Annotated in this window: 45 protein-coding genes and 1 tRNA gene (2 of these 46 cut by a window edge); 39 read left to right on the top strand and 7 right to left on the bottom strand. The window is 35.4% G+C overall.

What is annotated here, in order from left to right:
* The 3 genes from Y10_RS15550 to Y10_RS15540 all read left to right on the top strand — a co-directional run.
* Positions 1 to 83, top strand: partial view of a M1 family metallopeptidase gene (locus tag Y10_RS15550; protein WP_281766337.1) — the 3' portion only. Its footprint begins 1,870 nt before the window's first position; only the last 83 of its 1,953 coding nucleotides appear in the window; the start codon falls outside the window, past its left edge; the stop codon is at positions 81 to 83.
* 96 nt (positions 84 to 179) lie between these two features.
* A complete protein-coding gene (locus tag Y10_RS15545) occupies positions 180 to 1,409 on the top strand; it encodes a metallophosphoesterase (RefSeq protein ID WP_281766336.1) in 1,230 nt (409 codons plus the stop codon).
* A gap of 88 nt (positions 1,410 to 1,497) precedes the next feature.
* Complete coding sequence (locus tag Y10_RS15540) at positions 1,498 to 1,794, top strand: thioredoxin family protein (RefSeq protein WP_281766335.1); 297 nt, start codon at positions 1,498 to 1,500, stop codon at positions 1,792 to 1,794.
* 2 nt (positions 1,795 to 1,796) lie between these two features.
* Here Y10_RS15540 and Y10_RS15535 read toward each other — a convergent pair whose 3' ends face one another.
* Both Y10_RS15535 and Y10_RS15530 read right to left on the bottom strand, forming a co-directional pair.
* Positions 1,797 to 2,432, bottom strand: coding sequence for a polysaccharide deacetylase family protein (locus tag Y10_RS15535; RefSeq protein ID WP_281766334.1), 636 nt, complete (start codon positions 2,430 to 2,432; stop codon positions 1,797 to 1,799).
* Between the two features lie 48 nt (positions 2,433 to 2,480).
* On the bottom strand, positions 2,481 to 5,834 hold the full coding sequence (locus tag Y10_RS15530; protein WP_281766333.1) for a glycosyltransferase family 117 protein: 3,354 nt from the start codon (positions 5,832 to 5,834) through the stop codon (positions 2,481 to 2,483).
* Between the two features lie 248 nt (positions 5,835 to 6,082).
* On the opposite strand from Y10_RS15530, the gene Y10_RS15525 reads away from it, so the two are divergent.
* A tRNA-Gln gene (locus Y10_RS15525) sits at positions 6,083 to 6,154 on the top strand.
* Between the two features lie 44 nt (positions 6,155 to 6,198).
* Here Y10_RS15525 and Y10_RS15520 read toward each other — a convergent pair.
* Positions 6,199 to 7,017 carry a universal stress protein gene (locus Y10_RS15520; protein WP_281766332.1) on the bottom strand — a complete coding sequence of 273 codons (819 nt, stop codon included), beginning with the start codon at positions 7,015 to 7,017 and terminating at the stop codon, positions 6,199 to 6,201.
* Between the two features lie 163 nt (positions 7,018 to 7,180).
* On the opposite strand from Y10_RS15520, the gene rimP reads away from it, so the two are divergent.
* The 3 genes from rimP to infB are packed head-to-tail and all read left to right on the top strand — an operon-like array spanning position 7,181 to position 11,945.
* A complete protein-coding gene (rimP, locus tag Y10_RS15515; protein ID WP_281766331.1) occupies positions 7,181 to 7,648 on the top strand; it encodes a ribosome assembly cofactor RimP in 468 nt (155 codons plus the stop codon).
* Positions 7,649 to 7,662: 14 nt separating this feature from the next.
* Positions 7,663 to 8,895, top strand: coding sequence for a transcription termination factor NusA (nusA, locus tag Y10_RS15510; RefSeq protein WP_281766330.1), 1,233 nt, complete (start codon positions 7,663 to 7,665; stop codon positions 8,893 to 8,895).
* 59 nt (positions 8,896 to 8,954) lie between these two features.
* Positions 8,955 to 11,945 carry a translation initiation factor IF-2 gene (gene infB, locus Y10_RS15505; RefSeq protein WP_281766329.1) on the top strand — a complete coding sequence of 997 codons (2,991 nt, stop codon included), beginning with the start codon at positions 8,955 to 8,957 and terminating at the stop codon, positions 11,943 to 11,945.
* A 57-nt stretch (positions 11,946 to 12,002) separates the two neighbouring features.
* Here the strand turns inward: infB and Y10_RS15500 are convergent, their stop codons facing one another.
* Positions 12,003 to 12,389 carry an SPOR domain-containing protein gene (locus Y10_RS15500; RefSeq protein ID WP_281766328.1) on the bottom strand — a complete coding sequence of 129 codons (387 nt, stop codon included), beginning with the start codon at positions 12,387 to 12,389 and terminating at the stop codon, positions 12,003 to 12,005.
* A gap of 228 nt (positions 12,390 to 12,617) precedes the next feature.
* On the opposite strand from Y10_RS15500, the gene Y10_RS15495 reads away from it, so the two are divergent.
* From Y10_RS15495 to Y10_RS15455, 9 genes are all read left to right on the top strand, one after another.
* Complete coding sequence (locus Y10_RS15495) at positions 12,618 to 13,961, top strand: c-type cytochrome (protein ID WP_281766327.1); 1,344 nt, start codon at positions 12,618 to 12,620, stop codon at positions 13,959 to 13,961.
* Between the two features lie 31 nt (positions 13,962 to 13,992).
* On the top strand, positions 13,993 to 17,091 hold the full coding sequence (locus Y10_RS15490; RefSeq protein WP_281766326.1) for a TAT-variant-translocated molybdopterin oxidoreductase: 3,099 nt from the start codon (positions 13,993 to 13,995) through the stop codon (positions 17,089 to 17,091).
* A gap of 36 nt (positions 17,092 to 17,127) precedes the next feature.
* Positions 17,128 to 18,519, top strand: a complete 1,392-nt coding sequence (gene nrfD, locus Y10_RS15485; protein WP_281766325.1) for an NrfD/PsrC family molybdoenzyme membrane anchor subunit — start codon at positions 17,128 to 17,130, stop codon at positions 18,517 to 18,519.
* Positions 18,512 to 19,036 carry a DUF3341 domain-containing protein gene (locus Y10_RS15480; protein WP_281766324.1) on the top strand — a complete coding sequence of 175 codons (525 nt, stop codon included), beginning with the start codon at positions 18,512 to 18,514 and terminating at the stop codon, positions 19,034 to 19,036. Before nrfD ends, Y10_RS15480 begins: the two co-directional genes overlap by 8 nt.
* Before the next feature lie 7 nt (positions 19,037 to 19,043).
* Positions 19,044 to 19,598, top strand: a complete 555-nt coding sequence (locus Y10_RS15475) for a c-type cytochrome (RefSeq protein WP_281766323.1) — start codon at positions 19,044 to 19,046, stop codon at positions 19,596 to 19,598.
* A 32-nt stretch (positions 19,599 to 19,630) separates the two neighbouring features.
* On the top strand, positions 19,631 to 20,971 hold the full coding sequence (locus Y10_RS15470; RefSeq protein ID WP_281766322.1) for a quinol:cytochrome C oxidoreductase: 1,341 nt from the start codon (positions 19,631 to 19,633) through the stop codon (positions 20,969 to 20,971).
* 27 nt (positions 20,972 to 20,998) lie between these two features.
* Positions 20,999 to 22,132: a cytochrome c oxidase subunit II gene (locus Y10_RS15465; protein ID WP_281766321.1), complete on the top strand. Its 1,134-nt coding sequence runs from the start codon at positions 20,999 to 21,001 to the stop codon at positions 22,130 to 22,132.
* A 35-nt stretch (positions 22,133 to 22,167) separates the two neighbouring features.
* The gene (locus Y10_RS15460) at positions 22,168 to 23,949 is read left to right on the top strand and encodes a cytochrome c oxidase subunit I (protein WP_281766320.1); all 1,782 of its coding nucleotides are present in this window, start codon (positions 22,168 to 22,170) and stop codon (positions 23,947 to 23,949) included.
* A 118-nt stretch (positions 23,950 to 24,067) separates the two neighbouring features.
* Positions 24,068 to 24,775: a ZIP family metal transporter gene (locus Y10_RS15455; protein ID WP_281766319.1), complete on the top strand. Its 708-nt coding sequence runs from the start codon at positions 24,068 to 24,070 to the stop codon at positions 24,773 to 24,775.
* A gap of 85 nt (positions 24,776 to 24,860) precedes the next feature.
* On the opposite strand, the gene pckA is transcribed toward Y10_RS15455, so the two are convergent.
* Positions 24,861 to 26,456, bottom strand: a complete 1,596-nt coding sequence (pckA, locus tag Y10_RS15450) for a phosphoenolpyruvate carboxykinase (ATP) (protein WP_281766318.1) — start codon at positions 26,454 to 26,456, stop codon at positions 24,861 to 24,863.
* Positions 26,457 to 26,666: 210 nt separating this feature from the next.
* Between pckA and ruvB the strand changes: the two genes are divergently transcribed.
* The 11 genes from ruvB to Y10_RS15395 all read left to right on the top strand — a co-directional run bounded on the left by ruvB (position 26,667) and on the right by Y10_RS15395 (position 45,005).
* Entirely contained in the window at positions 26,667 to 27,689 is a 1,023-nt protein-coding gene (ruvB, locus tag Y10_RS15445; RefSeq protein WP_281766317.1) for a Holliday junction branch migration DNA helicase RuvB, read from the top strand.
* A gap of 9 nt (positions 27,690 to 27,698) precedes the next feature.
* Positions 27,699 to 29,024, top strand: coding sequence for a cytochrome P450 (locus Y10_RS15440; RefSeq protein WP_281766438.1), 1,326 nt, complete (start codon positions 27,699 to 27,701; stop codon positions 29,022 to 29,024).
* Between the two features lie 5 nt (positions 29,025 to 29,029).
* Entirely contained in the window at positions 29,030 to 29,953 is a 924-nt protein-coding gene (queG, locus tag Y10_RS15435; RefSeq protein ID WP_281766316.1) for a tRNA epoxyqueuosine(34) reductase QueG, read from the top strand.
* 168 nt (positions 29,954 to 30,121) lie between these two features.
* Positions 30,122 to 32,410 carry an NADP-dependent malic enzyme gene (locus Y10_RS15430; protein ID WP_281766315.1) on the top strand — a complete coding sequence of 763 codons (2,289 nt, stop codon included), beginning with the start codon at positions 30,122 to 30,124 and terminating at the stop codon, positions 32,408 to 32,410.
* A gap of 78 nt (positions 32,411 to 32,488) precedes the next feature.
* Complete coding sequence (gene ruvA, locus Y10_RS15425; RefSeq protein WP_281766314.1) at positions 32,489 to 33,070, top strand: Holliday junction branch migration protein RuvA; 582 nt, start codon at positions 32,489 to 32,491, stop codon at positions 33,068 to 33,070.
* Complete coding sequence (gene sov, locus Y10_RS15420) at positions 33,070 to 40,266, top strand: T9SS outer membrane translocon Sov/SprA (RefSeq protein ID WP_281766313.1); 7,197 nt, start codon at positions 33,070 to 33,072, stop codon at positions 40,264 to 40,266. Before ruvA ends, sov begins: the two co-directional genes overlap by 1 nt.
* Before the next feature lie 67 nt (positions 40,267 to 40,333).
* A complete protein-coding gene (gene gcvH, locus Y10_RS15415) occupies positions 40,334 to 40,714 on the top strand; it encodes a glycine cleavage system protein GcvH (RefSeq protein ID WP_281766312.1) in 381 nt (126 codons plus the stop codon).
* 67 nt (positions 40,715 to 40,781) lie between these two features.
* On the top strand, positions 40,782 to 41,084 hold the full coding sequence (locus tag Y10_RS15410; protein ID WP_281766311.1) for a VanZ family protein: 303 nt from the start codon (positions 40,782 to 40,784) through the stop codon (positions 41,082 to 41,084).
* Positions 41,085 to 41,142: 58 nt separating this feature from the next.
* Complete coding sequence (locus Y10_RS15405; RefSeq protein ID WP_281766310.1) at positions 41,143 to 41,865, top strand: energy transducer TonB; 723 nt, start codon at positions 41,143 to 41,145, stop codon at positions 41,863 to 41,865.
* 108 nt (positions 41,866 to 41,973) lie between these two features.
* Positions 41,974 to 42,783 (top strand): energy transducer TonB, encoded by an 810-nt coding sequence (locus Y10_RS15400; RefSeq protein ID WP_281766309.1) that lies wholly within the window; start codon positions 41,974 to 41,976, stop codon positions 42,781 to 42,783.
* Between the two features lie 98 nt (positions 42,784 to 42,881).
* Positions 42,882 to 45,005 (top strand): gliding motility protein RemB, encoded by a 2,124-nt coding sequence (locus Y10_RS15395; protein WP_281766308.1) that lies wholly within the window; start codon positions 42,882 to 42,884, stop codon positions 45,003 to 45,005.
* A gap of 94 nt (positions 45,006 to 45,099) precedes the next feature.
* Here the strand turns inward: Y10_RS15395 and Y10_RS15390 are convergent, their stop codons facing one another.
* Entirely contained in the window at positions 45,100 to 46,203 is a 1,104-nt protein-coding gene (locus tag Y10_RS15390) for a DUF2891 domain-containing protein (protein WP_281766307.1), read from the bottom strand.
* A 202-nt stretch (positions 46,204 to 46,405) separates the two neighbouring features.
* Here Y10_RS15390 and cyoE point away from each other — a divergent pair, with 202 nt between their 5' ends.
* The 11 genes from cyoE to tsaB all read left to right on the top strand — a co-directional run bounded on the left by cyoE (position 46,406) and on the right by tsaB (position 55,157).
* A complete protein-coding gene (gene cyoE, locus Y10_RS15385; protein WP_281766306.1) occupies positions 46,406 to 47,314 on the top strand; it encodes a heme o synthase in 909 nt (302 codons plus the stop codon).
* Between the two features lie 5 nt (positions 47,315 to 47,319).
* On the top strand, positions 47,320 to 47,898 hold the full coding sequence (locus Y10_RS15380) for a cytochrome c oxidase subunit 3 (protein ID WP_281766305.1): 579 nt from the start codon (positions 47,320 to 47,322) through the stop codon (positions 47,896 to 47,898).
* Positions 47,899 to 47,953: 55 nt separating this feature from the next.
* Positions 47,954 to 48,880, top strand: coding sequence for a cytochrome c oxidase subunit 3 (locus tag Y10_RS15375; RefSeq protein WP_281766304.1), 927 nt, complete (start codon positions 47,954 to 47,956; stop codon positions 48,878 to 48,880).
* Between the two features lie 25 nt (positions 48,881 to 48,905).
* Positions 48,906 to 49,289 (top strand): cytochrome C oxidase subunit IV family protein, encoded by a 384-nt coding sequence (locus Y10_RS15370; RefSeq protein ID WP_281766303.1) that lies wholly within the window; start codon positions 48,906 to 48,908, stop codon positions 49,287 to 49,289.
* 73 nt (positions 49,290 to 49,362) lie between these two features.
* Positions 49,363 to 50,043, top strand: coding sequence for a hypothetical protein (locus tag Y10_RS15365; RefSeq protein ID WP_281766302.1), 681 nt, complete (start codon positions 49,363 to 49,365; stop codon positions 50,041 to 50,043).
* Positions 50,033 to 50,713, top strand: a complete 681-nt coding sequence (locus Y10_RS15360; protein ID WP_281766301.1) for an SCO family protein — start codon at positions 50,033 to 50,035, stop codon at positions 50,711 to 50,713. The genes Y10_RS15365 and Y10_RS15360 overlap by 11 nt, the downstream gene beginning before the upstream one ends.
* A 7-nt stretch (positions 50,714 to 50,720) precedes the next feature.
* The gene (locus Y10_RS15355; RefSeq protein WP_281766300.1) at positions 50,721 to 51,266 is read left to right on the top strand and encodes a DUF420 domain-containing protein; all 546 of its coding nucleotides are present in this window, start codon (positions 50,721 to 50,723) and stop codon (positions 51,264 to 51,266) included.
* Complete coding sequence (locus tag Y10_RS15350) at positions 51,256 to 51,483, top strand: hypothetical protein (RefSeq protein ID WP_281766299.1); 228 nt, start codon at positions 51,256 to 51,258, stop codon at positions 51,481 to 51,483. The genes Y10_RS15355 and Y10_RS15350 overlap by 11 nt, the downstream gene beginning before the upstream one ends.
* Positions 51,484 to 51,617: 134 nt before the next feature.
* Positions 51,618 to 52,898 (top strand): TolC family protein, encoded by a 1,281-nt coding sequence (locus Y10_RS15345; protein ID WP_281766298.1) that lies wholly within the window; start codon positions 51,618 to 51,620, stop codon positions 52,896 to 52,898.
* Positions 52,899 to 52,912: 14 nt separating this feature from the next.
* On the top strand, positions 52,913 to 54,181 hold the full coding sequence (locus Y10_RS15340; RefSeq protein ID WP_281766297.1) for an efflux RND transporter periplasmic adaptor subunit: 1,269 nt from the start codon (positions 52,913 to 52,915) through the stop codon (positions 54,179 to 54,181).
* A gap of 307 nt (positions 54,182 to 54,488) precedes the next feature.
* Entirely contained in the window at positions 54,489 to 55,157 is a 669-nt protein-coding gene (tsaB, locus tag Y10_RS15335; RefSeq protein WP_281766296.1) for a tRNA (adenosine(37)-N6)-threonylcarbamoyltransferase complex dimerization subunit type 1 TsaB, read from the top strand.
* Between the two features lie 5 nt (positions 55,158 to 55,162).
* Here the strand turns inward: tsaB and Y10_RS15330 are convergent, their stop codons facing one another.
* Positions 55,163 to 57,199: a thioredoxin domain-containing protein gene (locus Y10_RS15330; protein ID WP_281766295.1), complete on the bottom strand. Its 2,037-nt coding sequence runs from the start codon at positions 57,197 to 57,199 to the stop codon at positions 55,163 to 55,165.
* Positions 57,200 to 57,378: 179 nt separating this feature from the next.
* Between Y10_RS15330 and Y10_RS15325 the strand changes: the two genes are divergently transcribed.
* On the top strand, positions 57,379 to 57,671 hold the 5' end (the start) of the coding sequence (locus Y10_RS15325) for an inorganic phosphate transporter (RefSeq protein WP_281766294.1). The gene runs 1,957 nt beyond the window's last position; the window shows 293 of its 2,250 coding nt (coding positions 1-293); its start codon is at positions 57,379 to 57,381; its stop codon lies off the right edge, out of view.

Below are 57,671 nucleotides of genomic sequence, written 5' to 3'. Positions count from 1 at the left end.
CTGTAGAGATTGATCCTGATAAATTAACGCCAGATATTAATAGTTCTAACGATGTTTGGCCTAATGATATGTATAAAAAATAATAACTGATAAAGCAAAAGTTCTGTTGTAAAGCAGAACTTTTGCTTTTTTACAAATTGAAAATTGTTGATTTTTTTAGTTTGATTTTAATATAAGATATGCGTTTAAGTTTTATTGTATTTATTGTTCTGTACGTTTTAATAGATGTTTACATATTCAGGTCTCTTAAAGGAATGGGGCGTGGGTTACTTTCTTACGGGTATTTAGTGGTGTCTGTTGGTATTTTAGGGAACTTGCTTATTCAGTTTTTTGTTGTTGACGATGGCGGAGGCCGTGTCTTGTCTATTCCTAGAAGTTATGCTATAGGTTTCTTTATGTCGTTACTTTTGTTTAAAGTATTTTTCTTGGTGCTTTTTTTAGGCGAAAATTTAATACGATTAATTATTGGTGGGGCTAAAAAAGTATCGGATTCCGGAGCTGATTTTGCAGTGCCAGAACGTAGGAAATTTGTAAAGAATTTGCTGTTAGGTTTGGCTGCAGTGCCGTTTGCTTCTATGTTGTATGGTATGTACAGAGGTAAGTATAATTACAAGGTATTGTCTTATGAATTAGAGTTTGATGATTTACCAGATGCTTTTGATGGATACACCATTACCCAGGTAAGTGATATTCACTGCGGAAGCTTTGATAATAAAGAAAAGATATCTTATGGTATTGATTTAATTAATAAACAACAGAGTGACTTGTTATTATTTACTGGTGATATGGTAAATAATAGGGCAGATGAATTGGATAATTGGATGGATTTGTTTGCTACCTTATCTGCCAAAGATGGTAAATATGCTGTACTTGGTAATCATGACTATGGAGATTATTACGAGTGGAATAGTGATGAGGAGAAAAAAGCAAATTTAGAGGACCTTAAAAAGCGTGAGCGTGATATGGGGTTTGATTTGCTGTTAAATGAAAACAGGTTTATTGAGAGAGATGGACAACGATTGGCTTTGTTGGGTGTTGAGAATTGGGGTGGCGGACACTTTATTAAAGTAGGTGATTTAGATAAAGCCAAAGAAAATGTAAAACCAGACGATTTTAAAATATTAATGAGTCATGACCCTACGCATTGGGAGGAAAAGGTGATTGATGATCCGTACCATTTTCATCTAACCTTATCAGGGCACACGCATGGGATGCAGTTTGGTATAGAAATACCAGGTTGGATAAAATGGAGTCCTTCTAAATGGCGTTATAAGCACTGGGCTGGTATTTATGAGTCAGACCGTCAGTTTATTAATGTAAACCGTGGTTTTGGGTATCTTGCCTTTCCTGGTAGGGTAGGTATCTGGCCAGAGATAACGGTTATAAAACTTAAGAAAAAGTTAGCGTAAAATATAGAATGTTAAGCATTGTTATATTTATAGCAGTTACAATATAATTTCCTACTTTTGAATTAGTAATCTGATAAAGTTTATATCAATGTCGAAATTTGGAGAATTAATAGATACTTCTGTTCCGGTGTTACTGGATTTTTATGCCGATTGGAATAAGCAATCTAAAGCAATGCACCCGGTACTGCACGATGTAGCAGCTACCTTAGGTGATAGTGCTAAGATTATTAAAATTGATGTTGACAAAAATCCGGAATTATCAGATGCTTTACGAATTAAAGCATTGCCTACTTTTATTATTTATAAACAAGGCGAAATGGTATGGAGGCAAACCGGTGAGTTAGATGCTAATACATTAGCATTAACTTTACAAGAGTTTGTTTAATATTAAAGCGCTTTAAAAGTATACCCGTTATCACTTAGGTAGGTTAGTACCCTAGGTAGTACTTCTTTCAAGTTTTTAAAGGCTTTAACGCTGTCGTGAAATACAATAATGCTACCAGGTTGTACATGGTTTATAACATTGTTGTATACTTTTTCTATGCTTAAAGTAGCATCGTAGTCTTCACTTATAATATCCCAACCTACAATGGTGTATTGTTGTTGTTTTAGGTGGTTAACAATTTTAGGTGTAAACTTTCCGTACGGTGGTCTGAACAATTTTTTTTCTTTAAACGCAGGGTAGTTGTCTATAATTTCTTCTTCAGCTCTCAGCGTGTTTTTAATGTAGCATTTATAGCCTACTTTCCAAGCGTTATGGTGGTTGTTTGTATGGTTGCCTACACTGTGTCCTTCTTGTAATAAACGAGCGAAAATTTCAGGGTTTTCATGTATGTTTTTACCAATACAAAAAAAGGTTCCTTTAGCATTAAATTGTTGCAGTTGTGCCAAAACCCAATTTGTGATTTCTGGTGTAGGGCCATCATCAAATGTAAGGTATACTTCTTTGTTAGTAGTGGGTACATCCCATACCAATTTAGGAAATAGCTTTTTTACAATATTTGGGGTTTTAACTAATAGCATATAAAAAAATGGCAACTAGTTATCAACTAGCTGCCATTGGGAGTATTATTAATTTGTTTCTTCTGGTAATATTGCCGGGTCAGTTTCCGGTATGGTCATGTTCTCTACTGTGTCTTTTACTTTAGTAGTGTCTTGCTCTTCAAGTAAACCATCTGGCATGGCTTCCATATCTTCTTCACCTCCAAACATAGTCACATAGTTGTTAAACTTAGTAGCTTCTTCCTTAAAGAATTCAAAATCTTGATTTATACCCAATACATCAAGCAATGCGCTATATCTATACAGGTTAGATTCAATAGCATCAAATGAGTTATTGATTTCTATTGGTGTTAATGAGTGGTAGTATTTCAACTCTTCTTGGTAGTGTGATGCTACTTCATTAAATAAATCTCTTGCTTTTTGTTTTTGACCTGTTTTGTAATAAGCATCTACATACGGGTCTAATAAGAAATAGTAACCAAATCTGTCTGCAGGCATGTTTTTCATAGCTATTTCAATAGCTTCTTTTGCTTTTTCAGTTTGGTCTTCGTTTAATAAGGTTTCTATTAATCGAGCAATATTACCTCTGTAGTTAATACTGTTTCTACGAGTTTCAGGGTCTAAATAAATATCTGGGTCACCAGAGTTACCCCAATCCCATTTCTGTACAATGTTAAACATTAGGTCGCTATCAATTCTACCCATTTCATAAGGATTTTTCGGATCGATAGGTGTTTTAATAGGTACTAGTTTGTAAACCATACCGTCTAATTGAAGATAGTCTTTCATCCAGATGTATTCTTCATCAGAAAAACTTCCGCCTGTAAAGTAAATTGGGCGTTTCCAATCATTATTTGCTAATATGTCTAACATCATCATTCGGTGTTTTCCAATAGCGGTTTTCGGTAAGTCTATATCTATGTAATCTACGATAAGATCTGCATCTTCTGGTTTAACTAAACCACTTTTTAACACGTTCGCCTTGTTAACCGGTACTCTAATTTTATTAGTAGGGTAGTAGTTGGTTTCTAATAAACTTTCTGGGTAACCAGATTGTTCGTCTAACATATAACGCATTTTAGTTTTAGGATTCTCATTAGTAATAAAATCCATAAACTTTTTAATGTCCCAACGTTGTTCCGCGATAGACTCGTTGATTGCCTGATAATAGACAGCATCTCTAGTACCCCATTTGTATTGGTCGTGTGTTAAGCTGCTTGGTATAGGTTCACTCTCGTATGTTTTACGTTTCATTTGATCTATATACCATGCAGTAGCAAATAACTGTGTGTTAATGGTTCTTATATCTGTACGGTAGCCTTCAATTTCTTGAGCATACCAAAGTGCAAAAGTATCGTTATCTCCAATAGTAAAGAGGAGTGCTCCAACATCCTCTTGTACCGAGTCGAGGTATGATTTAGCCATTGATTGTGCGGTATATCGTCCAGATCTGTCATGGTCATCCCAGTTTTGGTATGCCATTACGGTTGGTACAGCAAGCATAGTAATAATTACAACTACAGGGGCTAGTACTTTTGGTTTTAATAATTTTCTAAATTCATCATATAACCCGTAAACTCCTATTCCAATCCACATACAGAATACGTAGAAAGAACCTACTAAAGCATAATCTCTTTCTCTAGGTTCAAAAGGGCGCTCGTTTAAGTATAGCTTTAAGGCAATACCTGTAAATAAGAATAGTATAAGTAGTACCCAGAATTGTCTTTGGCTTTTAGTTAGTTGAAATACCAAACCAACAAGACCTAAAAGTAGTGGTAAAAAGAAGTATGTATTACGCGCTGGGTTGTTTAACGTGTCTGATGGTAAGTTACTTTGTGGCCCATGAATCATCTCATCTATAAAAGTAATACCACTTAACCATTGTCCGTGCGAATCTAATTTTCCTTGTATATCATCTTTTCGTCCTATAAAGTTCCAGGCAAAATAACGGAAATACATATAGCCTATCTGAAAATCTAAGAAGTAGAATATATTTTGTCCAAACGATGGTTTTTCAATATCTATATAATCTTTAAAGTCTTGTAAAAACTTCTCATAATCATCGGTAGATACTTGGCCTTTTGCCATTTGGCCTCTAAAGCCTGATATGTATGCTTGTAATTGTTCGTTGTCTAAATATTCTGCTTTAATATTAAAATTTAAGCGTTCGGTTAATTTCATGTAGTTAGCAGCATGGTCTTCACTCCACATTCTAGGTAGAAAACCAGATTGTGTGCTATTGGCATTTTGAATCTCACCTTTCCAATGGTTTACAATTTCGTACTTACCAGTAGTTTCGTTTTTCTCGTATTTAGGTTTCCCATCTATATAAGGTTGATTGTCGTCTAATGGTGCGTACTTGTTAGAGTACATAGGACCGTAGAATAAATGTGTCTCTGGGTATTGCTCTAAGTTATAATAAGCAAGTAAAGTACGCGCATCCGATGGGTCGTTCTCATTAATAACGGTATTTGCATTGGCTCTAATAGGAATCATTAACCATGTAGAGAAACCAATCAAAACAAAAATGGTGCATAAAATACCGGTATTAAGATTCACATAGTTTTTCTTTTTAGAATAGGATAATCCAAAATAGAACACCGCAATTATTGCTAAGCCGGCTATGATAGTTCCAGAGTTAAATGGAAGTCCGAAAGTATTAACAAAGAATACCTCCGCATATCCAAAAAATGAAAGGGTGTACGGTAAAAGTAATTTGAATATAAATAATAAGATGGCGATAGAAACAACATTAGCTATAATGAAATTCTTTATGTTTTTTTCGTAATGCGATTGGAAGAAATACATCATTCCAATGGCTGGTATGGTTAAAAGAGCCATAAAGTGTACCCCGAATGATAAACCAATTACCAATGCAATAAGAATTAACCATTTGCTACCTCTTGGGTTATCAAGATCGTCTGTCCACTTTAAACCAAGCCAAAACATTAAAGACATCATAAAGATGGCCATGGCATATACTTCGGCTTCTACTGCATTGAACCAAAAACTATCAGAAAATGTAAGTGCTAAGCCACCTACAATTCCACTTCCTAAAATTGCAATGGCTTTTGGGTTGGTAAATTCCTCTTCATCGTTTTTAATTAATTTTCGAAGCAGATTGGTAATACTCCAGAACATAAAAAGTACCGCAAAAGCACTTGAGAATACAGACATAAAGTTTACCATTAGCGCTACTTGTTCATTGTTTAAAGCAAACATAGCAAAGAAAGCTCCCATCATTTGAAAGAAAGGTGCTCCTGGTGGGTGGCCTACTTGTAGTTTAGCGGCGGTAGAAATATATTCTCCGCAATCCCAAAAACTAGCTGTAGGTTCTACAGTAGATCCGTATGTGAATAAGGCAATTGCAAAAACTATCCATCCGGTGATAGTATTCCATTTATTAAAGTTGATTGAAAACATAGAAGTGTTTCTTTTTTCTTATATTTATATAGTTGTGGCGAATTTACTAATAATTATAAAAGTTGCGTCAGGTTTTTTAACGGATAAAAAAGATTAATATTTTTTTAAGATTAAAAATTCTTAATTTATCTGAAAATCAGTGTTTAATGTTGTTGTCGTCAATTTAGCGAAAAAAAATATTGAATTTTTTTTCTAAAAAACTTGTGCAAATGAATATTATTCGTAGTTTTGCATCCGCAATAAAGCACTGGCCTATGGTGTAATTGGTAACACAGCTGATTTTGGTTCAGTCGTTCAAGGTTCGAGTCCTTGTAGGCCAACAAAAAAGCCTCTTAGTTTTCTAAGAGGCTTTTTTTATGTTTGATTATATTTTTAAAGTAATTACTGGTCGTATGGCGTGGTTAACCAGATCTTCACTTAAGCTGCCGTTGAAAAAGTGGGCTAGTCCTCTTCTTCCGTGAGTGCTTACACTTAATAAATCGGCACTTATGCTGTTGGCGAAGTTTAAAATGCCTTCTTCTATGGTTTCGTCGTTGTAGATGTTTACGGTGTAGTTAGAAACTTCTTCAAGACTTAAGAAAGAGTTGATTCTATCTTTTATAGTGTGCGTTGTTTTAAAGTTGTTTGGTGTGTTTACATAAAGCAGGTGTAAGGTGTATCCAAACTCTTTAGCCATTTTAACGGCTCTTTTAAAGGTGTCATGGTAGTTGTGTAAAAAGCTACACGCATATACCATGTGTTTAAAGTTGATTTCTTTCAGTGGTTTTTTAATTACCATTACGGGTGCTTCGGCCATTCTAACCACCTTTTCTGTGTTAGAGCCTACAAAGATTTCAGAAACACCAGAAGCGCCACTAGAGCCCATAACTATAAGGTTAATGTCATTTTCAGCAACTACTTTGTTAATACCTTCGGTAATGCTTTCTTCTTTTACCATTTCATGAACGGTAATGTCTTTTAAGTAAGGTTTGTCTAAAAAGGTTTCAAAGTGTTTATGGGCTAGTTTTAGAAAAAAAATAGCCTCAGGGAGTTCGTTTTTGTCGGCGCTTAATAGGTGTACGGGTAATTCTACCATGTGCACAATAAAAAGTTCTGCGTTGTGCTTTTTGGCTATTAGCGCAGCTGTTTCTAATGCGTATTCTGCCTGCTCCGAGAAGTCGGTGGGTACTAAAATTTTCTTCATTTGGATTTAAAGTTGAGTGATGTCAATAATCTTAAAGATAAGAATAATTTATGGAATGTATTTATTATAACAGTAAAAAAGTATTATATTTGCAGCCTAAAGAATAATAAAAGGTTATTTGGAGGGGACGGGAGTCCCCTCTTTTAATTCATATAACTCATTTATGTTTAGAGAAAAGGTAGAAGAATTATTAGCTGAAGCATTAGAAGCAAGAGAAGATTTGTTTTTAATAGACTTTACTATTTCATCATCTAATGCAATTTCCGTAATTTTGGATGGTGATAATGGAGTGGCTTTAAATGATTGTATAGAGGTTAGTAGAAAAATTGAGCATAATCTTGATAGAGAAGAGTATGATTTTTCATTAGAAGTGGCTTCAGCAGGTATTTCTGAACCTTTAAAGGTACAAAGACAATTTGTTAAAAATGTTGGTAGAAAGTTATCGGTTAAACTTGTAGGAGGAGGTAAGCCTGTAGAGGGAATGTTGGCCGAAGTAACAGATACTGGTATTGTATTAGAATATAAAGTTAGAGAGCCTAAGCCAGTTGGGAAAGGTAAAGTAACTGTTCTAAAAAAGGAAGAGATAGCTTTTGAAGCTATACATGAAGCTAAAGTGATGGTAATATTTTAATTTAAAAACATGACATGGAAAATCTAGCATTGATCGATTCGTTTTCGGAGTTTAAAGATGAAAAACTCATAGATCGTGTAACGCTAATGGCAATTCTTGAAGAGGTTTTTAGAAATGCACTAAGAAAGAAATACGGATCTGACGATAACTTTGATATTATTGTAAACCCTGATAAAGGTGATTTAGAAATATGGAGAAATCGTATAGTAGTTGCGGATGGTGAGGTTGAAGACCCTAATCAAGAAATTGAATTGTCTGAAGCTAGAAAAATAGAGCCTGACTTTGAAGTAGGGGAAGATGTATCTGAAGAGGTGAAGTTAATTGATCTTGGAAGACGTGCTATTTTGGCTTTACGTCAGAATTTAATCTCTAAAATTCATGAGCATGATAATACTACCATTTACAAGCAGTTTAAAGACCTTGTAGGTGAAATATACACAGCTGAAGTGCATCATATTAGACATAGAGCTGTTATTTTATTAGATGATGAAGGTAACGAGATTGTGTTGCCTAAAGAAAAACAAATACCATCTGACTTCTTTAGAAAAGGAGAAAATGTTAGAGGTATTATTGATAGTGTAGAATTAAAAGGTAGTAAGCCTTCTATTATAATGTCTAGAACTTCTCCTGTATTTTTAGAGAAGCTTTTTGAACAAGAGATTCCTGAGATTTTTGATGGATTGATTTCTGTGAAAAAAGTGGTTAGAATACCTGGAGAGAAGGCTAAAGTAGCTGTAGATTCTTATGACGATAGAATTGACCCAGTAGGTGCTTGTGTTGGTATGAAGGGGTCTAGAATTCACGGAATTGTTCGTGAGTTGGGTAACGAGAATATAGATGTTATAAACTTTACCACAAATACACAGTTATATATTACCAGAGCTTTAAGCCCGGCAAGGGTAAACTCGGTAGTTATAAATGATGAAACTAAACATGCGCAAGTTTTCTTGCAGCCAGATGAAGTTTCTAAAGCTATTGGTAAAGGTGGGTATAACATTCGTTTAGCAGGTTTCCTTACAGGTTATGAAATTGACGTGTATAGAGAAGGTGTTGAAGAGGATGTTGAATTGACTGAGTTTTCTGATGAAATTGATGTTTGGATTATCGATGAGTTTAGAAAAATTGGTTTAGATACGGCTAAGAGTGTGTTAGAGCTAGACGCCGAAGATCTTGTCAAAAGAACAGATCTTGAAGAAGAAACCGTGCAAGAGGTGCTTCGAATTCTAAAAGATGAGTTTGAAGAATAGGCCTTGATTTTATTGTCTGCGGTTTTTTAATTTAAATTGAGAGGAATAAAAAATAATATATGTCTGACAACAAAACAATAAGACTTAACAAGGTACTTAGGGAATTGAATATTTCTTTAGATCGTGCTGTAGAGTTTTTAACTTCAAAGGGACATGAAGTTGAAGCGCGACCTACTACCAAAATATCAGGCGAGGTGTATGATGTTTTGCAACAGGAATTTCAAACCGACAAGAGTAAAAAAGTAGCGTCAAAAGAGGTAGGAGAAGAGAAGCGTAAAGAGAAAGAGGCTTTACGTATCGAGTTGGAGAAAGAGCAGGAGATGAAGCGTAAGAAATCTGAAGAGGTGGTAAAAGCCAAGGCTCAGCTTTCAGGTCCAAAAACTGTTGGTAAAATAGATTTGGATGGTAACAAGAAAACTGAAGCTCCAGAACCTGTAAAAGAAACCGCTCCAGAACCTGTTAAAGAAGAGGTTGTTCAGCCTAAAGCAGAAGCCCCGGTGAAAGAAGAACCAAAAGTGGAAGCGCCAAAGGTTGAAGAAAAGAAACCTGAACCAGTACAGGAAAAAGTGGAAGAGGTTAAAAAGGAAGAGGTGAAGAAAGAGGAACCGAAGAAAGTAGTTGAGGCTCCAAAGAATGAAGAAGCTCCTAAGAAATTTCAAGCTCCGCAAAAACCGCAAGAAAAGCAAGCTCCTAACACACCTCACAAGTCACCTCAATTTAAGCTCAGACATGAAAACAAGTCTTTTGGTGAGCAAAAACAAACTCAACAAAAGCCTAAATTTAAAAAGCCGGAAGAGCAAAAACCTGCTCCTGAGTCCCAAGAACCGGAAGTTATTGAAACTAAGTATAAGAAACTTACAGGGCCTAAGCTTGTAGGTGAAAAAATTGACCTTTCTCAGTTTCAAAAACCTAAGAAGAAAAAAGAAGATCCTAAGGATAAGAAAGATAACAAGGGGTCTAATAACAATAACCAACGCAGACAGAAGCGTAGAAGAATTTCTGGCGAGTCTGGTGGTGGTAATAATAACGGTAATAACAACAATAATAACCGTAATAACAACCAACGTTCTAACAACAACCAAGGAGGTAAAGGTGGCTTTAAGAAAGGTGGAGGTAAATTTAGACCTGCTCCTAAAGTAGAGCCAACTGAGGAAGATGTACAAAAACAAGTACGTGAAACCTTGGAAAAACTTCAAGGTAAAGGTTCTAAGAACAAAGGTGCTAAATACCGTAGAGAGAAAAGAGATTCTCACCGTCAAAAAACGGAGGATGTACTTGCACAACAAGAAGCGGATAGCAAATTATTAAAAGTAACCGAGTTTGTTACGGTTGCTGAAGTTGCTACCATGATGGATGTGCCAATTAACAAAGTTATTGGAGCGTGTATGTCTTTAGGTATCATGGTTACCATGAACCAGCGTTTAGATGCAGAGACCCTTTCTATTGTTGCTGAAGAGTTTGGTTATGAGGTTGAGTTTGTAACAGCTGATATTGAAGAGGCTATTTTAGAAGAGCCAGATGCTGAAGAAGATTTAGTAACAAGAGCACCTATAGTTACAGTTATGGGTCACGTTGACCACGGTAAAACATCGTTGTTAGATTATATTCGTGAAGAGAATGTAATTGCAGGTGAAAGTGGAGGTATAACACAGCATATTGGAGCTTATGGGGTACAATTAAAAGATGGTCAGAAAATAACTTTCTTAGATACACCAGGTCACGAAGCGTTTACAGCAATGCGTGCAAGAGGAGCTCAAGTAACAGATATAGCTATTATTGTAATTGCGGCGGATGATTCAATCATGCCACAAACAAAAGAAGCTATTTCTCACGCGCAAGCTGCTGGAGTACCAATGATTTTTGCAATTAACAAGATAGATAAGCCAACAGCAAACCCTGATAAAATTAAAGAAGGGTTGGCTAGTATGAATTTATTAGTAGAAGATTGGGGAGGTAGTATTCAGTCTCATGATATTTCTGCTAAACAAGGTACAGGTGTTGATGAGCTTTTAGAGAAGGTTCTTTTAGAAGCAGAGATTTTAGATCTTAAAGCAAACCCAGAGAAGAATGCATCTGGTACCGTAGTAGAAGCGTTCTTAGATAAAGGTAGAGGTTATGTTGCTACTATTTTAGTACAAGGTGGTACGTTACGTGTTGGTGATTATGTGTTGGCAGGTAAGAATAGTGGTAAGGTAAAAGCTATGCACGATGAGCGTGGTAATGTAGTTAAGGAAGCGGGGCCTTCTAGACCGGTGTCAATACTTGGTTTAGATGGTGCGCCACAAGCAGGTGATAAGTTCAATGTATTTGAAGACGAAAAAGAAGCAAAACAAATTGCTACTAAGCGTACTCAATTACAACGTGAGCAGTCTGTAAGAACACAAAGACATATTACGCTTGATGAAATTGGTAGACGTATTGCTTTAGGTGATTTTAAAGAGCTTAATATTATCTTGAAAGGTGATGTTGATGGTTCTGTAGAGGCCTTAACAGATTCGTTCCAGAAATTATCAACTGAAGAGATTCAGGTGAATATTATACATAAAGCGGTAGGTCCTGTTACAGAGTCTGATGTGTTGTTAGCTTCGGCTTCTGATGCAATTATTATCGGATTTAATGTTCGTCCTATGGGTAATGCTCGTATGATAGCAGATAAAGAAGAAATAGATATCAGAACGTATTCTATCATCTATGATGCTATTAACGATCTGAAAGACGCGATGGAAGGTATGTTGTCTCCTGAAATGAAAGAAGAGATTACAGGTAATGCTGAAATCCGTGAAACGTTCAAGATTTCTAAAATTGGTACTATTGCTGGTTGTATGGTTACCGATGGTAAGATTTTCAGAAATTCTAATATTCGTCTGATTAGGGATGGTGTGGTTATATTCACTGGAGAGCTTGCATCTTTAAAACGATTTAAAGATGACGTTAAAGAAGTTTCTAAAGGATATGATTGCGGTATGCAGGTGAAGAATTATAATGATATAAAAGAGGGTGATATTATAGAAGCCTTCCAAGAAGTTGCTGTTAAGAAGAAAATCAAGTAATTTCTTAAAATAATATTAAAATCATAAAAAAAGCGACTTTTTAAAAGTCGCTTTTTTTTATCTCTTTGGGTTTATAATAAACGCATGAGGGTATTCTTCTTTAATGCTTAAGAGCTCTTTGTCGGCTTCTAATCTGTTTCGGTACTTACCAATTTTAATTTTATAATTAGGGTACTCGTAATAAATGTTTGAGAGCAATTCTGGGTGCTTCTCTTTCACTTCTTTTAGGGCAACCATGGCATTGTCCTTTTTGCCGCTAAAAATCTGTATAGTGTAGATTTTGTCTAGGTTCTCGTTTAGTCCGGTTGTTTTTTTTAGTTCCACCAATTTGGCAATTACTTCGCTCTGCTCAATGTTTTTATTTTCAACATTTTCTTCGGTTTGAGCGGTTATTATTTGGGAGAATAATGCAAGTCCCAGGCTTGTCATAATATATTTTTTCATGCTTAAAAATCTCATAGTGAATACATAATGCAGCAAAATTAAATTTTATTGTGAGATGTTAATAAATTGAATATTATTTAGAATCTATATAAATTAATAATTAACGTGTTTCTAACATTTCTTAACTCAACTCGATATTGTATTTTTGCTCACAGTTCATCACGAATCTATGATTTTTATCATTGTAAAAATCGTGCCAAATTTAGATTGATAATACAATTTATTAATATGAAAAAGGTGAAACACCGTAATTCAGCCTCGAGTATTTTAGGTTTAAGTCTAGCTTTATTGCTAGCATTTTCTACCACTGTTTTTTCTCAAGAAACTGAACAGCCAGCTGCAGAAACTGCTGCTGCAACAGCTTCCGACACCGGTTCCGGTGATCCGGCCAATGGAAAAAAATTATTTAATTCTAATTGTGCTGCTTGTCATAAGTTAGATAAAAAAATGACAGGTCCTGCCTTAAGAGGTGTGGGTGATAAGCATGATAAGGAGTGGTTGTATAGTTGGATTCATAATAGTTCAGCTATGATTCAATCTGGAGATCCAGATGCAGTGAAAATTTATGAAGAGTATAATCAGGTTCAAATGACTGCTTTTCCGCAGTTGTCAGAAGCTGAAATCGATGATATTATCGCATATACTATGCAGCCGAAAGCTGAGCCGAAAGTTGATAACGGCGGAGGTGCTGAGGCTGGTGCAGGAGCTGGTGCTTCTTCAGGTGGTATAGATACTAATATTATGTTAGGTGCGCTAGCGTTAGGTTTTGCAATGATGATTGTGATGCTTTATGTGGTTAATCAAACATTAAGAAGAATTGCTGAAGCAAACGGAATAGAGCTTAAGAAAGAAAGTGAGAAAAGATTGCCTTTATGGAAAGCTTTTATTCAGAATCAATTTTTAGTATTGGTTTCTGTAGTGCTTCTTTTATTAGTGTCTGCTTGGTTTGCTTATGGTTACTTTATGCAAGTTGGTATTGATAAAGGGTATCAGCCAATTCAGCCAATTCACTTCTCTCACAGAATTCACGCTGGTGATAATGGTATTGATTGTAAATACTGTCACTCTGCTGCTAGAGTTAGTAAAACTTCTGGTATACCGTCTTTAAATGTTTGTATGAACTGTCATAAGAATATTGGAGAGGTTGCTGAGTCAACTGGTACACCAGAGCATTCAAAAGAGTTTTATGATGGAGAAATTCAGAAGTTGTATGCAGCTGCTGGATGGGATTCTCAGAACATGAAATATACTGGAGAAACAAAACCTGTTAAATGGGTTAGAATACATAATTTACCAGACTTTGCTTACTTTAATCACTCGCAGCACGTTATTGTGGCTGGTGTAGAGTGTCAGCACTGTCATGGTCCGGTTGAGACTTACGAGGTTATGGAGCAATTTGCACCATTGACTATGGGATGGTGTATAAACTGTCACCGTGAGACAAACGTGAAAATGGAAGGTAATGAGTATTACGAGAAGATTCACGAAGAATTGTCTAAGAAGTACGGAGATCTTAAGCAGTATACAATTGCTGAGATGGGTGGTTTAGAATGTGGTAAGTGTCACTATTAATAATTGTTAAAGAGCTAATTTTATATATAACATGGCATCAAACAAAAAATACTGGAAAAGTGTTGAGGAGTTAAATCCTGATAGCTCTATTGTTGAAGCACTAAAACAGAATGAGTTTGTAGAAGAAATTCCTGTAGACGAGTTCTTAGGGGATAAAAAATCACTAGATTCATCTTCAACTACAAGAAGAGATTTCTTAAAGTATGTTGGATTTAGTACAGCGGCTGCAACATTGGCTGCGTGTGAGGGTCCTGTGAAACACGCGATTCCTTACGTAGTTCAGCCGGAAGAAATTCGTCCGGGTGTGGCTAATTACTATGCTACTACTATAGCAGATGGTTATGATTTTGCAAGTGTATTGGTTAAAACCAGAGAGGGTAGGCCGATTTTTGTAAACAATCATGATAAAGCTGAAGTAGATAGTAGTGCTAATGCTCGTGTAATTGCATCTGTATTATCTATGTATGATAGTATGCGTGTGCAAGGGCCTAAAAAAGGAGGTGAAAGTATTGAGTGGGATGCTTTACATAAAGATGTGAAAGCTAAGATTCAAGGTGCTAAGGCTGCTGGTAAAGAAGTGGTTTTCTTAACACAAACTTTTGCAAGTCCTTCTACTTCAAAATTGATTAGTGAATTCTCTGATAGTGTAGGTGGTGTTAAACATGTTGTATATGATGCTATATCAGAAGATGCTGCTTTAGATGCATTTGAGGCTAAATATGGTGAAAGAGCCATGGCTGATTATGATTTTGAAAAGGCAGATGTTATAGTTTCTTTTGGTGCTGACTTCTTAGGAGATTGGCAAGGTGGTGGATTTGAGGCAGGATATGCTAAAGGAAGAATCCCTACCGATGGTAAAATGTCTAAGCATTTTCAAATTGAATCTAATATGTCTTTAACTGGTGCTAATGCAGATACAAGAGTTGCATTAAAGCCAAGTGAAGTTAAAATAGCTTTAGCTAAGTTTTACGGTTACTTAAGTGGTGTTTCTTACGGAGGGCAACTTTCTGAGAAAGCTGATAAGGCTGTAAAAGCTGCTGCGGAAGCATATAAAAAAGCAAATGGTAAAGCTGTTGTAGTTACAGGTGTTCAGGATGTAGATGCCCAAGCTTTAGTGTTGGCTATTAACGAACAATATAACAGTGTTGCATTTGATGCTGCGGCACCATTAAAAGTTCGTTCTGGTAATAATAAAGCAGTTAAGTCTTTAATTGCTGATATGAAAGCTGGAAAAGTGGGTGTTTTAGTTACTGTAGGTGTAAATCCTTTATATACACTTGCTGATGCTGCTGGATTTGAAGAAGGATTAGCGAAGGTTGAAACTTCGGTTGCTTTCTCAATGAAAGAAGATGAAACAGCTTCTAAAACAACTTATGTTGCTGCAGTGCCTCATTATTTAGAGTCTTGGGGTGATGTAGAAATTAAGAAAGGTCATTATAGTTTAATGCAGCCTACTATCCGTCCGTTATTTGATACAATGCAGTTTCAAGAAGTGTTGTTAGCTTGGATGGGTAATGATGTGTCTTACTATGATTATATAAAATCTAACTGGACTTCTGGTGTTTTAGGAGGTTCAAGTTGGAACCAAGCATTACATGATGGTGTATTTAAATCAGAAACTAGTTTAATATTTACTGAAGTACCTACAGAAGAAGGTGCTGAAGCTGCAGTGGTTTCTACTAGTGCTGGTGAATATGCATTAAAGCTTTCTAAAGCTGCTTCTTCAGGAATGGAGTTAGTGTTGTATGCTAAAACGGGAATGGGAGATGGTCAACAGGCTAATAACCCTTGGTTACAAGAGTTCCCTGATCCAATTTCAAGAGCTTCTTGGGATAACTATTTAACAATATCGTTGGCAGATGCTAATGCAGCTGGTTTTGAAAACTGGAATGTAGCTAACGGAGCTTTAAATGGTAGTTTGGCAAATGTTACTGTAAATGGGGTTACTATTAGTAACATACCAGTTTTAGTGCAGCCAGGTCAAGCTAAAGGATCTGTAGGTTTAGCTTACGGATACGGAAGAGAAGCTGGTGTAAAAGAAGAAATGAAAACGGGTGTAAATGCGTTTAAGTTTTACACTGATTTTAATAACGTTCAATCGGTTAGCATTGAAAAGGCTGCAGGTGAGCATGAGTTTGCTTGTGTGCAGTTGCATAATACCTTAATGGGTAGAGGTGATGTTCTTAAGGATACTGTATTAGGTACATTTAATACAGAAGAGCCTGAAGTATGGAATCCGCAACCAATGGTGTCTTTAGATCACCAAGAGGTGCCTTCTACTACAGTTGGTTTATGGCAAAATGTTGACAGATCAATTGGACACCACTTTAACTTATCTATTGACTTAAATGCTTGTACAGGTTGTGGTGCTTGTGTGATTGCTTGTCACGCAGAAAACAATGTACCTGTAGTTGGTAAGTCAGAGGTTAGAAAGTCTAGAGATATGCACTGGTTGCGTATTGATAGATATTATTCGGCAGAAGAAACATTTGCAGAAGATGTAGAGGTTGTTGAGAATATCTCTGGACTAGGTGAGTCTCTATCTACTTTTGGAGAGTTAGAGCACGCATCTGCTAATCCTCAAGTTGCTTTCCAACCAGTAATGTGTCAGCACTGTAACCATGCTCCTTGTGAGACTGTTTGTCCGGTTGCTGCTACATCACACGGTAAGCAAGGTCAAAACCACATGGCGTATAACCGTTGTGTTGGTACTCGTTACTGTGCAAACAACTGTCCTTACAAAGTTCGTCGTTTCAACTGGTTCTTATACAATGGAAATGATGAGTTTGATTATCATATGAATGATGATTTAGGAAGAATGGTGCTAAACCCAGATGTTGTTGTACGTTCAAGAGGGGTTATGGAAAAATGTTCTATGTGTATCCAAATGACTCAGAAAACAATCTTAGATGCTAAGAGAGAAGGAAGAGCTATTAAGGATGGAGAATTCCAAACAGCTTGTTCAGCTGCATGTAGTTCAGGAGCTATGATCTTTGGAGATATTAACGATACGGAAAGTAAAGTTGCAGAATTGAAAGAAAGCGACAGAATGTATCACTTACTAGAGCATGTAGGAACACAACCAAACGTATTCTATCATGTGAAAGTTAGAAATACAGAAGAAGCTTAAATAAATAATTAATAAAGAAACAATTTATAAAGTATTATGGCGTCGCATTACGAAGCACCTATACGTAAACCCTTAGTTACAGGAGATAAGACTTATCATGATGTAACTTTAGATGTAGCTGCTCCTGTAGAAGGAAGAGCAAACAAACAATGGTGGATAGTGTTCTCAATATCATTAGCTGCCTTTATATGGGGTTTAGGATGTATTATTTACACGGTATCTACTGGTATCGGAACCTGGGGATTAAACAAGACTGTTGGTTGGGCCTGGGATATTACTAACTTTGTATGGTGGGTAGGTATCGGTCACGCCGGAACGCTTATCTCAGCAGTACTTTTGTTATTCCGTCAGAAATGGAGAATGGCAATTAACCGTTCTGCAGAAGCAATGACCATTTTCTCGGTTGTTCAGGCAGGTTTATTCCCGATTATTCACATGGGGCGTCCATGGTTGGCATATTGGGTATTACCAATACCAAACCAGTTTGGATCTCTTTGGGTGAACTTTAACTCACCGCTTCTTTGGGATGTATTTGCGATTTCAACTTATTTATCTGTTTCTTTAGTATTCTGGTGGACAGGTTTACTTCCTGACTTTGCAATGTTAAGAGATAGAGCGGTAAAACCTTTCCAAAAGAAAATTTATAGTCTTGTAAGTTTCGGATGGAGTGGACGTGCTAAAGATTGGCAACGTTTTGAAGAAGTATCTTTGGTACTTGCTGGTTTAGCAACTCCATTAGTACTTTCTGTACACACCATTGTATCTATGGACTTTGCTACCTCGGTAATACCAGGTTGGCACACTACCATCTTCCCTCCATACTTCGTAGCAGGGGCAATCTTCTCAGGATTTGCGATGGTAAACACACTTTTAATTATCATGAGAAAAGTATGTCACTTAGAGGCATACATTACACTACAGCATATTGAATTAATGAACTTGGTAATTATGATTACAGGTTCTATTGTAGGATGTGCGTATATAACCGAGTTGTTTATTGCATGGTATTCAGGAGTTGAGTACGAACAGTATGCATTCTTAAACAGAGCAACAGGACCTTACTGGTGGGCTTACTGGATGATGATGTCTTGTAACGTATTCTCACCTCAGTTTATGTGGTCCAAGAAACTTAGAACTAGTATTATGTTCTCTTTCTTTATCTCTATTGTAGTAAACGTAGGTATGTGGTTTGAGCGTTTTGTAATTATTGTTACATCGTTACACAGAGATTTCCTTCCATCTTCATGGACTATGTTCTCTCCTACATTTGTAGATATAGGAATTTACATTGGAACTATAGGATTCTTCTTTGTGTTGTTCTTACTATATTCTAGAACATTCCCTGTAATTGCACAGGCAGAGGTAAAATCGATTTTGAAATCATCTGGTGAAAAATATAAAAAATTAAGAGACGGCGATCATGAGTAATAAAATTATACAAGCCATCTATAACGATGATGATGTGTTAATGGCTGCAGTAAAAAAGGTAAAAGCTGAAAAACTTCATATAGAAGAAATTTACACACCATTCCCTGTTCACGGACTAGATAAAGCTATGGGGTTACCTCATACAAGAATTGCAATTGCTGCTTTTATCTATGGTTGTATTGGTTTAACCGTTGCAACAAGTATGATGGGGTATATCATGATTGCAGATTGGCCACAAGATATTGGAGGGAAACCATACTTTAGTTTCTTAGAGAATATGCCTTCATTTGTGCCAATTATGTTTGAAATGACAGTATTCTTTGGAGCTCACTTAATGGTTATTACTTTTTACATGAGAAGTAAATTATGGCCATTTAAAGAAGCTGAGAATCCAGATGTAAGAACAACTGACGATCACTTCTTAATGGAGATTGCTGTTGATAATAACGAAAGTGAATTAACTGCGTTGTTAGAAGAAACAGGAGCTGTTGAATTAATTGTTACAGAAAAGCATTAAACCAGATATGAAAAGCTTGATTAAATTAGGAGTTGTTCTTGGTGTAGCTGCATCAGTTACGTCATGTTTTAACAATTCAAAGCCAAATTATCAGTACTTTCCAAATATGTACGAAGGGGTGAGTTATGAGACTTATCAAGAATCTGATGCCTTTGCTAATGGTAAAGAGGGTCAATTACCACCTGCACACACTGTAAAAAGAGGATGGATGCCTTATGAGTATGAAAATACTACAGAAGGGTATGAGTTAGCAAAAGCTAATTTAATGAATCCTTTAATGTCTGATAGTTTAGACCTTAAGTATGATGACGCTAAAGCAATGCAGTTATATACTATCTATTGCGCTATTTGTCATGGTGATAAAGGTGATGGGCAAGGTACTTTAGTACAAAGAGAAAAGTTTTTAGGGGTGCCTAATTACAAAGATAGAGACATTACCGAAGGTAGTATTTATCATGTCATTTATTACGGACTGAACTCAATGGGATCTTACGCTGCTCAACTTAATGAAGAAGAGCGTTGGCAAGTTTCACAGTACGTATTAGAGTTACGAAATAAATAAAACAATACAATAAAGAGATATATTTTAAAGATATGTATACGTTTTCTAGTAAATTAAGAATGGGAGCAATCATATTAATGATTGTTGGTCTTCTTGGTATAGCATACGGTTTTATAAGTGCGCCGGGTACTGTGGAAGAAGCTAAAGCAATGGTATCAAATGCCGGACATGGAGGACATGAAACAGAGGCTCATGAAGAACATGGTGAGGCAGTTACGGCACATCATGGAGAAGCTTCTCATGAGGCACATGCTGAAGGGCATAGTGCAGAGCATGATGAGCATGTTTTTCATCAGTTACAAAATAAGCCATATGCGGCTTTATATGTAGCTGCTTTCTTCTTTATGATGATCTCTTTAGGAGTTTTAGCATTCTATGCTATTAACCGTGCAGCTCAGGCAGGTTGGTCTCCAGTATTGTTTAGAGTTATGGAAGGTATTACAGCTTACTTGTTACCAGGTGCTGTAATCTTAATAGTAGTTTGGGTTGTTGCTAATATGGGGCACCATCACTTATTTATCTGGACAGATAAAGAAGTTGTAGCAGAAGACCACTTATTACAAGGTAAGAGTGGATACTTGAATATGGTATCTTTCTTAATTCGTGCGGTTATTTACGTTGCTGGTTGGGTATTATACCGTCAGTTCTCTCGTAAATTCTCTATTGCACAAGATACTGCTGAAGATGATAGATACTATGTGAAAAATTTTAGAATATCTGCGGTTTTCTTGGTATTCTTCTTAGTAACAGAATCTATGATGTCTTGGGATTGGATTATGAGTGTTGAACCACACTGGTTCAGTACCTTATTTGCATGGTATGTATTTGCTAGTATGTTTGTATCTGGTATTACAGTTATTGCAATGGTAACTATCTACTTAAAATCTAAAGGTTATTTAGAATATGTAAATGATAGTCACCTTCATGATTTAGCCAAGTTTATGTTTGGTATTAGTATCTTCTGGACTTATTTATGGTTCTCTCAATTCTTGTTATACTGGTATTCTAACATACCTGAAGAAGCTACATACTTCGTTCAAAGAATTGCAGATTATAAATTACCTTTCTTTGGAATGGTAGTTATGAATTTCTTATTCCCATTATTAGTATTAATGAATAGTGATTACAAACGTTTAGGTTGGTTTATCATTATGGTAGGATGTGTAATCTTAGTAGGTCACTATTTAGATATCTACAACATGATTATGCCATCTACAGTTGGTTCTCAATGGTCAATAGGTATTCCAGAAATTTCAAGTGTATTATTCTTCTTAGGGTTATTTATTATGGTTGTATTTACAGCTTTAACTAAAGTGCCTTTATTGGCTAAGCGTAATCCGTTTATTGGAGAGAGTAAACATTTTCATTATTAATAGAGTATCAAGTAAACAAAATATATAATGACTACTTTTTTAGCTATAATAGTTTTAATATTAGTTGCCATTGCAGTATGGCAAATGACTAAAATTTTCGAATTATCTCAGGTAAATGCAGATAATTCGCAAGTAGCAAATGACAAGGATAACAAATTGAATGGTTATTTAATGTTTGCTTTCTTGGTATTCCTTTACATTTTAATGATTTTCTCTATGTGGAAATGGGGTAGTTTCTTATTAGGAACTCCTGCTTCTGCACACGGTGAAGATTATGATAATTTAATGGCAATATCGTTTGTTTTAATTTTTATTGTTCAGTTCATCACTCAGGCTTTATTACACTACTTTGCTTTTAAATACAGAGGAGAAGAAGGTAAAAAGGCTATGTTCTTGGCTCACAATAATAAATTAGAGGTTATTTGGTCTATCATTCCTGCGTTAACATTAGCTGGTTTAATCTTATACGGTTTATACAACTGGGTAAGTATTACTAGTATTGATGAAGATGAGGATCCGATAGTTATTGAGTTATATGCTCAACAATTTAACTGGAAAGCAAGATATGCTGGAGCGGATAATGTATTAGGTGATGCTAATGTTAGATTAATTGATATTGCTAAAGCAAATGTTTTAGGTATTGATGAGTCTGACCCATATGCACAAGATGATAAAATTACAACAGAGTTACATTTACCTGTAGGTAAGAAGGTGTTATTTAAAATGCGTTCTCAAGATGTTTTACACTCTGCTTATATGCCTCACTTTAGAGCTCAAATGAACTGTGTTCCTGGTATGATTACACAATTTGCGTTTACACCTACAGTTACTACTGAGGAAATGCGTGTAGATGATGGAATTGTTGAAAAAGTGAATACCATTAACGAAATTAGAGCAGAGAAGAGAGCTAAAGGAATGGATGCTGATCCATACGAGTTTGACTATTTATTATTATGTAATAAAATTTGTGGTCAGTCTCACTATAACATGCAAATGAGAATAGTGGTAGAGACTGAGGAAGAATACAATGCTTGGTTGAGCGAACAAAAAACATTTGCTGCATCAATGGGTAAAGAAGATACCAAAACCGAAACCACTGAAGCAGTTGCTCAAGTAGAATTAGTTTCTGATGAAGAAGCTAAAATTATAGGAGTTAATTAGTAAGATATTAAAATTTAACTGAAAGAAAATAAATCATGTCAGGACACGCACATCATAAAGAAACTTTTATAACAAAGTACATCTTTAGTCAGGATCATAAAATGATTTCTAAACAATTCCTTATCACCGGTTTGTTAATGGGTGTTATAGGTATTGGAATGTCGTTGCTATTTAGAATGCAATTAGCATGGCCAGGTGAATCCTTCAAAATTTTTGAAGTATTACTAGGTAAATGGGCACCAGAAGGTGTTATGGATGCAAACATCTACTTAGCATTGGTTACTATTCACGGTACTATTATGGTATTCTTTGTATTAACACAGGGTTTAAGTGGTACTTTTAGTAACTTATTAATTCCATTACAAATTGGAGCTCGTGATATGGCTTCTGGTTTTATGAACATGCTTTCTTATTGGATGTTCTTTTTATCAAGTATCATCATGGTGTCTTCATTGTTTATTGAAGCTGGTCCTGCAGCTGCTGGGTGGACAATCTATCCTCCTTTAAGTGCTTTAGCAGCAGCACAACCTGGTTCTGGTTTAGGTATGACATTATGGTTAGTGTCTATGGCAATATTTATTGCTTCTTCTTTAATGGGGTCATTAAACTATATTGTAACAGTTATTAACTTACGTACTAAAGGAATGACTATGACTAGACTTCCTTTAACTATTTGGGCGTTATTTATTACTGCTGTTATTGGTGTTGTTTCTTTCCCTGTATTATTATCTGCAGCATTATTATTAATAATGGATAGAAGTTTTGGTACTTCATTCTTCTTGTCAGATATTTTTATTGGTGGTGAAGTTTTACATTATCAAGGTGGTTCTCCAGTATTATATGAGCACTTATTTTGGTTCTTAGGTCACCCAGAGGTATATATTGTATTATTACCTGCATTAGGTATTACTTCTGAAATTATTGCAACAAACTCTCGTAAACCTATCTTTGGTTACAGAGCTATGATATTATCTATTTTAGGTATCGCATTCCTTTCTACAATTGTATGGGGTCACCATATGTTCGTGTCTGGTATGAACCCATTCTTAGGGTCTGTGTTTACCTTTACTACATTATTAATTGCAATTCCATCTGCAGTTAAAGCATTTAACTACATTACTACTATTTGGAAAGGTAACTTACAAATGAACCCTGCAATGTTATTTTCTATTGGTTTAGTATCTACTTTTATTACTGGTGGTTTAACTGGTATTATTTTAGGAGATAGTACATTAGATATTAACGTTCACGATACATATTTCGTAGTGGCTCACTTCCACTTAGTAATGGGTATTTCTTCTTTATATGGTATGTTTGCTGGTATTTACCACTGGTACCCTAAAATGTTTGGAAGAATGTTAAATAAAAACTTAGGGTATTTACACTTTTGGATTACTGCAGTTGCTGCTTATGGGGTATTCTTCCCAATGCACTTTGTAGGGTTAGCTGGTGTACCAAGACGTTATTATGATTATACAAATTTCCCATTATTTGATGAGTTACAAGATACACAAGTAGTAATTACTGTATTTGCTATTATAGCTGGTTTTGCTCAGTTAATATTCTTATACAACTTCTTTAGAAGTATGTTCTATGGTGCTCCTGCAACTCAAAACCCTTGGAAGTCTAACACATTAGAATGGACAACTCCTGTTGAGCATTTACATGGTAACTGGCCAGGTGCTATTCCAGAGGTTCACAGATGGGCTTATGACTATAGTAAGTTAAGAGAAGATGGAGAATATATTATCCCAGGTCAGGATTTCGTTCCACAAACGGTTCCATTAATAGACGGGGAAGAAGATTCGAACCACTAAAAACTATTATATATTATAAAAAAGGGCTTTCTAATTTTAGAAAGCCCTTTTTTTTGTTTGTATAGTATTTGTGTAATTTGGTATACGGATGTTACTAATCTTTAATTAAGCTTGAGGTATGATTTTAAAAATGGTTTTGTTTGCGTTGTTATCTGGTATCACGGTGTTTGTGGGTGGTGTGTTGGCTAATGTGTTTAATCATCATGTAAAAGAGAAGCCTGTAAAGTATGAAATTATTCACGGACTAATGTCTTTTGGTGCTGGTATTATGTTATCGGCAGTAGCATTAGTTTTAGTACCAACAGGTATGGAAGGTTTATCAGTTGGAGTATTTGCAGTTGTGTTTATGTTTGGGGCTTTATTATTTATGTGGTTAGACAGGTATCTAGCTAAGAAAGGAGGGCAGACAGCTACTTTATTAGCCATGATGATGGATTTTATACCAGAGTCTATTGCGTTAGGTGCCACCTTTGCATTAGATGTGAAAATGGCTATGTTGTTAGCGGTGTTTATTGGTTTACAGAATTTACCCGAGGCTTTTAACTCGTTTCGAGATTTGGTACTGAGTGGTTATACTACAAAAAAGGTATTAATAATATTTTTCTTTTTGAGTTTTTGTGGGGTAGTTGGTGCGTTAGGCGGGCATTATCTATTAGCCGAGCATAGCTACTTTAGAGACGTTTTAATGACCTTTTCTGGTGGAGGTATACTCTATTTGCTTATTCAAGATATCATACCAGAGAGTAAGCTTTCTAAAAATTATATTACTTCGCTGGGTGCTATTGCTGGCTTTTTGGTTGGTGTAGTAGGTGAAATGGTTATATAACAAAAAGCCCTCCTTATGAAGGAGGGCTTTAGGCGATTGATTTTTAACACAACTTATACTTCAATCTTATTTATAATTCTATTGATTAAGCGTCTACTAAGTCAGATTTTGGACCTGCAGCTGTGATTTCCTCATTCACACCATCAGCAAATTGCTCAAAGTTTTTCTGGAATAAAGAAACTAATTTAGCTTTAGTTTTAGCGTAAGCAGCTTTATCAGACCAAGTGTTTTCTGGTACTAAGATTTCAGATGGTACATCAGGACAGCTTGTTGGGATTTCAAATCCGAAGCTAGCATCTTTAACGTACTCTACATTATCAAAAGCTCCACTGTGGATACCGTCAATCATTGAACGAGTATATTTCAATTTCATTCTGTTACCTACACCGTAAGCTCCACCAGTCCATCCAGTGTTCACTAACCAAGCAGTAACACCGTGTTTTTTAATTTTCTCAGCTAATAACTCAGCGTATTTGTTAGGGTGCCACATCATGAAAGCAGCTCCGAAACATGCGCTAAATGTAGCTTCTGGTTCAGTTACTCCCATTTCAGTACCTGCAACTTTAGCAGTATATCCTGAGATAAAGTGGTAACTAGCTTGCTCTGGAGTTAGTTTACTTACTGGAGGAAGTACACCAAATGCGTCACAAGTTAAGAAAATGATGTTCTTAGGTTGACCAGCAACACAAGGAATCTGTGCATTTTCAATATAGTTGATTGGGTAAGATGCTCTAGTGTTTTGAGTGATAGAAACATCTGTGTAATCTACTGTTCTTGTAGCTTCATCATAAACTACGTTTTCTAATACAGTACCAAACTTGATAGCGTTAAAGATGTCTGGTTCTTTTTCAGCAGATAAGTCGATAGCTTTTGCATAACATCCACCTTCAATGTTGAAAGTACCTTCGTCTGTCCAGCAGTGCTCATCATCACCGATTAATTTACGTTTAGGGTCAGCACTTAAAGTTGTTTTACCAGTACCAGATAATCCGAATAATACGGTAACATCTCCTTCTTCACCTACGTTAGCAGAACAGTGCATTGGCATAACACCTTCTAATGGCATTAAGTAGTTCATGATACCGAAGATACCTTTTTTCATTTCACCTGCATACTCAGTACCTAAGATTACAATTTCTTTTCTTTCTAAAGATACATCTACAGAAGTTTTAGAAGTCATACCTGTAGTATAGCTGTTAGCTTTAAATCCACCAGCGTTGAATACTACGTAATCTGGCTCACCAAAGTTAGCTAACTCTTCTTCTGTTGGCATAATAAGCATGTTTTGCATAAATAATGCGTGGTATGCTCTTGTACAAATAATACGAACTTTTAGTCTATATTTTGGATCCCAACCTGCAAAGGCGTCAACTACGTATAAGTGTTCTTTAATGTTTAAGTAGTCAATTGCTCTTTCGTGGTTTAGCATGAAAACTCTTTCTTCTAAAGCGATGTTAATTTTACCCCAGTCGATGTTGTTTTCAGACTCTGGATGTTTAACAACTCTTTTATCTTTAGGGCTTCTTCCGGTTTTTTCACCAGAGTAAGTCATCAAGGCTCCTACGTCAGATATCGCAGTTCCTTTTTCCAATCTCAAACCTAGTTCATATAAAACTGGTACACTACTGTTTCTAAAGATAGTCTCTACCTCAATTCCGTATTGCTTAAGATTAAATCCCATTTTAATTAATTTTATGTAGTTAGTAATTAATTTTTAATTCTGTTTTTATTACACTGTAAAAGTCATCCTTTTTTTTAATAACACACATGACAATTATCATCGGTTGGTGCTATTTTTATTCCTATAATATTATGACTTTACTTTTAGTATCTTTGCTAAAGGAGGGTTATGTTTGTGTAAATATTTTCCTCTAAATTAAGCAATAATTTTATGAATAGTCACTTAGATCCTGAGAAATCTAACTTTTCTTCTGAAGAAATAGATATAGAAAAAGCACTTAGACCGTTGTCTTTTAACGATTTTACAGGACAAGCATCGGTGTTAGAAAATTTAGAGATTTTTGTAAAGGCAGCCAATTTACGTGGCGAAGCTTTAGATCATACCTTATTTCATGGACCTCCGGGACTAGGTAAAACTACTTTGGCAAATATTTTAGCTAATGAATTAGAGGTAGGAATTAAAATAACTTCGGGCCCTGTGTTAGATAAACCAGGTGATTTAGCTGGGTTATTAACCAATTTAGATGAAAGAGATATTTTATTTATAGACGAGATTCATAGATTGAGTCCTATTGTAGAAGAATATTTATATTCTGCCATGGAAGATTTTAAGATAGATATTATGTTAGAATCGGGGCCTAATGCTAGAACCGTACAAATTAATTTGAATCCGTTTACATTGGTAGGTGCCACCACACGTTCTGGGTTACTTACAGCACCTATGCGTGCTCGTTTTGGTATTCAGAGTAGGTTACAATATTATTCTACCGAACTTTTAGCAGATATTGTACAGCGTAGCTCTAGTATTTTAAGAGTACCTATTAGTATGGAGGCGGCTATAGAAATTGCTGGAAGAAGTAGAGGTACACCTCGTATTGCAAATGCATTACTACGTAGAGTTAGAGACTTTGCTCAAATAAAAGGTAATGGGTCTATAGACATAGAAATTTCTAAATATGCCTTGAAAGCATTAAATGTAGATGCGCATGGCTTAGATGAAATGGATAATAAAATATTAACTACCATTATAGATAAGTTTAAAGGCGGGCCTGTAGGTATTACCACATTGGCTACGGCTGTTTCTGATAGTGCCGAAACCATAGAAGAGGTATACGAACCTTTTTTAATTCAACAAGGCTTTATTATTAGAACCCCAAGGGGAAGAGAGGTAACAGAGTTAGCTTATAAGCACCTAGGGAGAGTGAAAGGGAATATACAAGGCGGATTGTTCTAATACCTTATGATGAGTTTGCAAAAAGAAATACCTACCGTTTCTACCTTTCGGTTTTTAAGAAATGCAGCACAGATTCTTAAAAATCCGTTGCCATTTCATCAGGCTAATTTTAAAAGACTGGGAGATACGTTTCGATTGAAAATAGGGAATAAAACCTCGTTATTGTTTTCAAGAGATGCAGGGTTAACTAGGTATGTATTGCAGAAAAACCAAAAGAACTTTTATAAGTCTAGCATACAAACCGATGATTTAGCTAAGTATGTTGGCTATGGGTTGTTAACCACCAATGGTGAACATTGGCGAAAACAACGAAAGTTGATTCAGCCTGCTTTTCATAAAAAACATCTGGTACGCTTATTAGAAACAGTACAAAAAGCGATAGTTGCCGAAATAGATAAAATTACTGTAGAAAATCCTATAGATATTTTTCCTATCCTTAACGATTTGGCTTTTCAAACCGTAGTTAAGGCTTTATTTAGTGGTGCTGCTAATTCTGATGATATTAACAATCTTCAGGAAATTACGGAAACAGCCCAAAAAATGTTAGTGTCGGAATTGCGTCAACCTTATAAAGCATGGTGGTTTAAGTTAACGGGCAAGATAGAGCGAAATGTTGCCTATGCTCACCAGGCTAGAACCATCTTAAAACAAATTGTTGCTGAAAGAAGGGATGAAGGGAAACGCTATGGCGATTTACTAGATATGCTATTGGAGGCTACCTATGAAGATGGTGGTGTTATGGAAGAGGAACAATTAATAGATGAAATATTAATATTATTTATTGCAGGGCATGAGACTACTTCTAATGCGCTTACGTTTTTCTGTGAATTAATGGCAAGAAACCAAGGTGTTCAAGAGAAGTTAGCTAAGGAGGTGCAAGAAAACGCTTCTTTAGATCTCATGAGCAGTATTCAGCAGGGTACTTATGCAAATGCTGTAATTAATGAAGTGATGCGTTTGTACCCACCAGTATATTTTATAGATAGGGTTTGTTTAGAGGATGATGTATATAATGATATTCGTATACCTGCTGGTGCAAATATATTAATGTCGGTTTACGAAATTCATAGGAGTGCAGCTTTTTGGGAAGACCCGCTAATGTTTAAACCCGAACGTTTTGAGGATGCAACAGTACTGAGCAATGGTGCCTATTATCCGTTTGGTGCAGGGCCTCGTAAATGTATTGGTAATAATTTTGCCATGTTTGAAATGGTGTTAGCAGTTACAGAACTCTTAAAACGTTTTAAAATAGAAGCAAAAGGTACCCCTATTGAAATTTTACCGTTGATTACCTTAAAGCCTAAGAATGCTATCTTGCATTTTAAAACGCGATAATTTTTTTGGAGGCTACCACTATTAGATATACAGACTTTATTAAAACCAAAGCAAAGGAGCTTGGGTTTTTGGCTTGTGGTATCTCTAAAGCTACCTTTTTAGAAGAGGAAGCACCGCGATTAGAAAAATGGTTGAACGATGGTAGGCATGGGAAAATGCATTACATGGAAAATCATTTTGATAAACGTTTAGACCCGCGTTTGTTGGTAGATGATGCAAAATCAGTGATATCTTTATTACTAAATTATTACCCTTCAGAAATGCAAACAGAAAATGCACCTAAACTTTCTAAATATGCGTATGGTACCGATTATCATTTTGTGATAAAAGATAAATTGAAAACACTTTTAGAAGCTATTCAAGAGGAGATAGGAGAAGTAAACGGTAGAGCATTTGTAGATTCGGCACCGGTGTTAGATAAAGCTTGGGCGGCTAAGAGTGGTTTGGGCTGGATAGGTAAGCACTCTAATTTGTTAGCCAAACAAACAGGATCTTTTTTCTTTATAGCAGAACTTATTATAGATCTGCCATTGGTATATGATGCCCCAACTACAGACCATTGTGGTAGTTGCACTGCTTGCATAGATGCATGCCCTACCGAGGCTATTGTGGGACCTTATGTGGTAGATGGTAGTAAATGCATTTCTTATTTAACTATTGAGTTGAAAGATAATATTCCGACTGAATTTAAGGGTAAAACAGATGATTGGATGTTTGGCTGTGACGTTTGCCAGGATGTGTGTCCCTGGAATCGTTTTTCAAAACCGCATAATGAACCATTGTTTAACCCGCATCCTGATCTTTTGGAAATGACTTATAAAGATTGGGAAGAACTTACCCAAGAAACCTTTAGTAAGGTGTTTAAAAAGTCTGCTGTAAAACGTACTAAATACGTTGGTTTGAAAAGGAATATTGAGTTTCTTAAGTAAAACTATTTGTTTACAGATGTAATCTGATTTTTTCATTTTCTTACAATTTCGATTGTGTTAATATGATATTTGTCAAATTAAGGGTTAAAGTATTGTTCATTTGTAAAATTTATAAGACTTTTTTTACCAATACTTGTATATTTGTTAGGCTTGCTTAAAAAATATAATATGACAAAAAAACAAAGTAGGAGAAGAGAAGCTTTGGTTTACCACGCAAAACCACAGCCAGGAAAAATAAAAATAGTACCAACCAAACCATATACTACACAAAGAGACCTTTCTTTGGCATACTCACCAGGAGTAGCAGAACCGTGTCTTGAAATTCATAAGGATACCAAAAATGTATACAAGTATACTGCTAAGGGTAATTTAGTAGCTGTTATTTCTAACGGAACAGCAGTGCTAGGTCTTGGTGATATTGGTCCGGAGGCTGCTAAGCCAGTAATGGAGGGTAAAGGATTACTTTTTAAAATTTTTGCTGATATAGACGGAATAGATATAGAGCTAGATACAAAAGATGTAGATAAGTTTGTTGAAACCGTTAAAACGATAGCGCCTACTTTTGGAGGAATTAACCTAGAAGACATTAAAGCTCCTGAAGCTTTTGAAATAGAAAGAAGGTTAAAAGAAGAGTTAGATATTCCTGTAATGCATGACGACCAACATGGTACTGCAATTATTTCGGCAGCAGCCTTGTTAAATGCGGTTGAGATTGCAGGGAAGAAAATGGAAGAGATAAAGATTGTTATAAGTGGAGCAGGGGCTGCTGCTGTGTCTTGTACACGTTTGTATAAGGCGTTTGGAGCTAATGGAGATAATATTGTAATGTTAGATAGTAAAGGGGTTATTCGTAAAGACCGTGAAAACCTTACTGCTGAAAAATTAGAATTTGCTACCGATAGAAAAATAGATACGCTAGAGGAAGCTATGGTAGATGCCGATGTGTTTATTGGTTTATCTGTAGCCGATATTGTTTCTCCTGAAATGCTAACGTCTATGGTGGAGAATCCTATTGTGTTTGCTATGGCAAACCCTAATCCTGAAATTGATTATGATTTAGCAGTAGCTACGCGTAAAGATATTATTATGGCTACGGGAAGATCTGATCATCCTAATCAGGTGAATAACGTATTAGGTTTCCCTTTTATTTTTAGAGGCGCTTTAGATGTAAAGGCTACTAAAATTAATGAGGAAATGAAAATGGCAGCTGTAAAAGCCTTGGCTGAATTGGCTAAAGAACCAGTGCCTGAACAAGTGAATATAGCCTACGGAGAAACCCGTATGACTTTTAGTAGAGATTATATTATTCCTAAACCTTTTGATCCTAGGTTAATTGCTAAAATACCACCAGCAGTAGCAAAAGCTGCAATGGAAAGTGGTGTGGCAACCGATGAAATTACCGATTGGGAGAAATATGAAGAGGAGTTGTTAGAGCGTTTAGGGAACGATCATAAGCTTGTGCGTATGCTTCATAACAGAGCTAAAGCAAATCCTAAAAAGATTGTTTTTGGAGAAGCGGATCATTTAGATGTATTAAAAGCAGCTCAAATTGTAAATGATGAAGGTATTGGAGTACCAATTCTACTAGGAGATAAGAATAGAATTTTAGAATTGATGGCAGAATTGGAGTTTGATGCTGATGTTGAAATTATTGACCCTAAAACCGATGACCGATTAGATTTAATAGAAAAATATGCACAGAAATTCTGGGAGTCTAGAAAACGTAAGGGGATAACCTTGTATGAAGCTAGACGAAGAATGAGAGAGCGTATATACTTTTCTTCGCTCATGGTAAATGAAGGCGATGCTGATGCTATGGTTACAGGGTATTCAAGAAGTTATCCTTCAGTAGTAAAACCTGTATTGGAATTGATAGGAAAGGCGAAAGGAGATCATATTGTTGCTGCAGCAAACCTAATGCTTACTGATAGAGGTCCGATGTTTTTAGCAGATACAGCTATTAATATTAACCCAAATGCAGAAGAGTTGGTGCAAATTGCAGTGATGACGTCTCGTGTAGTGAAAATGTTTGGCTTAGAACCTGTAATGGCTATGTTGTCTTATTCTAACTTTGGTTCTTCTCATAACGAATCTGCAGACAAGCTAAATAAAGCAGTAGCAGATTTGCATAATAATTTCCCTGATTTAATTATAGACGGGGAAGTGCAGTCAGATTTTGCATTGAACCAAAAAATGATGCAAGACAAGTTTCCTTTTTCTAAACTGGCAGGTAAAAAAGTGAATACGTTTATTTTTCCAAATTTAGATGCTGCCAATATTACCTATAAGGTAATGAAAGAGTTAAACGGTGCAGAATCTATAGGGCCAATGCTCATAGGGTTAAATAAACCGGTGCACATATTTCAGTTGGGGGCAAGCGTAAATGAAATGGTAAATATGGCTGCTATTGCTGTGGTAGATGCGCAGGAAAAAGAAAAGGCATTCGCTTCAAAGTAAAAATGTGCTCTTGATGTAAAGTTCAAAAGCTTTGTAAATAATTTTATTACATTTGGGGTTCAGCATTTTGATCTAACGATGATAACTCATATAAACGGAAAGTTAACCGAAAAAAATCCAACCTATGTGGTCATAGACTGCCACGGGGTTGGATATTTTATTAATATATCCCTAAATACCTATTCTAGTATAGGGGAAGGAGAACAGTTAAAATTATTTACACATCTCCAAATTAAAGAAGATGGACACACGTTATATGGTTTTTACACCAAAGTAGAACGTGAAATTTTCAGACTACTCATTTCTGTATCGGGTATTGGTCCTGGAATTGCCAGAACCATGCTCTCCTCTTTAACACCTAAAGAAGTGTCTACAGCTATTGCAACAGGCAATGTTTCTGCTATTCAATCTGTAAAAGGAATAGGAGCCAAAACAGCCCAACGTGTAATACTAGATTTAAAAGACAAGGTACTTAAAATTGGTGAAATTGAAGATATTAACATTTCAATGGGCAATACCAATAAAGATGAGGCGTTATCTGCATTAGAGGTTCTTGGTTTTTTAAGAAAGCAAGCTGAGAAAGTGGTCCAGAGAATTGTATCAGAGAACTCAGAACTAAGTGTTGAAGCAATTATTAAAGAAGCACTTAAAAGATTATAATGACTAACAACTATACTAACCATTTAACTAACTTAGTGTCGCGCAACTATTTTAAAATTACTTTTTGGGTCTTATTGTTTTGTGTTAGCGGAACCCTATATGCCCAAGATGATGATGGAAATAATACATCGGTGGGTTATGCAACCGGAGAAATTGAACTCCCAGACCCTGGGAGTGTAGTTGGTAAATATACATACAACCCAACGTTGAATATGTATATTTATAACCAAACTGTAGGAGATTATAATGTGTCATACCCAGTAGTGTTAACACCTGAGCAGTATCAAGATTTGGTATTGCAGGAGAGTATGCGTGATTATTTTAAAGAAAAAATTAGTGCTGTTGATGGTAAAACCCAAGACGGAGAAGAAGCACAGAAAAATTTACTTCCTAGTTTTTACGTAAATAATAGTTTTTTTGAATCTATATTTGGTGGTAATACAATTACAGTAGTGCCTCAGGGTAGTGTGGGTATCAATTTGGGTATCCGTTACCAAAAAACAGATAATCCTTCGGTTTCACCAAGAAACAGAAGTTCGCTAAGTTTTGATTTTGATCAACAGATTAGAGTAGCACTACAAGGTAAAGTAGGTGAAAACTTAAATGTAAATGCAAATTACGATACCGAGGCTACCTTTGATTTTCAGAATCTTATTAAGCTAGAGTATACACCTAATGAAGATGCTATTATACGTAGTATAGAAGTAGGTAATGTTAGTATGCCTTTAAGTAACCAGTTAATTTCTGGTGCGCAAAGTTTATTTGGGGTTAAAACACAACTTCAATTTGGAGGTACTACTATTACAGGGGTGTTTTCTGAACAGCGCTCAGAAACTAAAAGTGTTACCTCTCAAGGTGGTGGTACTATTAATGAGTTTGAGTTAAGAGCCTTAGAGTATGAAGCTAATAAGCACTTTTTCTTAGCTCAGTACTTTCGAGATGTATATGACTACAATGCAGAATTATATCCTTTTATACGAGGGGGAATTCAAATTACAAATATTGAGGTTTGGGTAACTAACCGCGGACAGTCTACTGATAATGTTAGAAACATAGTAGCTATTCAGGATTTAGGTGAATATCAGTCTGATGATGATAATACCCGTTTTGAGCGTCAAAACTATCCGTATTCAGGATTCTTTAATACCAATTCAACAGGGCCTAATGCTTTACCGCGTAACAACGCGAATGATTATGACCCTACTCAAATAGGAGGTTCTTCTGTGTTAACCAATGCGGTTAGAGAAACGGCAACGGCTTCTAATGGTTTTGGGGCTTTACAACCCTATGTGTCTCAAGGGCTAGATTATGGTATTTTAGAGAGTGCTCAAAAGTTAGTTAGAAATCAAGATTATACATTTAATCAGCAGTTAGGATATATTTCCTTAAGTCAATCTTTGTCTAATGATGAGGTGTTAGCTGTAGCTTTCCAGTATACTTACCAAGGGCAAGTGTATCAGGTAGGTGAATTTGCAAGTGATGGGGTAAGTGCTACCGATTCTCAAACAGATACCGATGGGAATATAGTGGTAACCAATAATGCATTGGTGGTAAAAATGTTAAAGAGTAATATTACCAGAGTAAAAGATCCTATCTGGGATATTATGATGAAGAACGTGTATTCTACAGGGGCATACAATATTTCTCCAGACGATTTTAGAATGAGTATTTTATATACAGATCCTTCTTCTGTAAACTATATTTCTTCAGTAGATGATACTACATGGCCAGCTGGGCTAGAACAAAGATCGTTACTAAACGTTTTTGGGGTAGACCGCTTAAATGTTTATGGCGATGTGCAAACCGGTGGTGATGGTTTCTTCGATTTTTATGATGGATTGACCATTGATCAGCAAAAAGGAAAAATAATATTTACCAAAGTAGAGCCTTTTGGAGAGTATTTATATGATCTTTTAGGTGGAGGTATTTATTATGATGATGATGTAAGTTACGAGACTAGTTTAAACCCTAACCAAGAGAAGTACGTGTTTAGGGAAATGTATAAGAAAACAAAGGCTAATGCAACTGAAGATGCAGAGAAGAATAAGTTTGTATTAAAAGGTAGATATAAGTCTGAGGGTGGTTCTTCTGATATTCAACTTGGGGCGTATAATGTGCCTAGAGGGTCTGTTACTGTTACAGCAGATGGTAGAACGTTAACAGAGGGTATTGACTATACGGTAAACTATCAGGCCGGTACGGTGCAAATATTAGACCCTACCTTAGAAGCTTCTAATGCTACTATTAATGCTACGGTAGAGAATAACTCTTTATTTGGGCAGCAAACAAGACGTTTTTCAGGGGTTAATGTGGAGCATAAGTTTAATGACGACTTTATTATTGGGGGTACCTTAATTAATATGTCTGAAAGACCTTTAACACAAAAAACAAATTACGGGCAAGAATCTGTAAATAATACCATTTATGGGTTAAATGCTACGTATGCTACAGAGGTTCCGTTTTTAACTAGGTTGGTAAATAAGTTGCCGAATGTAGACACAGATGTGCCTTCTAGAATTTCGGTTCGTGGTGAGTTTGCTTATTTAAAAGCAGGAACTAACAAAAATGCTGATTTTGAAGGAGAAACTACAGCTTATATTGATGATTTTGAAGGAGCACAAACTGCAATAGATATTAGTGGAGCTTTATCTTGGTCGTTAGCCAGTCCGCCTGTAAATTATGGAGGTGAGTTAAATAATGATGATATTGCCGCAGGGTATAAAAGAGCTAAGTTAAACTGGTATACTATTGATCCTATTTTCTATACCAATCAGCGTCCTACCGGAATTACAAACGATGATCTTTCATTAAATTCTACGCGTAGGGTATATATAGATGAGATTTTTCCTGAACAAGATGTTTCTCAAGGACAAACTACTGTACAGGCTACGCTAGATTTAGCATACTACCCACAAGTAAAAGGAGCTTATAATGATAACCCAACGTTTTCAACTGTAAATGCAGACGATAAGTTTGGAGGTATTATACGTCCGGTTTCTACTACTAATTTTGAACAGTCAAACGTAGAGTTTATTCAGTTTTGGGTGTTAGACCCATATTACCAAGATGGTGTATTGTCTGGTGAAGATGGAGAGCTAGTATTTAACATGGGGCAAATTTCTGAGGATGTTTTAAAAGATGGTAGAAAGCAATACGAGAATGGTTTAAATGATGGTTTAGAAACTACTACTAGTTGGGGTAAAGTACCACAAACTACCTCGTTAGTATATGCTTTTGATGACGATGAAGGAGCAAGAACGGCGCAAGATGTTGGTTTTGATGGTTTAACAGATGCAGAAGAAGCAGGGTATTATCCTAACAACGCAGCATTAAACCCAGATGACCCGGCGCAGGATAACTACCAGTATTATTTGAATGCAGATGGAGGTATTCAACAACGTTATTATAGATATAATGGGTCGCAAGGAAATTCACCGGTAAGTACGGGAGATAACCAAGGGTCTACTACCTTACCAGATGTAGAAGATGTAAACCGCGATTTTACTATGAACACGGTTAATAGTTATTTTGAGTACCGTGTACCTGTAAGGCCTAACTTAACAGTAAACGACCAATATGTAACCGATATTAGAGAGGTGCAAGTGGAAACGCCTAATAGTAATTCGTATACAGTTCGTTGGATTCAGTATAAAATTCCGTTAGATACCCCAACTAGTTCTATTGGAGGTATTGAAGATTTTACTTCTATTACGCACTTGCGTATGTTCTTAACTGGTTTTAATAATAACGTAGTGTTACGTTTTGGTACCTTAGATTTAGTTAGAGGAGATTGGAGAACCTACAGTAATACACTTGAAACGAACGAAGATGATCCTGCTGATGATGGAACTTCTGTTGAGGTTGCTACTGTTAATATACAAGAAAATGAAACCAGAGAGCCAATACCTTACGTATTGCCTCCGGGGGTTATTAGAGAGCAATTGAATAATAACAATACGGTTGTTAGACAAAATGAACAATCTTTATCTTTTACTGTTTGCGGTTTAGAGCCTTTAGATTCTAGAGGGGTTTATAAAAATGTAAATGTAGACTTTAGACAGTATAAGAACCTTAAAATGTTCTTACATGCTGAAGAAGCTAATAACATGCCGTTGTATGATAATGATTTGGTAGCATTTATTAGAATTGGTACCGATTTTACCGAGAACTTTTATCAAATTGATGTGCCATTACAAGTAACTGCACCAGGATCTTCTACGGCGGAATTGGTGTGGCCAGATGAAAATAACTTGGAGGTAGTATTGGAAACATTAACCGATATGAAAGCGCAAGGAATATCAGATGGTTCTTTAAGTGAATTGGTGTTTTATGATGAAGATTTGAATATGGTAGCGGAGGGTGTGCCTTATAATACCGGAGAGTTTAGATATGGTATAAAAGGAAATCCGTCTTTAGGTAATATTCAAGTGCTGATGGTAGGTCTTAAAAACCCTTCAGATATTAATACGGTATGTGGTGAGGTTTGGTTTAATGAATTGCGTTTATCTGAAATGGAAAGCTCAGGAGGTTGGGCTGCGGTAGGTCAGTTTGATGCTAATTTAGCCGACTTTGCAACAGTGTCTGCAACAGGGCAAGTTACTACTATAGGTTTTGGAGGTATAGAAGATACACCTACTGAAAGAAGTATGGAGGATACCAAAAGCTTTTCTGTGGTAAGTAATGTTCAGCTAGGGCAATTATTACCAAAAAATTGGGGCTTGCAAATACCTTTCAATTATAGTCATTCTGAAGAATTAATAACCCCTGAGTATGATGCATATTATCAAGATTTAAAACTTCAGGATAGAATTGATGCTGCCGATACACAGGCAGAGAAAGACGAGATACTACAGCAATCGCAAGACTTTACTAAAAAGGAAAGTATAAACTTTATTGGGGTTAGAAAAAATAGAGGGGCAGAACAGAAACCTCATTTTTATGATGTAGAGAACTTAACCTTTAACCAGTCGTATACAGAAGTGAATCACCGCGATTATGAAATTGCTTTTTATCGTAATCAAATGGTACGTACAGAGGCGGTATATTCTTATAGCTTTCAGCCATTAGATATAGAGCCTTTTGCAAATGCAGATTCGTTATTTACAGGTGGGTACTGGCAATGGTTAAAAGATTTTAATGTGAGTTTATTGCCGCAGAATGTTTCTGTTACCTCTAGTATTAACAGGTCTTTTAATCAGCAACGATTTAGAGATGTTTTAGCAACAGAAGGAAGTTTGCCACCAACCTTAATTCAGTCTAGAAATTTCTTGTTTGATTGGCAATATGCAATTAGTCACCAGTTAACAAAATCGTTGAGTCTTAACTTAACAGCGTCTAATAATAATATTGTTAAGAATTATTATTTAACAGATGATAATGGAGATTTCTTGTATGATGAGGAGGGTAATAAATTGGTAGATTCTTCTAAAGATATTTGGAGTAATTACTGGGATACAGGGGAGCCAAATCACCATGCGCAATCACTGAAAGTAAACTATACCATTCCGTTTAATAAAATTCCGGTATTACAGTTTATGAATGGTAGTTACCAGTATACGGGAGACTTTGATTGGCAGCGTGGATCAGATATTTTACAGCAAGAATCTGGTCAAAATATTAACGTAGTGCAGAACGCTAATACACATACCTTTAATACTGGGTTTAATATGGAGCGTTTGTACCGTTATTTAGGGTTAAAAACGCAAAAGCGTAGACGTACCCCAACCAGAGCTGGTGGTATAAGAGCAGGTAGACCGGGGGCGCCACAAGCGCCTGGCGAAGAGAATCCTGAGGAGAAGAAAAATGCTTTTAAGGACGCATTTATAAGCACGGTAACAATGGTGAAACGTATGAATCTTAGTTATCAAGAAACAAACGGTACGGTATTGCCAGGGTATACCAATAGTATTGGGTTTATTGGTACTACCAGACCTACTTTAGGGTTTGTTTTTGGTAGTCAGGCAGATGTGCGTTATGAAGCCGCTAGAAGAGGTTGGTTAACTACGTATGATGAGTATAATGAGCAGTTTTTACAGGTGAATACACAAACGTTGAACTTTACTGCTGAAATTGAACCAATCCCTGATTTGAAAATTAATTTATCGGGAGACAGAACTTATTCTGATTCGTATGCAGAGTCGTTTACAGTAGAAGATTTAGATGCAGATGGTACGCTAGATTACAATATGCAAATAGAAAACAGATATGGGAATTTTAGTATTTCTAATAATATGATTTCTACGGCATTTGAAAAGGCGGGTCAGGTAGATTCTCAAGCATTTGAAGATTTTAAAGAGAACCGATTAATAGTAGCAAGACGTTTAGCAGATGATTTCTATGGACCTAATAATTACGGTGTAGATGAAGATGGGTACCCTGAAGGATTTGGTAAAAGTAGTCAGAAGGTATTATTGCCTGCATTTTTATCTGCCTATAGTGGTACAAGTGCTGGTAAAATTAAACTTAGAACATTTAGAGATATTCCAATTCCGGGATGGACATTAAAGTATACCGGATTCATGAAATTTGATTGGTTTAAAGAGAAGTTTACGCGTTTTTCAGTTTCTCATGGATATAGATCTAGTTACACCGTAAATCAATTTACAACCGATTTGGACTATGAGCCAGGGTTGAACGGATTGACTTATGATAACCAACCAGCAGAAGCTATCAATGCAGGCGGAGATTTTAAAAGTAAATTGGCGTACTCTACAGTGAATTTAGTAGATCAGTTTAATCCGCTTGTACGTGTAGATTTTGAGATGAAGAATTCGATTAGTATGGCAGCTGAGCTTAGAAAAAACCGTTCACTTTCATTAAGTTTAGATAATCAATTACTAACTGATTTATCGGGTAACGATTATGTTTTTGGTATTGGGTATAGAATTAAAGATTTAAGGTTAACCACTAATATGGGAGGCAAGAAAACTACCTTCTCAGGAGATCTTAACTTAAAGGCAGATGTTACTTTAAGTGATAACATTACAGTAATAAGATATTTGAACCTAGATACCAACGAAGTAACCGCGGGGCAATCTGTGTGGTCTTTAAAGTTTACAGCAGATTATGCGCTTACTAAAAATATAAATGCACAGTTTTATTATGATCATTCGTTTTCTCAGTTTGCTATTTCAACGGCTTACCCACAAACTACTATTAGATCTGGCTTTAGCATATTGTATAATTTTGGTAACTAATTTGTTTTTCTAATCAAAATAAAGGGTTATTTTTGGCACTTTAATAGATTAATTTAATTGGTAAAAAATGAACATACCTGCAGATTTAAAGTATTCTAAAGATCATGAATGGGTTAAAATAGAAGGTGATATTGCTATTGTTGGTATTACTGATTTTGCTCAGAGTGAGCTAGGAGATATTGTATACGTTGAAGTAGATACAGTAGATGAAACTTTGGATAAAGAAGAAGTTTTTGGAACTGTAGAAGCAGTAAAAACAGTATCTGATTTGTTTATGCCTATAAGCGGAGAGATTGTTGAGTTTAATGAAACTCTTGAGGAAGAACCAGAATTGGTAAACTCTGATGCTTATGGTAACGGATGGATGGTTAAAATTAAATTTTCTGATGCTTCAGAAGTAGAGGATTTATTAACGCCGGAAGCTTACAAAGAATTAATTGGTGCTTAATAAAAATAAATATCTCATTGCTTTAATAGGCTGGATAAGTTTTGTTACTTATTTAAGCTTGTTTAATATGAGTGATGCTCCTAAGATAGAGATTGAAAACTTTGATAAATTAGTACATGCAGGTTTTCACTTTATTGGAACCATTTTATGGTATTTATTTATTAAGTTAGAGCTAAAGAATAAGTATCTAAGACATAGTTTAATTTTAGCTATGGCTATAGATTTTCTGTATGGTTGTATTATAGAAGTATTGCAAAAAGTACTTACAGAAACTAGGCATGCAGATTTATTTGATATCTTGAGCAACGCAGTTGGCATAGTTATTGCTGCTGTGTTAGTGAAGATAATAATTAAGAAAACCAGTAAGTAGAGGTTTTTTTAATTGAAATAAATAATTAAATTAGCAATCGTAAATTTTAACAAACATTATGGAACTTAAGAAAAACCCAAAAGCCGATCTTAACAGAAATATAGGTCTGTTTTTCGCTGTTGGTTTGGCATTGGTTTCAGGACTTATGTGGTTTGCTATTGAGTATAAAACTTATGATAAAGTTGATGACTTTGATTACTCAATGGATCTACAGAATGAACTTGATGAGGAAGTGCCAATTACTATGCAGTTAGCACCGCCACCACCGCCACCACCGCCACCGCCACCAGCACCTGAAGTTATTGAGGTGGTTGAAGATGATGCAGAAGTGGAAGAAGTAGAAATTAAATCTACTGAGGTAACCAAAGATGAGGTTATCCGTGAGGTTGAAGAATTCGAAGAAGTAGAAGAAGAGGAAGTAATTGTTGCTGACGTTCCTTTTACCGTAATTGAAGACAAACCGATGTTCCCTGGGTGTGAGAAAAAACCAAAAAACAAGCAAGCTGAATGTTTCAAGGAGAAATTAGATGATCACGTAAGAAAGAACTTCGAATATCCTGAAATAGCTCGTGAGATGGGAATCCAAGGTAGAGTTTACGTAAACTTTAGAATTAATAAGGATGGTACTATTACTGTTTTAGGTACTAGAGGTCCTGATAAAAACTTAGAAAAAGAAGCTAACAGAATTATTAATTCGCTTCCTAAGTTGATTCCTGGTAAGCAGAGAGGGCAACCAACGCCTGTAACATTTGCTTATCCTATCGTGTTTAAATTGAACTAAGATTCTTTTAAATATATAAATTAAAAAGTCCGGTATTTACCGGACTTTTTTTGTTTTGGTACGCTTCTTGTTTTAAGTGAGATAATTAACATTAAAATATTTATCATTATGAAAAACAAGACTTTTAAAAGTTCCGGCCACGGCAATGGCAAGGAACATGTACCAAGTAAACATGATGCAAACTTACGAAAAAACAGTTTTTTTAGATTTCAAATTGGCTTGATTTTAAGTTTATTGGCGGTTTATGGGGTGTTTCAGATACCTTTTGAAACCAAAACTGAGGATGTTGCCAGTATTGAAGTAGAACATTTGATTCAAGAACCAGAGAGCAAAATCTATAAGGTGGTTCCAGATCAGCCTAAACCTAAAACTACACCTGTGCCTTCAACACCTGAAATTGAAGTTGATGTTCCTAAGTTTTTAAATGACTTTAAGCAGGTGAGTGATCAGGAAGATGTGAAGGAGGTTACAGATCAATTAGCTTCTGATGACCAAATGGATGCTGTGCCACAAATAACCTTACATAATACTGATGGTGATGGTGAAGTAGAGGCGCCTGAATTTTATGATATTGGGCAGGTGCAAGAAGTGCCAGTTTTTCCTGGGTGTGAAAAATGTAAAACCAATAAGGAAAAAACAGATTGTTTATCTAAAAAGATAAATCAGATTGTGGCTAAAAATTTTGATACCAGAAATGCTAGTGAATTTGGTATAGAAGGGGTGCAAAGAGTTACAGTTCAATTTCAAATTGATGAAAATGGTAATGTAAACGATATTAAAACTAGAGCGCCTTATAATGTTTTAGAAAAAGAAGCACAAAGAGTGGTAGAAAAAATACCACAAATGACCCCTGGCAAGGTTCAGAATAAAAATGTGGCTGTTAGGTATTTGTTACCAATTGTAGTGAAAATTCAATAATCTAATATAAATTCCGCTTCGGCGGATTTTTTTATTTAATGGGTGCATTTTTTTTGAAATATAGTATCTTTCGGCTGTAAAAAAATGGATTTTGCCCCATGAATAAATATCTAATCATCTTTTTATTGTGTGTAGTAGCTAATTTTGGTTTTGCTCAAACTACCAATAGCGTTATCACTGAGAGTTACCCAGTGTTTGAAGCGTGTGATTCTGTTGCTGATCAAAAAGCGTGTTTTAATGCTACACTACTGTCAGAGATTAAGAAATTGTTTACTGCACCATCAGATTATCAAGTGCCTGTCGAAGGAGTTGAGATAAATGTTTTGTTTGAAGTAACTGAAGAAGGAGTATTTAAGGTTTTTTACACTGATGTTGATGATGTAGATTTAAAAAATGAGGTGGAGCGTGTGTTTGAGGGGTTACCAAATGTAAAACCTTCTATATATAATGGCCGACCAGTTTTTAGACAATTTAAAATAGCGTTTAAATACCCGTTCTCTCAGGGGGCTGGTAGAACATATGCCGAAATTGTTGCGGCAGATACTATAAAAACAAAAGAAGCGCTTTCAGATCCGTTTGCTAAAGCGTCGGCTACACTTCAATACGATAGTGTTTCTAGAAAAAGTGCGTATCAGAATAAAGAGTTTGGTAGTAATTTGAATGTACCTTTTCATCATCAGCGTTACGCTATTTTTGATCCTGCTATGAATGCTGTTGGTACCAATTCTCATACAGCATCTAAACCGTTTTTGTTTACGGAAGTAGAGAAGTATTATGACTTAGAAAAATATACCAACTCACTAATGCAAGATAGAAGAACTTGGTTTGGTAAAAAGTTTTGGAATGAACATTTTGCTACGGTGACCGGTGAAGATTATTGGATGGCTTTTGATATAGTTGCTGATTTACGTTTAGGAAGAGACACCTACAGTAGTACCAGTACTTATAATAATACAAGAGCGGTTCAAATTCAAGGTGGACTTGGTAAAAAGCTGAATTTCTATACTTCCTTTTATGAGAGTCAAGGTAGGTTTGCTTCGTATTTTAATGATTATGCAGAGAGTATGGCACCAGATGGTGGTAACCCTGCTATAATACCTGGTAGAGGTATTGCTAAAGAATTTGGTGAAGATGCTTATGATTATCCTGTTGCTGAGGCGTATTTGTCATATTCTCCAACAGATTTTTTCAATGTTCAATTTGGGCAGGGTAAAAATTTTATTGGTGATGGGTACCGTTCGTTAATAACAAGTGATGTTGCTAGTCCGTATCCGTTTTTAAAATTGAATACTTCTTTCTGGAAATTTAAGTATACCAATACGTGGATGTGGTTAAAAGATGTAAGGAGAGATGCTACTGAAGACGGGGCATATTTAACTAAATACATGGCTACTCATTATTTAAGCTGGAATGTGAGTAAAAAGTTGAATTTAGGTTTCTTTGAGTCAGTAATTTGGAAAGATGATAACCATAGAGGTTTTGATGTAAGTTATTTGAATCCGTTGATTTTTTATAGAGCTATGGAGTTTTATGCAGGGTCACGTTCTGGTAATGCTTTGATTGGTTTAACAGGAAAGTATAAGTTTAATAACCGTGTGAATATGTACGGGCAGTTTGTGTTAGATGAATTGTCTGTAGGTAACATTAATAGTGGAGAGCAAAGCTGGGCTAACAAATTTGCGTTACAATTAGGTGCTAAATATTATGATGCTTTTCATGTAAAAGATTTAATGTTGCAGTTAGAATATAACCAGGCACGTCCGTATACTTATTCTCATGAAGAGGTTGAGTATAACTACGGACACAATAACCAATCTATGGCGCACCTTTGGGGAGCAAACTTTAAAGAGGTAATAGCAATGGCTAATTACAGATTTGACCGTTGGTTTGGTTATGGTAAAATAACATATGGACAAAGAGGATTAGATTTTAATACTGCAGACGATACCTTTAGTTACGGAAGTAATATCTACAGATCGTATGATGATAGGGTAGGAGATACGGGTATTGAAATGCTTCAAGGGAATAAAACGTCTATTTTTATTACCGAATTACAAGCAGGTTATGTAGTGAATCCTGTGACTAATCTACGTTTGTACGGAAATATATTGATTAGAAACTACGACCCGAATGCCATTACTGAAACAGATTTTAAACAGAATACCGTTTGGTTTACCTTAGGTTTTAGAACTGATTTGTTTAACTGGTATAACGATTTTTAATAAGGACTTTATTTGATGCTCAAGCTGTAAAGTGTTGGGATTAGTCTTATTTGAAAAAAAGTATTTTACATAATCAATATTACTTAGGCTTGTCCTAAGGTTGATTGCTTAATAGGGCGTAAAGAGCAAAGGTGCCTAACCAATGGCTGCCTTCGTAACTATCGTTTGTTAAATTTTGTAATGCTCTTTCAATATGGTTATTTGCTAGGTTGTTTAAGTGGTTGTAGTCTGGGCTTAGTGTGTTGGCTATTCCGTATAAACACCAAGCTCTACTATAATTCAGTCCGTCTAAGTGTACTAAATGTCCATCTGTTCTATCGCTCACAATACCAATAGGTAATTCAAAATCTTTGTTTTTTAGTTGTGGTAAAAAATCTTCTAACCATAATTTGAATTCATTTTTAGATAAAATTTTTCGCATTAGGTTGGCTTCTTCTAAACAAGGGCTTAAGAAATCACTGCCACCTGGTTCCCATGAAAAAGGGCAGTCTTTATCGTTTTTAAAAAAGCGTAATGCAGTTTCTTTAATAGCTTTTGAGAGGGTGTCGTTTTTAGATGATGTTGCATAGTCGTAAGCCAAGCTTAAACCAAAAGCTGTATTGGTATGCGTGCCAACGCGGGTAGGGTATTGTAATTTAGGTAAGTAGTTTAAGTATCTGGTTACAATACATTGGGTTAATGGTTCTAGTGTAGTGTGTAAGTTGGCTACTTCATTAATTTTAGATTGTTGAAGTGCTTCTGAGAGTTTAAGTAACCAAGCCCAGCCGTAAGTTCGTTTATAAGCATATTCGCCCTTTCTATTAAAGTAGGCTACTTCTGCTTGTATGTTTTCTGTAGTAATGTGTTCTTTTAAAATACGGATAAGCGTGTCTCTGTTTTTAATGTTTGGGTATTTGTTGAGTACACTTACAATAGACCAATGACCGTGAACAGAAGAGTGCCAATCAAAACAACCGTAAAACGCGGGGTGTAGTTCAGAGGGAGTGCCTAAATCGGTTGCTGCTTGTAGTAACTGCCCGGTTTTGTTAGGGTATTCGGTGTCAATGCAGGTGATAGGTAGTTGAGAAATGGTAAACGCTTGCGCCTCGGTTAACGTTAGTTGTTTTTTGGGTGTAGTTTTAGTATTATTAGCGGTTTCTTTTTCAGAACAGGATATGTAAATGAATGAAACAGCGACGATAAGTAGAAATTTTTTCATTTTTATGATGTTGGTTGTATCTCAAAAATAATAGTTTTTTTGAAGATTAACATATTCATTTATTTATGGTTAAATATAAATTAACTGATAGATATCATTGTTTACAACTGTTAAACATGCGGTTTGTATATAAAAAAAGCGATTAATAGATTGCGCAATAGCATATTGGCTGTTATCTTTGCCAGCAATAAGAAATTTATTGATGAAGTCAGTATTGAGTGTGGTATCTAAATCTAGTTCTTTTACTTTAGCAATTGATGATTTTAAACAGTTGACCAAAGTAGGTTTGGCAGCAAGCGTTGTTTTTTCATCTATTGCGGGTTACTTTCTAGGAGCAGATGAGATATCTTTTACTACATTATTTTTATTAGGGTTTGGAGGTTACTTTATGGTAGGTGCTTCAAATGCCTTTAATCAAATTATAGAAAAAGACTTAGATGCGTTAATGAAACGCACACAAAATAGACCGATACCTTCAGGAAGAATGAGTGTTTCGTATGCTATGATGGTGGCTGTTAGTTTTACTATTATGGGTATTATTACCTTGTATTATGTGAATCCTAAAACAGCTATGTTTGGGGCGTTGTCTATTTTCTTATATACAATGGTATACACACCGTTAAAAACAAAAACACCTTTGGCTGTTTTTGTAGGTGCATTTCCGGGGGCTATTCCTTTTATGTTAGGGTGGGTTGCTGCAACAAATGATTTTGGTGTGGAGCCAGGTGCTTTATTTATGATTCAATTCTTTTGGCAGTTTCCTCATTTTTGGGCAATTGGCTGGGTGTTGTATGATGATTATAAAAAAGGAGGGTTTAACTTATTGCCTACAGGAAAAAGAGATAAAGGTACCGCTATGCAAATAATTATGTATACTATTTGGATGATGATAGTTGCTGTATTGCCTGCTACGGGTGTTACCGGTGCGTTACATTTATCTATAGTTGCCGCTGTTTTAGTGACTGCGGCGGGTATTGGAATGTTAATTTTTGCATTTAAACTATTTCATAATAAGGATAGTAAGTCTGCCAGAAATTTAATGTTGGCAAGTGTGGTGTATATTACACTAATACAAATTATTTTTGTAGCAGATAAATTTATTTCATTTTAATGGTAATGGACTTTACACAAGGAACGGGGCAAGAAAAGCTAAACAGAGCAAAGAAAATGATACTTTGGTTTGCTATCATAAGTCTGTTTATGATGTTTGCTGGTTTAATTAGTGCTTATATAGTAAGTAGTAAAAGAAAAGATTGGTTAACAGATTTTGATATACCATCATTGTTTTTAGTAAGTACTGCTATTATTTTGGTGAGTAGTTTAACAATGCATTTGGCTTGGACGGGCCTTAAGAGTGGAAAAAGAAGTGTAGCTTCTTTAATGTTGGGGGTAACGTTTGTTTTAGGAATTGGTTTTATTGTATGCCAGTTCTTAGGTTTTCAGGAATTAATAAATAACAATTTATATTTAACAGGGCCTGCTAGTAATGTAAGAACATCATATATATATGTGATAGCATTTTTGCATATTTTGCACGTTATTGCTGGTTTGGTGGTACTATTAGTACTAATTTATAATCATTTTAAACAAAAATACGAAAACGGACAAACCCTTGGATTTGAACAAGGTGTTACGTTTTGGCACTTTTTAGATATTTTATGGTTATTATTGATTTCATTTTTCTATTTCGTTTAAAACGAAAAAAAATGTAGATTTGAGAAATTTTTAACACAGATATACTTTATTCAATATGGAAGCTACTGTAACACATGCAGATACTACAGAAGGTAGACCGTTTAAGGCTAGCTACGGTAAAATGATGATCTGGTTTTTCATCGTTTCTGATGCATTAACATTTTCAGGCTTTTTAGCAGCCTATGGTTTCTCCAGGTTTAAATTTATGGACACTTGGCCTATTGCCGATGAGGTTTTTACCCACGTTCCGTTTATGCATGGAAATCCGCAACCAATGATTTATGTTGCCTTTATGACGTTTGTTTTAATCATCTCGTCTGTAACTATGGTATTAGCTGTTGATGCTGGACATAAATTAAAGCAAAACAGAGTTGCATGGTTAATGTTTGCAACTATTATTGGTGGTTTAATATTCGTTGGTTCTCAAGCTTGGGAATGGTCAACTTTTATTAGAGGTGAGTATGGTGCAGTAGAAACTAAAGGTGGACAGATTTTACAGTTTGTAGACGCTGAAACGCATAAGCAAGTTGCTTTGTCTGAGTTTGCTGTTCATTTAGAAGATGATTTTACAGGTGAAGGTGCTACTACATATAGTGTAGCTGGTGTTTTAAAAGGATTTGAAGAGCACGGAGACTTACTTGTAAGAACTCAAAAGCTTACTGAAGATGGTCATAAGACTGTTTTAACTAGAGCAGAGTCTGTTGCTAAATTAGAAGGTGCTAAGCACGTAGTAGAAGGTGCAAACCTTATAAGAAACGAGTACGGTAGTAAATTATTTGGAGATTTCTTCTTCTTTATTACTGGTTTCCACGGTTTCCACGTATTCTCTGGTGTAATTCTTAATATCATCATATTTGCTAACGTAATTGTTGGTACTTATGAGAAAAGAAAAAGCTACGAGATGGTTGAAAAAGTTGGTTTATACTGGCACTTTGTAGATTTAGTTTGGGTATTTGTATTTACATTCTTTTACCTTGTTTAATTACCAAATAAAGAAATAGCATATTATGGCACACGATACACATAAATTAGAAATCTTTAGAGGAGCGCTTAAATTTAAGTCTAATCAACAAAAAATTGTTGGTGTACTTATACTGTTATCTGTTATTACAGCTATAGAGGTTGTATTAGGTATTATTAAGCCAGAGTCTTTAATGGGGATGGTTTTAGGTATGAAACTTTTAAACTGGATATTTATTATCCTTACCATTGTAAAAGCATACTATATTGCTTGGGACTTTATGCACATTAGAGACGAAGTTAAATGGTTTAGAATATCATTAGTAGTTCCATTATTAATCTTAATTCCTTACTTAGCATTTATTTTACTAGTAGAAGGTAATTATATTTACAATGTGTACTTAGACGGTTTTATTAAATGGGATTTTTAATAAAAGTTAAGATATAATTTTAAGGCGGTTTTTTAACCGCCTTTTTTTATTTTTGCAGCGTATATATTATAAAATGAAGAAGAAGTTAGTTTTAGGAATCTTGTTTTTTTTACCGGTAATGTTTTTGCTAGTTATGTTAACATCTGAGCATTACTACTCTCCATTAGACATAGTAAAAGAGAACGTGCCAGAAATACAAGGTATGCACCCTGTAGATGAAGCTGCAGATTCTATTTTGTTAGAAAATCATATATCGGTAGTAATGCCTTTTAATGAAGATCCATTAAAGCACATTGCAGAAATTTCTAATGTAAACGAGAAAACCTATAAATGGGCTATGGGGTATAAAGGTTTTCAGGTGTTGTTTCTAGTGCCAGAACAGTATAAGTCTTCGGAAATGGTTATTAGAGAGAAGATAGGAGAGTATGTAGATTTAAAGTATTGGACTTTTCTGTTTGGTACCGAAGCTCAAATTAATGATTACTTTAATCAGTTAAAAAGTGGTGTGGCTGTAGATAGTACCTTTCAATTAAATACTCATTTTTATATTATAGACAGAGAACGTAATATGCGTGGTAGGTTTGATGATGATGGTAACGGACCAATATATGGGTATGATGCTACTAGTATTGCAGAACTACATAAAAAGGTGGTGCCAGATTTAAGAGTGCTTTTTCAAGAGTATAGAGATAAACGTACTGGTAAGTTTGATTCTGACCAAAGAAGAATAAAAGAGTTGGAGCATGAAAAATAAGAGTTATGTTATTGGCCTAATTGTAATTATTGTGGTGTTTGGATTTTTAACCTTTAGAATGGTTTCAAAAAAAATTCAGTCGAATACGGTAATTGATGAAGATAGGCATAGAGTAGCTGCTGAAGAATATGTTGAAATGAAAACCATAGGTAAGGCGCCTGAGTTTTCTTTTACCGATCAGAATGGTGAGACTATTACCAATAAAGATTATGAGGGAAAGGTATATGTAGCAGAATTTTTCTTTACTACCTGCCCATCTATTTGCCCTATTATGAATAGAAATATGATTAAAGTACAAGATCATTTTTTAACAAATGATGATTTTGCGATAGCTTCTTTTTCTATTGATCCGGAACATGATACTCCTGAAGTTTTAAAGAAATATGCTGAAGGATATGGTGTGGTAAATGAAAACTGGCATTTCTTAACAGGCAAAGGTCAAAATGAAGTATTTGATTTAGCCAATACTGGTTTTAATATTTATGTAGGTGAAGGTGATGCTTCTAATGGAGGTTTTGAGCATTCTGGCTTGTTTGCGTTAATTGATAAAAAAGGAAATATTGTATCTCGTTTAGATGAGAATGGAAACCCTATTATTTATTACGATGGGTTGAAAGAGGAAGAGTTACAGAAGTTAATAACAGATATAGGAATTGAACTAAAGAAGTAGTGTAGTTATGGAAGGACAAAGTACCATTGAGAAAAAATATAATTTTTGGATAATAGCATTGTCTGTTATCATACCGGTTGCGGTTGCTGTGCTTTTTACCATAAAGCTTTCAGATTTTGGATTAGATGTACAGCCGTTTTACTTTTTGCCACCTATTTATGCGGGTATTAATGGGGTAACTGCTATTTTATTAGTAGCTGCATTATGGGCTATTAAAAATAAGAATGTGAAGCTTCATGAGAATTTAATGAAAACATGTATTGGACTGTCTTTACTGTTTTTGGTAATGTATGTGGCTTATCATATGAGTGCAGATTCTACACCTTATGGAGGCGAGGGTATAGGTAAATTGTTTTACTACTTTATTTTAATTACGCATGTATTCTTGTCTATAGCTGTAATTCCGTTAGTGTTGGTTTCTTATGTGAGAGCGCTTGCACAACGTTTTGATAAGCATAGAAAAATTGCAAAAATTACATTTCCTATTTGGTTGTATATAGCCATCACGGGTGTAATTGTATATGTAATGATAGCCCCTTACTATGGTAGCTAATAAAACAAATGTTGTAAAATATAGTGTTATAGCACTGTTGGTGTTTGTGCCTAATTTTATTTCGGCACAATGTGCTATGTGTAGAGCTGTTTTAGAAAACAGTGACGATACATCGGCGGCAGAGGGTGTTAACAATGGTATTGTTTTTCTTATGGCAATGCCTTACTTATTGGTAGGGGTAATAGGCTTTATTATCTATAAAAAATTCAGAAATTAAATTTTTATTGTAACAAATAGCATATAGGGTAGTCTAATGGTATGAATTAATTTTCAGATAAACTATCAGAATTACTTTATATGCAATATTCTATACCAATAAAAAAGACTTTAATTTTTTCTCTCTTTTTTTGTGTGACACTGCTAGGGGCACAAGAGAAAAAATGGACCTTAGTTGAATGTATTGACCATGCTTTAGAGAATAACATTTCGGTAAAGCAGTCAATGCTAGATTACGATGCTACCGATATTGATATTCTTGAAGCTAAGGGTGGGTTTCTTCCAACTTTAAATTTTAGTGGGTCATATACGTATAATCCAAGTGTAGGTCTTAACCAAACAACTAACTCATATAGCACTGGTTTTTCTACTTTTAACGGAGGTGGAACTTCATCTGTTAATTTATCATCTGGTTTGAGTGCTTGGCGTCGTTACCAAAGGGCTAAGTTGAATAAAATAGCATCTGAGTATTCTTTAGACGGAATGAAAGATGATGTAATACTTATGGTGGCGAATGCGTATTTAGAAATTCTGGCAAATAAAGAACAATTACGTGTATTAGAATTCCAGAACCAGTTAACGCAAGAAAATATTGAGCGTACACAGGAGTTAATAAATGCAGGGTCTTTACCAGCTGGCGATATTTACGAACTACAAGCTACCAATGCATCACAAGAGCAACAAATAATTAATGCTGAGAATAATTTACTTATTTCTAAAATAGGGTTAGCACAAACTTTATTAATTAAGGAGTATATGGATTTTGATGTGGTGGATGAAGAGTTTGAAGTGCCTTTAGATGTTTCTATACTAGATAAATCTCCACGTGAGATTTCTGATAAAGCAAAAGAAGTTTTAAATACTATAAAAATTGCAGCTTCTAATTTAGAGTTAGCGGAATTAGATACAAAGCTTGCTAGGTCTTCTTACTATCCTTCGCTGAGTGGTTTTATTAGTTATAATACTAGATGGTCTAGTTTGGAGAATACAAATTTCTTTGATCAATTAGCTATTTACGATGGTATGGGAGTTGGAGCACAGTTAAGTATTCCTATTTTAAATGGCTTTAGTACCAGAGCACAGGTACAACGTAGTAAGATTAATGTGTTACGTGCTCAAAATGATTTAGAGCAAACAGAACTTGATTTGGAGAAGAATGTGTATCAGGCATACATAGATGCTTCTAATGCAAAAAAATTATATGAGGCTTCTTTAAAAACGCTAGAAGCCAGAAGCCAAGCTTTTAACTTTACAGAAGAGCGCTATAATGTAGGTTTGTTAAACTCGTATGACTATAACCAGTCTAAAACAGATTATGAAAGTGCGCAATCTGACGTAGTAAGAAACAAGTACGATTATATATTTAAACTAAAAGTATTAGAATTTTATTTTGGTATTCCAATATCAGCCAATTAATCCATTTATAAATCATGAGTAAAAAGTCAGTCATTATATTATTAGTAATTGCCGTTGTTATAGTAGCCGGATTGGTGTTTGCTAAAACTTCAGGAATGCTTGGTAACGATGAAAATTTAAAAGAGGTTACAGTTCAGAAAATAGATAAGTTAGATATTACTGAAACGGTTTCTGCAACAGGTAAAATACAGCCAGAGGTAGAAGTTAAAATTACTTCTGAAGTATCTGGTGAAATTATTGATTTGCCTATAGTAGAAGGGCAACAAGTAGCTAAAGGAGATTTGTTGGTAAGAATTAACCCAGATATTTACGAGTCTAGTTTAAACAGAACGGAAGCATCTTTACAAAATATGAAAGCTAACCAACAACAAGCAGAAGCTAGTTTGTTAGAGGCTAAGCAAAATTACGACCGTAACAAAATTTTATTTGATAAAGGGATTATTTCTAAAGCAGAATGGGATCAGGTAGTTTCTGCTTACATGGTAGCAAAAGCAACTAAAGAGTCTGCTTTTTATAATGTAAAAAGTTCTGCAGCTTCTGTTTCTGAGGCAAGAGATAATTTGAAAAGAACTACTATTTATGCACCAGTATCTGGTACTATTTCTAAACTAGATGTAGAGGTTGGTGAGCGTGTTTTAGGAACCCAACAAATGGCAGGTACCGAAATTTTACGTGTGGCTAACTTAAATAACATGGAGGTAGAGGTAGATGTAAATGAAAATGATATTGTTAAAATAGTAGTGGGAGATAGTGCAATTGTAGAAGTAGATGCCTATTTGAAAAAAGAATTTAAAGGTATTGTTACTGAGATTGCAAATACTTCTAACGAAACTACAAGTGCAGACCAGGTTACCAACTTTAAAGTTAAAGTTAGAATATTAGAGGAGTCTTATAAAGACTTATTGGAAGGAAAGCCTGAGCATTATTCGCCTTTCCGTCCTGGTATGACAGCTACTGTAGATATTATTACTCAAAAGAAAACAGGCATAGTAGGTGTGCCTATTAGTGCGGTGGTAATGAAAACAGATACTACAAGTACTAAAAAAGATGTGTTTGAAGTTGCGAAGCCTGATACCACAGGTGAGCGTTTTGAGTGTGTATTTGTTAAGAAGGGAGATGAGGCTAAACTGAAAGTGGTTAAAACAGGTATACAAGATGATACTAATATAGAGGTGGTATCTGGTTTAGAAGAAGGTGAAGAAGTGATTGTAGGGCCTTATAATATGGTGTCAAAAACCTTAAAACCAGGTGATAAGGTGAAGCTAGAGCAAGTAAAAAAATAACAAAATCACACTATAATTTTATAAAAATCCTCACTATTGAGGATTTTTTTCGTTTAACAAATGTGGTTTATTTGTAATGTAATTAAAGTTAATGGGGGGCTTTTAATATTTAATTACAAATTTTGTTAGGGGGAAAAAGCTAACATTGCTGTTGAAAAAGAAAGTATTAAAGCACATATTTTGTGTAACCCAAGTTTGTTAGCGGAGATGTTGGTTCTGTATGTGTTGGGACAGAATCAATATATAAAGAGAAGTGCATTTCTTCGCACTTCTCTTTTTTATTACTTTCGCAGTAAATTTTTATCTCATGGGATATATATTAAGTATTGAAACCTCAGGAACCAATTGCTCTGTTGCATTAAGTGTAGCTGGTGAAGTAAAGGTGTTGAAAGAAGAAAATACCGGTAACTTTTCACATGCTGAAAAATTACATGCTTTTATAAAAGATATTATAGAGCACGCAAATGTAGCGGTAGAAGCTATAGATGCTGTTGCGGTAAGTAAAGGCCCTGGGTCTTACACGGGGTTGCGTATTGGTGTTTCTGCTGCAAAGGGACTGTGTTTTGCATGGGATAAACCGCTGATTGCTGTATCTACTCTAGAGGCATTGGCTTACCAAGGTAAAGAGCGTGCAGTAGATTATATAATACCGCTTTTAGATGCACGCAGAATGGAAGTTTATGCAGCTATATTTACATCAGATATGGTGCTTGAGAAAGAAACTACTGCGGTTATAGTTGATGAAACTTCTTTTAAAGAGTTTTTAGATAAGGGGACTGTTTTATTTTTAGGAGATGGAGCAGAAAAATGCAAGGAGGTATTTACTAGTGCTAATGCAAGGTTTTTAGATGGTAAGTTTCCTTCGGCAGCTGAAGTTGGGCAAATAGCTTTTACTAAATTTACCCAACAGGCATTTGAAGATGTAGCATATTTTGAGCCTTTTTACTTAAAAGACTTCGTAGCTGGTAGAAAATAACTTTTTTATTTAGCTTTTATAATAGCCATAGCTTCTTCAATAGTTGTTACTGGCAATTGACACGTGTTATTTTTGCAAACGTAAATAAGTGTTTGGTTTGGCTTGTACCTATTTTTAAAAATTGGCAATTGAGCTTCTGAGGTGCTTATGGCAAAAATAGCATTGGGTATATAATGTTCTTTAAATGCTAATAAAGTTTCTTTAGCAATGTCTCCAACAATAATAACCTCGTAGGTGCTACTTTGTTTTTCCAATGCTAAAGTAAGCCAGTTAGTGTAAGAGCGAGGGTATTCTAAGGTGTCGGCAATTATGTTGCTAAGCATTTTTTGGTAAGTATCTGTATAGAATTTTTTACCTGTATAAATGCCTAGTTTTTTTAAGTTATGTGCCATTACACTGTTAGAAGCCGGTATTACATTATCTGCTTTTTCAATAGATCGCTGAACCACTACAGGGGTGTTAGATGATGAAAAGTAGAACAAGCCCTTTACGGTATCATAATACTCATCAAGGCAAACAGCGGTATACTTCTCAGATTGTTGTAGCCAATTAATATTTCCAGTTGCTTCAAATAGTTTTAAAAAACCTTCAATAGTTAAAGCGTAATCTTCTAGGTACCCGGTAATCTTGTTTTTTGTTTTTAAAGTACGGTATAGTTGTTCCTTATCGTTAGTTAATTGGGTTGAGATAAAGTTTCCTGTACGTACTGCAAGGCTAAGGTAATCTTCTGTTTTAGTAGCAAAGTAAGCGTCTATAAAGCCGGTAATTTGTAGAGCATTCCATCCGGTAATAATTTTTGTGTCTTTGTCTGGTTGCGCTCGTTTATTTCTTTCTGTACTTAAGATTTTATTGCATTTACTTAATAGGTTTTCTACTTCTGTTTCTGTTAGCTGAAATGTGGTTGCTATATTTTTTAAAGAATGTGTGCGGTATAGTACGTAGTGGTTGTTTTCCCAATAGCCTGTTTTGTTAATGTTGTATGCGTACTTAAATATGTGGTAGTCTTCTTTTAAAAGTGCTTTTAATTCGTTTTTTGTCCATACGTAAAAAGCGCCTTCTTCTTTTTCGGTGTTGTCGCTCAAAAGACTATCGGCATCTAACGATGCATAATATGCATCTTTGTTGTTAGATAAATCTTGTATAGTAAAATCTATAGTTTTTTCAATAACCCATTTGAATAGGGGTGTTTTATAAGCAGTATATGCTTTGGCATATAAAGAAATAAGTTGAGCATTGTCATACAACATTTTCTCAAAGTGCGGAATATGCCATTTTTCATCTACGCTATATCGTGAAAATCCTCCGCCTAGCACATCAAAAATACCACCATAGGCAATTTTGGTTAGAGAATTTACAATATGCTTAGAAACCGATGTGTTATTGGTCTGAAAAGCATACGATAGAAAAAAATTGAATTGTGTAGGCATTATGAATTTAGGAGCTCCCTGATTGCCGCCAAAAGTTTCATCCCATTGCAGTTGCCATTGGTGTACGGTATTTTTAATGGTTTCAACAGAAATAGTATCAACAGAAGCGGGTTCTACAAGATTGAAAAGTTCCAATCCTTTTTCTAATTTTTCTGCATATTCGTAAATTTTCGGGGTATCAGTTTTATAAATATGAACCAGTTGCTGAAGTATTTGCAGCCAATCGTCTTGTTTTACATAGGTGGCGCCCCAAAAAGGTCTGCCATCTGGTAATGCTACCATGTTTAAAGGCCAACCGCCGGTGTTTTGCATTAGTTGCAATGCATTCATGTAAAGCTGATCGATATCTGGGTGTTCTTCTCGGTCTATCTTAATATTTATAAAGTTCTGATTCATAAAGCTAGCTATGCGTTCATTTTCAAAACTTTCTTTTTCCATCACATGGCACCAATGACACGCAGCATATCCTATACTTATAATCAGTAATTTTTTCTGCTTTTTAGCTTCTTCTAGTAGTTCAGGTTTCCACGCATTCCATGCTACAGGGTTGTACGCATGTTGTAAAAGGTACGGGCTGTTTTCTGTAATAAGATTATTGGGTGTAAGTGAAGCCATTTTTTAAATAGATTAACGTATTTTGAGAGGTAATTAATTTTTAAATAACCTCATTTCTTACCTAAAGTAGTATTTTTGTCGCAATCATACTTAAAAAGTGAGAAAGTGCCAATTTGGTAACATTAACTTAACATATAATTTTCCAAGTTGCCACACTTTTGCCACATAATTAAAATAGAATGGAACAAGTGTACATCTTCATGCTAGTAGCCTTATTTGTACTAGCAGTAATTGATTTAGTAGTAGGGGTAAGTAACGATGCCGTGAACTTCTTAAACTCCGCTATTGGTTCTAAAGCAGTATCCATGAAAACTATTATGATTGTAGCCAGTGCAGGGATTGCTTTTGGTGCAATTTTTTCTAGTGGAATGATGGAAGTTGCCAGGAAAGGGATTTTTAATCCAGATCAGTTTTATTTTCAGGAAATTATGATTGTTTTTATAGCAGTAATGATTACAGACATCTTGCTGTT

This window comes from Neptunitalea lumnitzerae, from assembly GCF_027924185.1.
Classification (GTDB): domain Bacteria; phylum Bacteroidota; class Bacteroidia; order Flavobacteriales; family Flavobacteriaceae; genus Neptunitalea; species Neptunitalea lumnitzerae.
This window is presented reverse-complemented; position numbering and strand designations above follow the sequence as displayed.

Bases quoted from the DNA above. Each gene is read 5' to 3' on its own strand.
- Y10_RS15545 (WP_281766336.1), top strand. From the start codon at position 180: ATGCGTTTAAGTTTTATTGTATTTATTGTTCTGTACGTTTTAATAGAT.
- Y10_RS15540 (WP_281766335.1), top strand. From the start codon at position 1,498: ATGTCGAAATTTGGAGAATTAATAGATACTTCTGTTCCGGTGTTACTG.
- Y10_RS15535 (WP_281766334.1), bottom strand. From the start codon at position 2,432: ATGCTATTAGTTAAAACCCCAAATATTGTAAAAAAGCTATTTCCTAAA.
- Y10_RS15530 (WP_281766333.1), bottom strand. From the start codon at position 5,834: ATGTTTTCAATCAACTTTAATAAATGGAATACTATCACCGGATGGATA.
- Y10_RS15520 (WP_281766332.1), bottom strand. From the start codon at position 7,017: ATGAAGAAAATTTTAGTACCCACCGACTTCTCGGAGCAGGCAGAATAC.
- rimP (WP_281766331.1), top strand. From the start codon at position 7,181: ATGTTTAGAGAAAAGGTAGAAGAATTATTAGCTGAAGCATTAGAAGCA.
- nusA (WP_281766330.1), top strand. From the start codon at position 7,663: ATGGAAAATCTAGCATTGATCGATTCGTTTTCGGAGTTTAAAGATGAA.
- infB (WP_281766329.1), top strand. From the start codon at position 8,955: ATGTCTGACAACAAAACAATAAGACTTAACAAGGTACTTAGGGAATTG.
- Y10_RS15500 (WP_281766328.1), bottom strand. From the start codon at position 12,389: ATGAAAAAATATATTATGACAAGCCTGGGACTTGCATTATTCTCCCAA.
- Y10_RS15495 (WP_281766327.1), top strand. From the start codon at position 12,618: ATGAAAAAGGTGAAACACCGTAATTCAGCCTCGAGTATTTTAGGTTTA.
- Y10_RS15490 (WP_281766326.1), top strand. From the start codon at position 13,993: ATGGCATCAAACAAAAAATACTGGAAAAGTGTTGAGGAGTTAAATCCT.
- nrfD (WP_281766325.1), top strand. From the start codon at position 17,128: ATGGCGTCGCATTACGAAGCACCTATACGTAAACCCTTAGTTACAGGA.
- Y10_RS15480 (WP_281766324.1), top strand. From the start codon at position 18,512: ATGAGTAATAAAATTATACAAGCCATCTATAACGATGATGATGTGTTA.
- Y10_RS15475 (WP_281766323.1), top strand. From the start codon at position 19,044: ATGAAAAGCTTGATTAAATTAGGAGTTGTTCTTGGTGTAGCTGCATCA.
- Y10_RS15470 (WP_281766322.1), top strand. From the start codon at position 19,631: ATGTATACGTTTTCTAGTAAATTAAGAATGGGAGCAATCATATTAATG.
- Y10_RS15465 (WP_281766321.1), top strand. From the start codon at position 20,999: ATGACTACTTTTTTAGCTATAATAGTTTTAATATTAGTTGCCATTGCA.
- Y10_RS15460 (WP_281766320.1), top strand. From the start codon at position 22,168: ATGTCAGGACACGCACATCATAAAGAAACTTTTATAACAAAGTACATC.
- Y10_RS15455 (WP_281766319.1), top strand. From the start codon at position 24,068: ATGATTTTAAAAATGGTTTTGTTTGCGTTGTTATCTGGTATCACGGTG.
- pckA (WP_281766318.1), bottom strand. From the start codon at position 26,456: ATGGGATTTAATCTTAAGCAATACGGAATTGAGGTAGAGACTATCTTT.
- ruvB (WP_281766317.1), top strand. From the start codon at position 26,667: ATGAATAGTCACTTAGATCCTGAGAAATCTAACTTTTCTTCTGAAGAA.
- Y10_RS15440 (WP_281766438.1), top strand. From the start codon at position 27,699: ATGAGTTTGCAAAAAGAAATACCTACCGTTTCTACCTTTCGGTTTTTA.
- Y10_RS15430 (WP_281766315.1), top strand. From the start codon at position 30,122: ATGACAAAAAAACAAAGTAGGAGAAGAGAAGCTTTGGTTTACCACGCA.
- ruvA (WP_281766314.1), top strand. From the start codon at position 32,489: ATGATAACTCATATAAACGGAAAGTTAACCGAAAAAAATCCAACCTAT.
- sov (WP_281766313.1), top strand. From the start codon at position 33,070: ATGACTAACAACTATACTAACCATTTAACTAACTTAGTGTCGCGCAAC.
- gcvH (WP_281766312.1), top strand. From the start codon at position 40,334: ATGAACATACCTGCAGATTTAAAGTATTCTAAAGATCATGAATGGGTT.
- Y10_RS15410 (WP_281766311.1), top strand. From the start codon at position 40,782: ATGAGTGATGCTCCTAAGATAGAGATTGAAAACTTTGATAAATTAGTA.
- Y10_RS15405 (WP_281766310.1), top strand. From the start codon at position 41,143: ATGGAACTTAAGAAAAACCCAAAAGCCGATCTTAACAGAAATATAGGT.
- Y10_RS15400 (WP_281766309.1), top strand. From the start codon at position 41,974: ATGAAAAACAAGACTTTTAAAAGTTCCGGCCACGGCAATGGCAAGGAA.
- Y10_RS15395 (WP_281766308.1), top strand. From the start codon at position 42,882: ATGAATAAATATCTAATCATCTTTTTATTGTGTGTAGTAGCTAATTTT.
- Y10_RS15390 (WP_281766307.1), bottom strand. From the start codon at position 46,203: ATGAAAAAATTTCTACTTATCGTCGCTGTTTCATTCATTTACATATCC.
- cyoE (WP_281766306.1), top strand. From the start codon at position 46,406: ATGAAGTCAGTATTGAGTGTGGTATCTAAATCTAGTTCTTTTACTTTA.
- Y10_RS15380 (WP_281766305.1), top strand. From the start codon at position 47,320: ATGGACTTTACACAAGGAACGGGGCAAGAAAAGCTAAACAGAGCAAAG.
- Y10_RS15375 (WP_281766304.1), top strand. From the start codon at position 47,954: ATGGAAGCTACTGTAACACATGCAGATACTACAGAAGGTAGACCGTTT.
- Y10_RS15370 (WP_281766303.1), top strand. From the start codon at position 48,906: ATGGCACACGATACACATAAATTAGAAATCTTTAGAGGAGCGCTTAAA.
- Y10_RS15365 (WP_281766302.1), top strand. From the start codon at position 49,363: ATGAAGAAGAAGTTAGTTTTAGGAATCTTGTTTTTTTTACCGGTAATG.
- Y10_RS15360 (WP_281766301.1), top strand. From the start codon at position 50,033: ATGAAAAATAAGAGTTATGTTATTGGCCTAATTGTAATTATTGTGGTG.
- Y10_RS15355 (WP_281766300.1), top strand. From the start codon at position 50,721: ATGGAAGGACAAAGTACCATTGAGAAAAAATATAATTTTTGGATAATA.
- Y10_RS15350 (WP_281766299.1), top strand. From the start codon at position 51,256: ATGGTAGCTAATAAAACAAATGTTGTAAAATATAGTGTTATAGCACTG.
- Y10_RS15340 (WP_281766297.1), top strand. From the start codon at position 52,913: ATGAGTAAAAAGTCAGTCATTATATTATTAGTAATTGCCGTTGTTATA.
- tsaB (WP_281766296.1), top strand. From the start codon at position 54,489: ATGGGATATATATTAAGTATTGAAACCTCAGGAACCAATTGCTCTGTT.
- Y10_RS15330 (WP_281766295.1), bottom strand. From the start codon at position 57,199: ATGGCTTCACTTACACCCAATAATCTTATTACAGAAAACAGCCCGTAC.